We start from the raw sequence: 56,571 nt of genomic DNA, 5'->3' as shown, positions 1-56,571 counted from the left end.
CGCTTAGCATTCCGGATCATGATGAAAGGGTCGTCAGTCTTGTGGGTCGCACGCCAATCGCTTTTTAGTACATAATCCCAATTGATGTCGGGTGTTACTTCCTCGCCTGTCAGGATGTTGATGCCATAGACCTCATTGATTATCTCATCGCCCTCATAAGGTACATTTATAGTTCCGCAGTAGATTCCGAAGAGTTCAATGCTAATCAGTGCTTTTCTCTTCAAGGGGCAGGCGAGCAAAAATATGGTGTGTGTATCAGGCTCATTAGCAATTACTTCGAATTCCGGTATCCAGTAGAACGTATCTGGGGGTAAAGGAATGTTATCGATGAGTTCTTTTGTGTGGAAGTCCGAAAGATTAGTTACGTACTCTCGAAGGAGCGGGTGCGCACCGACTTTGTGATGCTCCGCGAAAAGAGAAGCCATGACAAAAATCGCAGGAAAAATATTGTTTTCGCTCATGTTTAGGTCATATCCCATTGGATGCTCCGGATAAGACTCAACAATTGTTGCATTTGCAAGGGCGGAAGGAATATCCAAGTCGATATCTGGGTGTAACTTTTGGATGCGCTTTAAATGGTTTTCATAATCTTGGGAGTCTCTGGAGTGGAAGTTGTAAAGAATGCCTTCAGGCGTTTCGGTTTTTTCGAATGCTGGTTTTGTGGCTCTAAAAGGAGTTGCGAAATTCGTATAATATTTGTCGCCATTAGTGTCTGTCATTATTGTATTTGGCGGAGATGAGCCATCCTCTCGCAGTCCACCTAAGGAAGCCATTATCGGGTTGAAAAGCTTGATGATTCTCAGGTCTACTCGCTTATTGAGTATATCGTTTGCTGTTCGGTTTATTAGACCTTTAGGCTTTAGAGTTCCGCCAAGTGCGAGGGGAATGATATGAGCGAAAGAGTCGGTTTCTGGAGTAAGTCTTTCTTGAGTGATAAGGCACTTTTTGGCATCCATTGCTCTTTTTCCATATTCCAATAGGTAAGCTGAGTAGATAAGTATTTATGACGCCTGGGTTTTTGTCACCTGTTCCATCTGCCCCAGCGGCACGCGCTTCTCGATGGCGCTCGACAGCACAATCGAGGTCTTGCTGAAGCCGAACTTCGCCACCCGGTTGATCAACTCCTCCAGCTCCGGCATCGAGCCCACCGCGCCCTTCATCATCACGCACGGATCGCCCGTGACTCGAAAGCACTCGGTGAGTTGCGGGATTTTCACCAGTTCGTCGTAGACCTTCTGGCTGCCGTTCTGGTGCAGACGCAATTCGATCATGCACTGGATCGGCAGACCGATTTTCGACAGGTCGATTTTCGCCTCATACCCGGTGATCACCCCGGCTGCCTCAAGCTTGGCCACGCGTTCGGCGACGGCGGGGGCGGAGAGGTTCACTTTGCGCGCCAGATCGGCGTAGGACGCGCGTCCGTTTTCGAGCAGAGCGCTGAGCAGCATGCGGTCGTATTTGTCCAAGGCTGAACTCCTGAAAATGCCAGACTTTCGAAATCGTGGTTTATCCCGTCGATCTCCGTGTTTTCAAAAGTGTACCGGCGCGATAAACAGGTTTTGTAACTTATTTTTGCTCACCGGCCTTTCTAGAATAATTCATCCGCTACCTCTGACATTCGAGCTGCCCATGCCTGCCTTGCGCCGTTTTTCCTTACCTCTGATCGCCGCGTTTTTTGCGTTGTATGTGATTTGGGGGTCGACCTATCTGGTGATCCGTATCGGCGTTGAGTACTGGCCGCCGCTGATGCTCGGCGGTGTGCGTTTCGTGATCGCGGGGACGTTGATGTACGCCTTCCTGCGCTGGCGCGGGGCACCGGCCCCGACTTGGGCGCAGTGGAAAGCGGCGGGGATCATCGGGATTTTGCTGCTCAGTTTCGGTAACGGAGCGGTCAGTGTGGCCGAGCACACCGGGGTGGCGTCCGGCGTTGCGGCATTGGCAGTGGCGACGGTGCCGCTGTTCACGTTGCTCTGTGGCTATTTCTGGGGGGCGCGCAATACCCGCCTTGAATGGGCCGGGGTGGCGCTGGGGATCATCGGCATCGCCATGCTCAACATGGGCTCCAACCTGCAATCGAGTCCGATGGGCGCGGCGTTGCTGATTTTTGCGGCGGCGACCTGGGCGTTCGGTTCGGTGTGGAGCAAGCACTTGCCGTTGCCGCAAGGGGCGATGGCCAGTGCCGTGGAAATGCTGGTCGGCGGCGTCGTCCTGTTGATCGGCAGTGCGGTGAGTGGCGAACATCTGCAAGCCGTGCCCCCCGTGGAAGGCTGGCTGGCGCTGGCGTACCTGATCTTTTTCGGTTCGATCATCGCCTTCAATTCCTACATGTACTTGCTCAAGCACGTGCGTCCGGCGGCGGCGACCAGTTATGCCTACGTCAACCCGGCGGTGGCGGTGTTGCTGGGGATTGTGTTTGTCGGCGAGACCATCGGGATCGAAGAAGCACTGGCGATGCTGGTGATCATCAGTGCCGTGGTACTGATCGGTCTGCCGCAGTGGCGGCGCCCGGCGCAGCCGCTCGTCGTGGAGCCGCCGAAGACAGCCATTCCGACTGAGCAGCGTGTGAATTAGGGTAAACTGCGCGCAATTGCATCCTTGTTTTGCGCAACCGCGCTGATTTTTCCTACGGTACTCCCATGACTTTCGCCTCCCTTGGCCTGATCGAACCCTTGCTGCGCTCCCTCGAGACGCTCGGCTACCAGACCCCTACGCCGGTGCAGGCGCAAGCCATTCCGGCCGTTCTGGCCGGCCGTGACCTGATGGCAGCCGCCCAGACTGGCACTGGCAAGACCGCCGGTTTCGCTTTGCCGCTGTTGCAGTTGCTGACCATGGAAGGGCCGAAAGTCACAGCGAATTCGGCGCGTGCGCTGATTCTGGTGCCGACCCGAGAGTTGGCCGAGCAGGTTCATGAGTCTGTGCGCCAGTACGCCGAAAACCTGCCGTTGCGCACTTATGCGGTGTACGGCGGCGTCAGCATCAACCCACAAATGATGAAGCTGCGCGGCGGCGTTGATGTGCTGGTCGCCACGCCTGGTCGCCTGATCGACCTGTTCCGCCAGAACGCGCTGAAACTCGATCAGTTGCAAACCCTGGTGCTGGATGAAGCCGATCGTATGCTCGACCTGGGCTTCTCCGAGGAACTGGCGAACATCTACCGCATGCTGCCGAAAAAGCGCCAGACGCTGCTGTTCTCCGCGACCTTCTCCGACGACATCCGCCTGCTGGCCGGGCAGATGCTCAACGATCCGTTGAGCATCGAAGTCAGCCCGCGCAACGTCGCCGCCAACACCGTCAAACAGTGGATCGTGACGGTGGACAAGAAGCGCAAGGCCGAACTGTTCGTGCACCTGATGCGCAAGAACAAGTGGAAGCAGGTGCTGGTGTTCGCCAAGACCCGCAATGGTGTGGATGCGTTGGTGGAAAAACTTCAGGGCCTGGGCGTGAACGCCGATGGCATCCACGGCGACAAACCGCAGGCAACCCGTCAGCGTGCGCTGGATCGTTTCAAACTCAGTGAAGTGCAGATTCTGGTGGCTACCGACGTGGCGGCCCGTGGTCTGGACATCGAAGATTTGCCGCTGGTGGTCAACTTCGACCTGCCGATCGTGGCTGAGGATTACATCCACCGTATCGGCCGTACTGGCCGTGCCGGTGCGACGGGCGAGGCGATCTCGCTGGTGTGTGCCGATGAAGTGAACATGCTCTCGGCGATCGAGATGCTCACGCGTCAGACGCTGAAGCGTCAGAACGAACCGGACTTCGAACCTGAACACCGCGTGCCGGATACCGACGCCAGCGGTCAGGTGATCAAGAAGCCGAAGAAACCGAAAAAGCCGAAGACGTCTGGCGGTGGTGGCAAGCGCAATTTGGGCAAGTGGGTCGACAGTGGCGAGACGCAGGCGCCGGAGCCTTCGATCAAGCCAGTGCGCAAGGTGCCGGTATTCAACACCGGGCCACGCAAGCGTAAACCTTAATATTCGCTGCACCTGTAAGGCCGCTATCGCGAGCAGGCTCACTCCTGCATTGGAACGCATTCCCCTGTAGGAGTGAGCCTGCTCGCGAAGGGCACAACGCGGTCTTCAGTCCTTGCGCAACCACTCCAGCATCCCAAAACCCGCAGCCCGCCCGCTGGCAAAACACCCCGTCAGCAGATATCCGCCCGTCGGCGCTTCCCAATCCAGCATCTCACCCGCACAGAACACCCCCGGCAACGCCTTGAGCATCAATCGCTCATCCATCGCCTCGAACTTGACACCGCCGGCGCTGCTGATCGCCTCGTCCAGCGGCCGGGTTTTGATCAACGTCAGCGGCAACGCCTTGATTGCCCGAGCCAACAACGCTGGATCGGCAAAGGTCGCAGCGTCAGTGAGTTCACGCAACAGCGCGGCTTTCACCCCGTCAATCCCGACCTGACTGTGCAGATGCTTGGCCATCGAACGCGAGCCACGCGGTTTGCTCAACGCAGCCTGCAATTTATCCACAGGTCGGCCCGGCAGCAGATCAATGTGAACAGTGGCTGAGCCATGCACATTGATCGCTTCGCGAATCGGTGCCGACAGCGCGTAGATCAAACTCCCTTCAATGCCGGTCGCGGTGATCACGCATTCGCCCAAGCGCGGAATGTCATCGTTCAAACCGATGGCGATATTTTTCAGCGGCGCCCCGGCGAATTTGCTCACGAGCAATTCGCTCCAGGCTTGCACCTCGAAGCCACAATTGCTCGACTGTAACGGCGCCAGTCCTACGCCGCGTTGCTCCAGGGGCAGCATCCATGCGCCGTCCGAACCCAGCCGCGACCAACTGCCGCCGCCAAGGGCGAGCAGGGTGGCGTCCGGTTTGAGGGTTATTTCGCCGTCGGGGCTGGCGATGCGCAGTGCGCCGGTTTCATCCCAGCCGAGCCAGCGATGGCGGGTGTGGATAACCACGCCACTGTCGCGCAGGCGCTTGAGCCAGGCGCGCAGCAGCGGGGCGGCTTTCATGTCGGTGGGGAATACACGGCCGGAGCTGCCGATAAACGTCTCGATGCCCAGGTCGTGAATCCAGCGGCACAGCGCGTCGGCATCGAAGCCGCGCAGCAGCGGAGCAATGTGCGGGGCGCGTTCGGCGTAGCGTGAGAGAAAGGCCGGATAGGGTTCGGAGTGGGTGATGTTCATGCCGCCGACGCCGGCCAGCAGGAACTTGCGGCCCACCGAGGGCATGCCGTCGTAGAGGTCGACGCGCACTCCGGCCTGGCTCAGCACTTCAGCGGCCATCAGGCCGGCGGGGCCACCGCCGATAATGGCGATGTGAGCGGGGAGGGCGGCGGGAGTCTGGGTCATGGCGTGCGCTGCGGTCTGGCGGGATAAGGCGCGCATTCTAACAGCGCAAACCAATGTGAGAGATGGGAGATCCTTGTGGGAGCGAGCCTGCTCGCGAAAGCACCAGGTCAGTCAGTTAAATCTTGAATGTCCGGACGCCTTCGCGAGCAGGCTCGCTCCCACCGGGGAATTTTTCGTGCGATTCAATAACTGGTTGAAAATTGATCAGCGTGCTGCAGGCCATAGCCAGCATGGCCTGTAGTCCCTTTCGCTCAGGTTATCCACAGGCCGTTCCACAGCGATTGTGGGTAACGCAGCACAACTCAATGACAGCCGTGTGACTGCCAGACCCGCTGCGCGCTGTGGTGAAGAATGCCGTGGCGGCGGGCGAGGGCGTGGCGGTCCTTGCTGTAACCGCCGCCAATGACGCCGACCACCGGGATATCGCGACCCAGGCAGTGGCGCATCACGCTTTCATCGCGGGCGGCGACGCCTTCATCGGTCAGTTGCAGATAACCGAGGGCGTCGTCCTTGTGCACATCGACGCCAGCGTCATATAGCACCAGATCCGGTTGATACAGCGGCAGTAAATAGTTGAGCGCGTCGTCCACCACGTTCAAGTAATCGGCGTCGCCCATGCCTTTGGGCAGCGGAATGTCCCAGTCGCTTTCGGCTTTGCGTGCAGGAAAGTTCTTCTCGCAGTGCAGGGAAACGGTGATCGCCTCCGGGGTGTCGTGGAGGATTCGCGCAGTGCCGTCGCCCTGATGCACATCGCAATCGAAGATCAGCACCCGGTTCACCCGGCCGCTTTGCAGCAGATAGTGGCTGATGATCGCCAGGTCATTGAAGATGCAAAACCCGGCCGGGTAGTCGTAATGGGCGTGATGCGTGCCGCCCGCCAAGTGACAGGCCAAACCGTGCTCCAGGGCTTTTTCCGCCGCCAGTATCGAGCCGCCAACCGCGCGGACGGTACGCCGGGCTAATGCTTCGTTCCACGGCAGGCCGAGGCGCCGCTGGTCTTCGCGGGACAACTCGCCGCTCATGTAGCGCTCGATATAACGACGGTCATGGGCGAGGGCGAGGATATCGTTGGGGCAGATTTCCGGGCGCAGCAACGCGGCGTCACTTGTCAGGCCGCTGTCGACCAGGTGATCGCGCAGCAAGCGGAACTTGTCCATGGGAAAGCGGTGATCCGCCGGGAATTCCGGGCTGTAGTCTTCGTGGTAGATCAGCGGCAGTGGCATGGTGATTTCATGTAGGAAACGTAGGAAAGAGTGAAGGATCCTACCAGCGATGTAGACTTGCGGCATGGAAACGGAGGGGCACGATGGAGCCGATACTGGAACTTGAAAGCGCACGCCTGCAGATGCGTCAGTGGCAGGACGAAGATTTGCCGGCATTTGCGGCGATGTGTGCCGATCCGCAGGTGATGCGCTACTTTCCCGCCCCGTTGAGTCGACTGGAAAGCGCCGCGTTGATCGGCCGTGTGCGTGGGCATTTTGCCGAGCACGGTTATGGCCTCTGGGCGCTGGAGCGCAAGGACAGCGGCGAGTTCATCGGTTTCACCGGCCTGGGCGTGGTCGGTTTCGATGCGCCGTTCACCCCGGCGGTGGAAATCGGCTGGCGTCTGGCCAAGGAACATTGGGGCCTCGGTTACGCCAGTGAAGCAGCCTGGACCGCTCTGCGTTGCGGTTTTGATCGGTTGGCGCTGAAGGAGATCGTGGCCTTCACCGCGCAAAGCAATATGCCGTCGGAAAAAGTCATGCAGGCAATCGGCATGCATCATGCGCCGGCTGATGACTTTGATCATCCGAAACTCGCCGTCGATCACCCGTTACGAAGACATGTGCTGTACCGCATCACCCGGGAGCAGTGGCTGCAAACCTTGCATGGATAAGCCGACACGGACGTTTACAATGGCCGCCAAATCATTGGCCCGCGCCAGAACCAGAATCGGCCGCCGCAGCCAAGACTGCGCGGCATTGCTTTGTGTGAGGAGAGTCTGAATGAGCCAAGTGTTGGAAGATCTGGTCGATTTGCTGACCCTGGAACCAATCGAAGAAAACCTGTTCCGTGGCCGCAGCCAGGACCTGGGGTTCCGTCAGTTGTTCGGTGGTCAGGTGCTCGGTCAGTCGCTATCGGCGGCCAGTCAGACAGTTGAGGAAGCCCGCCACGTGCATTCCATGCACGGCTATTTCCTGCGTCCGGGCGACGCGAAGTTGCCGGTGGTGTATTCGGTTGACCGCGTGCGTGACGGCGGCAGTTTCAGCACCCGTCGTGTGACGGCGATCCAGAAGGGGCATCCGATCTTCACCTGCAGCGCTTCGTTTCAATACGACGAAGAAGGCTTCGAGCATCAGAGCCAGATGCCGGTTGTGGTCGGCCCGGAAAACCTGCCGTCGGAGCTGGAACTGACCCAGCAACGCGCACACCTGATCCCCGAACACATGCGCGAAAAACTGCTGTGTCCGAAACCGATCGAAGTACGCCCGGTCACCGAAAAGGATCCGTACAACCCGCAACCGGCCGATCCGGTGAAGTACGTGTGGTTCCGCGCCGACGGTGCACTGGCCGACATTCCGGCGCTGCACAAATACCTGCTGGCCTACGCTTCGGATTTCGGTCTGCTGACCACTTCCATGCTGCCCCACGGCAAATCGGTCTGGCAGAAAGACATGCAGGTCGCCAGCCTCGATCACGCGTTGTGGTTCCACAACGATTTGCGCGCCGATGACTGGTTGCTCTACGCGATGGACAGTCCATGGGCCGGCAACTCTCGCGGTTTCTCCCGTGGCAGCGTGTACAACCGTGCCGGTCAACTGGTGGCCTCGGTGACTCAGGAAGGTTTGATCCGGCATCGCAAGGATTGGGCATGAGCCTGGCCGAAGTTCGTCATTGGGTGTTCGACATGGACGGCACGCTGACCGTCGCCGTGCATGATTTTGCGGCGATTCGCGTGGCGCTGGCGATCCCGCCCGAGGATGACATCCTCACGCATCTTGCCGCCTTACCGGCGGATGAGGCCGCAGCGAAACATGCCTGGTTGCTGGAGCATGAGCGCGATCTGGCGCTGGGATCGAAACCGGCCGCCGGTGCGGTGGAACTGGTGCGTGACCTGCACTCGCGCGGGTATCGTCTCGGCATTCTGACGCGCAATGCCCGGGAGTTGGCGCACGTCACTCTTGAGGCCATCGGCCTCGCTGACTGCTTTGCGGTAGACGATGTGCTTGGGCGTGATGAAGCGCCGCCGAAACCGCATCCAGGTGGCTTGTTGAAACTGGCCGAGGCCTGGAAAGTGCCGGCCAGTGAGATGGTGATGGTTGGCGATTACCGCTTTGACCTGGATTGCGGGCGAGCGGCGGGGGCGCGGACGGTGCTGGTGAACCTGCCGGATAATCCGTGGCCGGAGCTGACGGATTGGCATGCGCAGGATTGTGTCGAGTTGCGGCGGATGCTTCTGGCCTGAAAACCTGTGTCGCCTGTAATTGCCCCATCGCTGGCAAGCCAGCTCCCACAGTATCTGCGTCGGATGCAATTCTGTACTCGCCTGAGAACCTGTGGGAGCTGGCTTGCCAGCGATGAGGCCGGTTCAGCCCCCACAAGACTTACTGTTCAAACAGAGCCTTTTGACCCTCCGCCGACGTCAACATCTCATCACCGTTATGCCCAACCCCGGGCACCTCGACCAACCGCTGATTCACCCCTTCCGGATGGCGACGCAGCAAATACCCAAAGTACAGTTTGCCGCGTATCAAGCGGTAAGCGCCTTGGGCCTCGGCCTCACAGCCTTTGTCCAGCGCCGGATGTTGCGGGTCGATGTCCTGCTGCCCAAGCAGATAAATCACCTCGCGCTTGATGTAACTGCTTTCAAGCTGCAACGGCGTTTGCCCACCGGCATACACCGGCATGTCTGACAGCCCGTACTTCCAGCGATTGAAACCCATGCACTTGGCGTGATCGAACGCCACCGGCCGCTGCTCGTTGAAATAAGCGTAGGAGGAAGGATTGGCCACGACGTAACGCAGGCGAATGTTGTTGGCTTTCAGCGCAGGCTGGTCCTTGGCGAGCAGGGCATAACGCTGCACCACCTGGCCGCCGCCGGAGTGGCCGAAAATCACGATCTGCTTCACGTCCGGAAACTGTTTGCGATCACTGACTCGGGCGACGATCGCGTCGAGGGCCGCGTAAGAACTCAACGGATTCGGCCCTGTGGATAACCCACCGCCCATCCATTCGTTGCCTTTCCAGCGCAACAATGTCGCGGGGAGCGAGTACAGGGCGACATCACTTTCATTGAGAAACTGCGGCGCGATCACCAGCGTGTGCGCGGTTTGCCCAGCCAGCTCGGCGGCGCTCTCGGCGCTTTTGCGATAGGTCTCGGCGTTGCGCAAACGGCCATGAATGACGATCAGCACACGCTCGATTTTCTCTGGCGCCGGGCCGATGCCCACCGCCATTTCCCCGGCCTGCAGTTGCAAGCGGCCGGGACTGATCGCGTCGACGCCGGCCGCTTGTGCGGTGCTGCCAATGATCAGTAAAGCCAAAAGCCATTTATGCATTTACAGGTTTTTCGCCGCGAAGGTGTCGCACTGGCCGACCTGGCCCTGCGCGAAGCCGGTTTTGAACCAGCGCACCCTTTGCGCCGACGTACCGTGGGTGAACGAGTCCGGTACCACACGGCCCTGACCCTGTTGCTGCAAACGATCATCACCGATGGCGTTGGCGGCGTTCAAGGCTTCTTCGATATCGCCGGGTTCCAGCCAGTTCAGACGCTTCTGCGCGTTGTAGGCCCAGACACCGGCCAGGCAATCGGCTTGCAGCTCCTGGCGCACCAGTAAGCCACCGTCACCCTCCATCTGCCGACCTTGCTGGCGGGCTGTCTGAATTTTCGCCGAGACACCGAGAAGCGTCTGCACATGGTGTCCGACTTCGTGAGCAATCACGTAGGCCTGAGCGAAATCGCCTGCGGCCTTGAAGCGTTGCGACATTTCCTGAAAGAACGCCATGTCCAGATAGACCTTCTGATCCGCCGGGCAGTAGAACGGCCCGGTGGCGGAGGTGGCCAGACCACAGGCGGAATTGACCCGGTTGCTGAACAGCACCAGGGTCGGGTCCTTATATTGCCGGCCGGCCTGCTGGAAAATCGAACCCCAGGTGTCCTCGGTGTCGCCGAGGATCGAGCGCACAAACTCGGCTTGCTCATCATTGGCAGGAGGGGCCTGACGGGTTTGCGAAGAAGGCGCCGGTTGCTCGGACATTTGCCCCGTGAGCTGACCGAGAATTTGCAGAGGATCCTGCCCGGTGATCCAGCCGATGCCGACGATCAACAGGATCGCTCCAAGGCTCAGTCCCTTGCCGCCGCCAAACCGCATCCCGCCGCCGCCACCGCTATCATCGCCACGGGCATCGACGACGTTGTCACTGCGTCGGCCTTTTTTCCATAGCATGTGGGAATCCTCTATTTGTTGTGGTGATGAGTGTTGCTGGTGTGTGAGTGTGGCGCCAGTCCGGTCGTCCGTCTATTCGTACACTCGACTGGTCGACCGGTAAGAACCTGTAGTGCTCGGTGAATTCCATACAACAGAAGTTTTTTGTGAAGGGTCAGGCGGTTCCAGATTTCGATTTGTTCTGCGAATATTTTAGAATCCACGAAATTTCACTGGGATCACACCATGGCCGGCAGTCAAATCGAACGGGTTTTCAGCGTGCTGGAACACCTCACCAGTGATCCGCGCGGGTTAGCGTTGCGGACCCTGGCCGAGCAGATCGACATCCCGAAAAGTGCAACGCACCGCTTGCTCGCAGAGCTGACCCGGCTGGGTTATGTGCGACAAAATCCGGACACGCTGCGTTATCACCTGTCGACCAAATTGGTGGCGATGGGCTTTCGTTACCTGTCGAGCAGTGGTGCCGACATCGTGCAACCGGTGCTTGATCGCCTGGCTCAGGAAACCGGGGAGCTGGTGCGACTTGGCGTCATCGAAAGTGATCGCCAGACCTGGATTGCCAAGTCCCAGGGGGCGCGCACCGGGCTGCGCTATGACCCGGACATGGGGCGTGATGCGCCGTTGTTCTATACGGCGTCCGGGCATGCGTGGCTGGCGAGCATGAGCGACGCCGAAGCGTTGTCGCTGGTTGAGCGTCAGGCCGCCGCAGTGCCAGCCGATCTCGGGCCGAATGCACCGCGTTCCAATATCGAATTGCTCGAGCGCCTGCGGCTGGCGCGCGAACAGGGCTATGCCTGTGTCGAAGAAAGTTCGGCCGTCGGGACATCGGCGATTGCTGCGGTGGTGCGTCATCCTGCCGAGGGGCGGGTAATTGGTGTGTTGAGCATTGCCGGGCCCAGTGCACGAATGCCGGGGGCGAGGCTGCACGAACTGGCGCCGTTGCTACTGAAGTTTACTGAGGAGTTGTCTGCGGCGAGTCTGGCGTCCGAGTTGTTCGTCTAACCTGTTCGCTGAAGATTCGGTGGGCGCGGGCTCTACGAAAGAGCGAAATTGTGCGTTGATCGCACGCTTTTATGATTACGAGCTGTAAGAATCTGGAACCAGGTTCTAGATTGTTGCTTGAGGGCTTTCCTCGCTTCACTTTTCTTCAGAGATAATCGATGACCGTCAGCACCCCACTCTCCGGAGTCAATCAACCCTTCAAGGGGATTTTGCTGATTGTCGTGGCAACCTTCCTGTTTTCCAGCCATGACGCGCTGTCGAAGTACCTCTCGGGCTTCTATCCGATCGTGATGGTGGTGTGGGCACGCTATGTGGTGCACACCCTGTTGATGGCAGGGATTTTTCTGCCGCAGTCTGGGCTGCGCGTCCTGCGCACGAAGATGCCTTTATGGCAGTTGACCCGCGCATTGTGCCTGCTCGGCACCAGCCTGTTTTTCACTACGGCGCTGTTGTACATCCCGTTGGCGGAAGCCACAGCGGTGAACTTTCTGGCGCCGGTCCTGGTGACGGCGCTGTCGGTACCGTTGCTCAAGGAGCGGGTAACACGGGGGCAGTGGGTTGCGGTGATTTGCGGCTTTGTCGGCGTGCTGATTATTGTCCACCCCGGCGGTGAACTGTTCACGCCGGCCGTGTTGCTGCCGTTCTGCTCGGCGTTGTTTTTCTGCTTCTACCAATTGCTGACACGCAAGCTCGCAGCAATCGACAGCCCGACCACCAGCAACTTCTTTGCCGGATTGTGCAACACATTGGTGATGAGCGCGCTGGTGCCGTTCTTCTGGCAGGTGCCGACCTTGACTCACGCCGGGCTGATGCTGGCGCTGGGCACTTGCGGGATGACCGCGCATTTGTTTCTGACTCAGGCGTTCCGCCACGCTGCGCCGGCATTGTTGGCGCCGTTCGGTTATTGCCAGATTGTGTTTGCGGGATTGTTGGGCTGGCTGCTGTTCAATCACACGCCGAGTCTGCTGACGGTGATCGGCATTGCGGTGATCTGTTGCAGCGGGCTGGCAGCGGCATGGCAGCAGAGCCGCCGCTGAAGCACCGCAACCCCCTGTAGGAGTGAGCCTGCTCGCGATGGCAGTCGGTCAGTCGATGACAATGTTGACTGATAAAAAGCCATCGCGAACAGGTTCACTCCTACAGGAGAGGCTGGTGTAGGCAGGTTACTCGGTGACGTTAGGAATCTTGCGCGGCGCCATGAAGTACATCCAGGTCAGTGCGAGGAAGTACATCGCCGGAATCAGCGTGAACAACACCGTGTAGTTGTTGTTGGTGACCGTCAGGATATGGCCGACGATCTGGGTCATGAACATCCCGCCGATCGCTGCGCACATGCCGCCGAAACCAAATACCGTGCTCATCATGTGCTTGGGCGTGTAGTCCATCACCAGGCTCCAGATGTTCGCCGTCCATGCCTGATGCGCACCGATCGCCAGCGAGATTGCAGCCACTGCGACCCACAGATTGGCGGAACCTGCGGCCATGACCACGCCGATGATGCAGCAGGCAAACAGGAACATTGACAGCAGGCGTGCCTTGATCGAGTTCATCCCGCGACCGATCAGGAACGACGACAGAATGCCTCCGCCCACGCTGCCGAAATCGGCGGTAACGTAGATGATGATCAGCGGGATGCCCATCTGGGTCACGTTGATGCCCAGGTTGTATTGCTGATTGAGAAACGGCGGCAGCCAGTACAGGTAGAACCAGAACACCGGCGCGGTCAGCGAGTAGGCGAGGGCGAAGGCCCAGGTGCCGCGCATACGGAGGATTTTCGAGAAGGGTACGCGGGCTTGCTCCGGTTCGACCTCTTGCTGGATGTAATCCAGTTCCGATTGTTTGACGCTCGGATGATCTTCCGGGTTGAAGTACTTCAGTCCCCAGAACAACAGCCAGATGCCGCCCAGCGCCGACATGCACAGGAACGCGGCCTGCCAGCCCCACACATGCAGTACCAGAGGCAACAGCATCGGCGTGAACATCGCGCCGACGTTGGTCCCGGCGTTGAAGATGCCGGTGGCCACTGCACGCTCGCCGGCCGGGAACCACAGGCGCGTGGTTTTCACGCAGGCAGGGTAGTTCGCCGCTTCGGTCAGGCCGAGGATAAAGCGGCAGACCATGAAGCCGACCGCCGAGGTCGCCAGACCGTGAGCGCCGGTGGCCAGGCTCCACAACAAGACTGCGCAGAAGAACACGCGTTTGACGCCGACCCGGTCGATCAATCGCCCTTGCAGCACGAAACCGATGGCGTAACCGACCTGAAACCAGAAGTTGATGTTGGCGTAATCCATCGCCGTCCAGCTCATTTCCTTGGCGAGGATGGGCTGCATGACGCCGAGCGCGGCGCGGTCGATGTAGTTCAGAGTGGTGGCGAAAAACACCAGCGCCAGCATCCCCCATCGGGTTTTGCCGACCGCCATGGCGCCGCGGATCTTGTCGCCGATGCCACCCGTGGCAGTGCTCATGGCCGGAGCCATGCGGGAAGTCTGTGAAGGAATCATGTGTTCCACCCGTTTTTGGATTTTTTATTTGGTGTGCTTTTTTCTTGCACGCTGCGACCGGTGGTTCAGATCCGGACTCAATGTGCGGTCGATGTTGGGTAGTGGACAAAAAATCGTCAATTCGCCAAACCGCCATTGTGTTCGATAATCGCACGCAAAACTAACCGGGTAGTACACTTTAAATTGCTGCGCGAAGGGATGCAGCCAATAATTTCCCCCACGACAAAAACGATCCCCCGCCACACAGCGGCGTAGACCGGGAGTTGAAACATGCAGCGTTCCATTGCCACCGTTTCCTTGAGCGGCACCCTGCCGGAAAAGCTCGAAGCCATTGCCGCCGCCGGGTTCGACGGGGTGGAGATTTTCGAAAACGACCTCCTGTACTACGACGGCAGTCCGCGTGAAATTAAACAGATGTGCGCCGACCTCGGGATTGCCATCACTCTGTTTCAGCCATTCCGCGATTTCGAAGGCTGCCGCCGTGATCGTCTGGCGCGCAACCTTGAACGGGCCGAACGCAAGTTCGATCTGATGCAGGAACTGGGCACCGACCTCGTGCTGGTGTGCAGTAATGCGTCGGCCGACAGCGTTGGCGATCAGCAAATACTCGTCGATGATCTGCGTTTGCTGGCCGAACACGCGAGCGCCCGTGGCTTGCGTATTGGTTACGAAGCGCTGGCCTGGGGTCGGCACGTGAATACTTATCAACAGGTCTGGGACATCGTGCGCCAAGCCGATCACCCAAGCCTTGGCGTGCTGCTCGACAGCTTTCATACCCTGTCGTTGAAGGGCGATCCGCGTGCGATTGCCGACATTCCCGGTGACAAGATTTTCTTTGTGCAAATGGCCGACGCGCCGATTCTGGCCATGGACGTGCTGGAGTGGAGCCGGCATTTCCGCTGTTTCCCGGGGCAGGGCGAATTCGATCTGCCGGGGTTTCTCGCGCCGATCATCCAGAGTGGTTACACCGGGCCGCTGTCGCTGGAAATCTTCAACGACGGTTTCCGCGCCGCACCGCCACGGGCCAACGCTGCCGACGGCTTGCGCTCGCTGTTGTACCTGGAGGAGAAAACCCGGCAACGCCTGGAGCAGGAAGTAACGCCTGTCGCCAACCGCGAAATCCTCTTTGAAACACCGAAGGCCAGCGAATACAACGGCATCGAGTTTCTCGAGTTCGCCGTCGATGAAAGCCTCGGCGCCAAACTGTCGAATTGGCTGGAGCGCCTCGGTTTCGTCAAGGCCGGGCAGCACCGCTCCAAGAGTGTCAGCCTGCTGCGCCAGGGCGATATCAACCTGATCCTCAATTCCGAGCCGTATTCGTTTGCACACAGCTTTTTTGAAGCCCATGGCCCATCGCTGTGCGCGACTGCCGTACGGGTCAACGATAGCGCCAGCGCACTGGCGCGTGCCGTGGCTTATAAAGGCCAACCCTATCGCGGACTGGTCGGCCCCAATGAACTGGAGCTGGCGGCCGTACGTGCGCCGGATGGCAGCCTGATTTATCTGGTGGATGAAGAGGCCGATGTCTACGGCACCGATTTCAATCTGCTCTCAGGCGCGGTAGCCCGTGGTGGTCTCAAACGTATTGACCACATGGCCATGGCGCTGCCGGCGGACAGCCTCGACAGCTGGGTGCTGTTCTACAAGAGCCTGCTGGATTTCGAAGCCGACGACGAAGTGGTGCTGCCCGACCCGTACGGTCTAGTGAAAAGCCGAGCTTTGCGCAGCCGCGACAGCTCGATCCGCCTGCCACTGAACATCTCAGAGAACCGCAATACCGCGATTTCTCACGCACTGTCGAGTTATCGCGGCTCCGGTGTGCATCACATTGCCTTCGATTGTGAAGACATCTTCGCCGAAGTCAGGCGCGCCAAAGAGGCTGGCGTGCCGCTGCTGGATATCCCGCTCAACTACTACGATGACCTGGCGGCACGCTTCGATTTCGATGACGAATTCCTCAGCGAACTGGCGTATTACAACGTGCTCTATGACCGTGATGCCCAGGGCGGCGAGCTGTTTCATGTGTACACCGAGCCGTTCGAAGGACGCTTCTTCTTCGAGATCATCCAGCGCAAAAACGGTTATGCCGGTTACGGCGCGGCGAACGTCGCGGTACGTCTGGCGGCGATGGCTAAATCTCGCAGTGGCGCGGTACGCCAGGCGAAGTTGTAGGAAATTCGTAAACGCGGGATTAAACACGGGCCGCGCAGCTTCCTTCACTGTGCTGCGCGGCCCATAATCGCCAGCCTGTGCAGTGATGGCCGTGAGCCCGCAATGACAATGACATCAGAACTCCCCGCAGCCCCCGTCGTATCCGCCGTAGAGCCGCGCAAGAGTCGCAAGAACAATCCGGAAAAGACCCGCGAGAACATCCTGCAGGAGGCGATCGTCGAGTTCGTCCAGCAAGGATTGTCGGGCGCCCGCGTCGACGCGATCGCCGAACGCATCCACACCTCCAAGCGCATGATCTATTACTACTTCGGCAGCAAGGAGCAGTTGTACGTCGAAGTGCTGGAGAAGCTTTACGGCGACATTCGCACCACGGAAAACCGTCTGCACCTGGCTGAGCTGCCGCCGGTGGTGGCGATTCGGCGGCTGGTGGAGTTCACCTTCGATCATCACGACCGTAACGTCGATTTCGTGCGGATCGTCTGCATCGAGAACATCCACAATGCCGAATTCGTGAAGCGTTCCGATGCGATCAAGGCGATGAACAACACCATCCTCGATTCACTCGGCGAGATCCTCCGTCGGGGCGCCGAGGAGGGCGTTTTCCGCAGCGGGCTCGATGCGCTGGATGTGCATCTGCTGATCAGCTCGTTCTGCTTCTATCGTGTGTCGAACCGCCACACGTTCAGTGAGATTTTTCAGATCGATCTGCCGGACGAAAGCATCAAGCAGCGCCACCGCGAGATGATTTGCGAGTCGGTGTTGCGGTATCTGCAAGCCTGACGCCACACTCTGTGGGAGCGGGCAAGCCCGCTCCCACAGAGGAATGAGTTCAACCCTTCATGCTTTGAAAATGCGCCAGCATCCGCTGCGCATCCGGCACCACGCCGCTGAACAATTCAAACGCCTTCACCGCCTGAAACACCGCCATGTTGCCACCATCCAATGTGCGGCAACCCAATGCGCGGGCATTGCGCAGCAGTTCGGTTTCCAACGGGAAATACACGATCTCCGCCACCCACAATTGCTTGCGCAGCAACTCGACCGGCACCGGCATGCCCGGCAATTTGGCCATGCCCATCGGCGTAGTGTTCACCAGGCCGTCGGCCTGATTCATTGCGCTCGGCAAATCATGCCCGGCGACTGCGCGACCAAAACCGAAATGTTGATTGAGATTGTTCGCCAGGCTTTCGGCGCGATCCGTGTCGACGTCGAAAATACTCAGTTGCTGTACGCCCTCGCTCAACAGCGCGTGGGCCACAGCCGCACCGGCACCGCCAGCGCCCATCTGGACCACGCGCTCACGGGCAACGTCATTCAAGCCACGGCGAAAGCCCTCGGCAAAACCCAGGCAGTCGGTATTGTGGCCGACACGTTTTCCATCCTTCAGCACCACGGTATTGACCGCGCCGATGCCACGGGCTTCGGGCGACAGTTCGTCGAGCAGCGGGATGATCGCCTGTTTGCATGGGAAGGTGATGTTCAGGCCGGTGTAGTTCATTCGCTCGGCCGCCAACAGCAAGTCGGGCAGGGCGGTGATGTCCATGCGCAGTTGATCGAGGTCGATCAGGCGATACAGGTAACGCATGCCCTGCGCATCGCCCTCATGTTCATGCAATGAGGGTGTGCGCGAGGCTTGAATGCCGGCGCCGATCAGTCCGGCCAGTATTACCGGTTTGCGGCTCATGCTGCGCGCCCCTTCAGCCGTTGGCTGAAATGTTCCAGGGCCAGGCGATAGCCATGACTGCCGAAGCCGCACATCACTGCGATGGCGATGGCCGAGACGAACGAATGATGCCGGAACGGCTCACGCGCATGGACGTTGGACAGGTGCACTTCGATCACCGGCAACTCACTGGCAACCAGCGCGTCGCGGATCGCCACCGAGGTGTGCGTCCACGCCGCCGGATTGATCACGATCCCGGCACAACGCCCGCGTGCGGCGTGAATCCAGTCGAGCAATTCGCCTTCGTGATTGGTTTGGCGAAACTCCACGGCCAGACCGAATTCTTCGGCAGCGCGGCCGCACAAAGCCGAGATGTCAGCCAGGGTTTCGTGACCGTAAGTCGCCGGTTCACGGGTGCCGAGCAAATTCAGGTTCGGGCCGTTGAGCACCAGAACGATAGGGGGCATGAGGGGTAACTCCACTTATTGTTTTTGGCTTGGGCCGAGGGTTTCAGCCTGTGGAGGTAAAATGTACTAGATGGTTACATCGGTCAATTGAACGAAGATTACCTCGGCGTGTTTTGTTCGGTGATCGCACAAGCAATTTTCAGATTGTTTTTTGATCAAGATGTAACGACAGCTTTGCTTACGTTTTTTGCTGAAGATTGGACAACTTCTCGCCTGCTCCGACGCTAGCCTCAAAGTGGTGAGGCGAAACCTATGCTCGTTCACCAGTCGTCGGATTTGAAAGGAATATCAAATCCTGAAAGTTATTAACCTAACGGATGGGTTAGCATGAAGGTGTGCAGCTACAAAGGATTGTCGATTGTCATCATGCTGCGAGATGAGCATTGCCCGCCGCACGTTCATGTGAACGCGGGTAGTTGGAGTGCCCGGTTACAGTTCAGTTTCTGGCACAACGATATTGAGCTTTGGGATGTCGTTCCGCTCTCTCGTCGGCCACCGTTGGCCGTGCTGGAAGGCTTGTGTCGATCCCTTGAACAGCCCGCTCATCTACGACGGGCACGGGGGATCTGGTGGTCAAGATTGCAAACAGTCTGTCTCGACAATCAGTTGTGGGATAGCCAATCAAACGAAGTGTTGACGATGCGACTTGTCACCGACACGACGTACAGAGTGGGTTCAGCGCGTTATGAGCCAGAAGAGGACAAGACCCTTCTGACGTTGATAGGCGCATTGGAGGGAGTCGAAATCGAATTATGACAATCATCAAGGCAAAGCCGTCCGCACGTCTGCCGCTGACGGAGGAAATGATCGATACCGCCATCCAGCGCGGGGAAGCACGACGAGCGAACAGTTTGCAGGTTGTCTCTGTAACCTTTGAAAATCCGTCCCTGGTCATCCGTTTTGAAGACGGTAGCGGCGTATTGCTACCGGTGGATCGATATGCGGAGTTCGACGGATTCGATGCACAGGATTATGAGAACCTGAGAGTTGATTTCGCCGGTACTGCGCTATGCCACGAAGGCAAGGATCTCGACGTTTCCATTGCCGGAATGATTTCGGCGAATCCATCATTGATGTTGATGGCCGCCTCGGTAGTGGCTTCGCGCAATGGTCGTCAGAGCAGTGCTGCAAAGTCTGCCGCCGCACGGGCGAATGGCAAAAAGGGTGGGCGCCCACGCAAAGCCGATCCCGTGTTGTAAGCACCCACAAAAAAGCCGTCAATCACGACGGCTTTTTCGTCTACGGCCTCTGCACTCAACGCCGGGTCAGCAACACGCCTGATTCCATGTGATGCGTCCACGGGAACTGATCGAACAATGCGCAGCGGGTGATGCGGTGCGTATCGTGCAATTGGGCGATGTTGGCCGCCAGGGTTTCCGGGTTGCAGGAGATGTACAGGATGTTGTCGAAACGCCGGGTCAGCTCGCAGGTGTCCGGGTCCATGCCGGCGCGTGGCGGGTCGACGAACACGCTGCCGAACTCGTAGCTCTTCAGGTCGATGCCGTGCAGGCGACGGAACGGACGCACTTCGTTGAGCGCTTCGGTCAGCTCTTCGGCGGACAAACGCACCAGCGTGACGTTATCCACAGCGTTTTCGCTGAGGTTGCTCAATGCGGCATTAACCGAGGTCTTGCTGATCTCGGTGGCCAGCACTTTGCGCACGCGGGTGGCGAGCGGCAGGGTGAAGTTGCCGTTGCCGCAGTACAGCTCCAGCAGATCGTCAGGGCGATCGCCCAGTGCTTCGTAAGCCCAGTTCAACATCTTCTGGTTCACGGTGCCGTTGGGCTGGGTGAACGCGCCTTCCGGCTGGCGGTAGCTGAAGGTGCGACCGCCGACTTCGAGTTTCTCGACCACGTAATCAAGGCCGAGCACTTCGCGTTTGCCCTTCGAGCGTCCGATGATGCTGACGCCGAGATCCGCCGCAAGCTTCGTCGCCGCTGCATGCCAGTGCTCGTCCAGCGGGCGGTGATAGCACAGGGTGATCATCGCATCGCCGGCCAGCGTGGTCAGAAACTCGACCTGAAACAGCTTGTGGCTCAACGCCGAACTGGCTTGCCACGCTGCCTTGAGCTGCGGCATCAGTTGATTGATGCGCAGGCTGGCAATCGGAAATTCTTCGATGAGGATCGGCGTGCGTTTGTCGTCCTGCGAGAACATCGCGTAATGCCGCTCGCCGGCCTCGCGCCACAGGCGGAATTCGGCACGCAGACGGAAGTTCTGCAGCGGCGAGTCGAACACGGTCGGCTTTGGCGCATCGAACGGGGCCAGCAGGTCACGCAAACGCGTGACCTTGTCTTCTAGCTGTGCGGCGTAGGCCTGGGAATCGAAAGTCATGCGTTGAACCAACCCAACTTGATCACAAACAGAATCGACAGGATCACCAGCGCCGGGTTCAGCTCACGGGCGCGGCCCGACAGCAACTTGATCACGGTCCAGGAGATGAAACCGAACGCGATGCCGTTGGCGATCGAGTAAGTGAACGGCATGGCCAGCGCGGTGACCACGACCGGTGCGGCGACGGTGATGTCGTCCCATTCTATTTCTGCCAGGCCCGACATCATCAATACAGCGACGAACAGCAACGCCGGTGCGGTGGCGAAAGCCGGAACGCTGGCCGCCAGTGGCGAGAAGAACAACGCCAGCAGGAACAGAATCGCCACGACAACAGCGGTCAGCCCGGTACGGCCGCCAGCACTCACGCCGGCAGCGGATTCGATGTAGCTGGTGGTGGTCGAGGTGCCCAGCAGCGAACCGGCCATGGCGGCCGTGCTGTCGGCGATCAGGGCGCGCCCCATTTTCGGCATGTGGCCATCTTTGCCCATCAGGCCGGCGCGCTTGGCAACGCCGATCAGGGTGCCGGAGTTGTCGAACAGGTCGACGAACAGGAAAGCGAAGATCACGCTGACCAGACCGATGTCCAGCGCGCCTTTGATGTCCAGTTGCAGGAATGTCGGGGCCAGCGAAGGTGGCATCGAGGTCACGCCATTGAACGGCGTAAAGCCGAAGGCGATGGACGTGATGGTCACCGCCAGAATGCCGATCAGCACTGCACCGCGCACTTTCAGCGCTTCGAGGGCGACGATCAGGGCGAAACCGAGGGTGGCGAGGATCGGTGCCGGCGCTTTCAGGTCACCGAGGCCGACCATGGTCGCCGGGTTGCTCACCACGATGTCGGCGTTGTGCAGGGCGATCAGCGCCAGGAACAGGCCGATACCGGCGGCAATCGCCGAGCGCAGCGGCAACGGGATGCTGTTGATGATCCACTCACGGATGCGGAAGATCGACAGCAGGAAGAAGCATACGGCCGAGATGAACACCGCGCCCAGCGCCACTTGCCAGGTGTGGCCCATGTGCAGGACGACGGTGTAAGTGAAGAAGGCGTTCAGGCCCATGCCCGGTGCGAGGGCAATCGGGTAGTTGGCGATCAGGCCCATGACCGTGGAGCCGATGGCGGCTGCCAGACAGGTGGCGACGAACACCGCGCCCTTGTCCATGCCGGTCTCGCCGAGAATGCTCGGGTTGACGAACAGAATGTAGGCCATGGCCAGGAAAGTCGTGATGCCCGCGAGAATCTCGGTGCGCACGTTGGTGTTATGTGCCTTGAGTTGAAACAGCCTTTCCAGCATGTCTGCTCCCCGTGGCGCGCGTGGCGCCGTGAATGTATCGACCTCAACAGCAAAGCACAGACCGTCGCAAGCGCCTGGAAAATTGTGGTGGGCCGGAAAAAGCCGCGCATCATACCAGCAGCGTGAGGAATATGGCGGTTGTTGGTGTCGATCGTCGTCGAAGTTTTGCACTGCGGCCAACTGCGCCATACTGCGCGCAGTTTTTTTCAGGATGGGCAACGCATGAGCAATCGCTGGATGACGGCTTTCGGATTGATCGCAGGGCTGATGACGGGAGCCTCTGCTGCGTTCGCGGCATCGGCGCCACCATTGACCGAGGTGAAGGTGATCAAGGTGCAATCGTCGGCCTGTGGTCTGGAAGACATTGCTGATAACCAGGCGCAAACCCAGTGCAATCACAGCGGACCGAGCATCAAGGTCTACGTGCTGGAAGTCGGCTATGGCCAGAGCCAGCCGCACGCCACGCTGGACGGCTTCGAAGTGAATGGCACGCGCTCCCCGGTGTGCGCCTTCGATAACGGCAACCTGACCGAATGCACACCCGGCAGCAAAACCGTTGGCTCCCTCTATACCTTCGATATGGCAGGCAAGCAGGAAGGGACTTTCAGCTTCAGCAACACCTCGATCAACGCCCCGCGCAACACCCTGTCGACGCAGCTTTACATCAAGTAACGGCTGTACCCGAACGGTCGCGGGCAAAGCTGACTACGCTTTAAAGATCAACCAGCGGAAATCGCCCATGACCTTTAGAGCCCTGATTACCCTCGCCGAGGGCATCGATGATCTGCAAAGCGTGACCCTGATCGATGTGTTGCGCCGCGCCGGCATCGAAGTGGTGGCGGCGAGTATTGAAGGACGCCGCATGCTGACCTGCGCACGCGGTACTCGCTTGACCGCCGACGGCATGCTGGTCGATGTGCTGGCGCAAACCTTCGACCTGATCGTCCTGCCCGGCGGGGCTGTCGGTTCACAACACCTGGCGGCGCATCAACCTCTGCAACAACTGCTCAAGGACCAGGCCAGCGCCGGACGCCTGTTCGCCGCCATCGCCGAAGCCCCCGCGCTCGCCCTGCAAGCCTTCGGCGTATTGCGCCAGCGGCGCATGACCTGCCTGCCGAGTGCCAGCCATCAACTCTCCGGTTGTACGTTTGTTGATCAACCGGTGGTGGTCGACGGCAACTGCATCACCGCCCAAGGCTCAGGCGCCGCACTGGCGTTTGCGCTGGCGCTGGTGGAGCAACTTGGCGGCAAGGCCTTGCGGGCGAAAGTGGCGGGGGAGTTGCGGGTTTGAAGGGTTCAGGCGTGCGCGGCGATAGGTTCAATCGCCGGTTGCTCCCGATGTTCCGCTTGCCACAGATCGTAGTCGGTTTGAACACCTAACCAAACGCGTGCCTTGCCTATGCCTGCTCGCTCCAGCCGCACGGCCAGATCCGGGCTGATCGGCGCATGCCCATGCAATACACGGGAAAGATGCGGGCGAGCGAAGCCGAGGTGCCGTGCCAGTTCGGTCACGCTGATGCCAAGCTCGGGCAAGACATCCAGCAGCAGTGTTTCACCGGGGTGTGGCGGGTTGTGCATGGGCATGAGCCTGCCTCCTGTCAGTGGTAGTCCAGATAATCGACCAGTTCGATGTCCGAACCGACAAAACGAAAGATAACCCGCCAGTTGCCTGAAACACTGAGCGACCAGTATGTCGACAGCTCCCCCTTCAGTGGATGCAACGCCAGCCTGGAAGATCAAGATCTGCGGGGAGCGCTGCGCGATCCATGAATTGCAGCATGCGCGCTAACCGTTTTGCGTGATCGGCGCGAATTCCGCGAGTCGAACCTGTTTCATAGAAGCCACGAAGGCCTTTGTGCTGAAAGGATTTGATCATGCCAGCGAGTGTAAGGCGATACATTACACTCGATGCGGTATCTATGTGCCGCACCTTTTCGATTAATTTGTGTTGGTGTGCTGTATCGGTAAACGAAAACTAAGCCTTCGCCTCTTCGACCAACTCTGTCATTCGGTCTCGTCTGGCCAGCGTCGGGAACAACTTGATCCACGTCCCTGTTACCACCAGCGTACCGATGCCGCCCATGACCACCGCCGGTACGGTGCCGAACCAGTGGGCGGTAAGGCCGGATTCGAATTCGCCCAACTGGTTCGAGGCGCCGATGAACAAGCCGTTGACCGCGCTGACCCGGCCGCGCATTTCGTCCGGGGTTTCCAGTTGTACGAAGGAGGCGCGGATCACCATGCTGATCATGTCCGCCGCGCCGAGCACCACCAGCACCGCCAGCGAGAACCAGAACGAGGTCGACAGGCCGAAGGCAATCGTTGCGACGCCAAAGATGCCGACTGCGGTGAACATCACCCGGCCGACGTTGCGCTCCACGGCAAACCGCGCCAGAAACAGTGACATTCCCAATGCCCCCACAGCCGGTGCCGAGCGCAGCAGGCCCAGGCCCCAGGGGCCCGTCAGCAGAATATCTTTGGCGAATACCGGCAGCAGCGCCGTTGCGCCACCGAGCAGCACCGCGAACAGGTCCAGCGAGATCGCGCCGAGGATGTCCGGGCGGCTGCGAATGAAGCGGATCCCTGCCAGTAAAGAATCCAGCGTGGCTTTGCCTTTGTTCAAAGGTGTCTGCCGCGCCGGCAGGTTGAGCATCAGCGAGCAGGCAATCACATAGAGAAGCACCGTCGGGCCATAGACCCAGACGCTGCCGAATGCGTAAAGCAACCCGCCGATGGCTGGCGCCACGATGGTCGCCGATTGTTGTGCCGATTGCGCTGCCGCGACAGCTCGCGGGAACAGCGCAGTGGGCACAATGCTTGGCAGCAGCGCTTGAGTGGTGGGCATTTCGAACGACCGCGCCGCACCGAGCAGGAAAGCGAGGATGAAGATCATTTCCCGGGTGACGTGATCGGTGGCACTGCCAATAGCCAGTGCCAGCGCGATCAATGCCTGCAATGACTGACAGATTGCTGCGACTTTGCGTCGGTCGTAGCGGTCGGCGACATGACCGGTGTGCAGCATGAACAGCACACGCGGGGCGAATTCCACCAAGCCGACCAGACCCAGGTCGAGCACGTTGCCGGTCAGTTGGTAGAGGTTCCAGCCAATCGCCACGGTGAGCATCTGAAAACCGCTGGCGGTGAAGATCCGGGCGAACCAGAACGCAAGGAAGGGGCGATGGTGACGTAACAGCAAAGGCTCTTGGCTGGGCATCTGAAGGCAGGTCTGGCTCGGGGGAGAATCGCGAGGTTATCACCAGTCTGTAACAGGAAGTTGCTATGACAAAAAATTTAGTTAGCCAGACATCGATTTTTCCTGCCTGTGAGATTTCCCTTGTGGTGAGGGGATTTATCCCCGATGGGCCGCGAAGCGGCCCCGATAGCATTCAACTCAGCTCTTTCAGATGAATAACGGGGTCGGATTTGCGACTGCTGCGCAGCCGATCGGGGATGAATTCCCTTGCCACAGGGGACTTCATTCATCTGACAAATGTATTTCAGAGCCTTGCAGCTGCAATGAGGCAACTTGTCACGCGGCAAACGACCACGCGGTTCTTCGTCGCAAATGGGACTACTCTTTCAACGTTGCTTGATCCAGATCAAGACCCCAGAAGGAATTGATCCGGTGGCCCGTTGGCCAGACTCCCTGCGTTGCGATGGTTGTTTAAAAAGAACGAATCAGAATTCGCCGCACTCCATATCCGTGGGGGCAGTGGGTGCAGGCCTCCGGGCCCGCAACCGGTATTACCTGACAGAGGAAGCCATATGTTCGGTTTAGAGGCACTCGATCTCGCCCGAATTCAGTTCGCGTTCACCATCTCGTTCCACATCCTGTTCCCGGCCATCACCATCGGTCTGGCGAGTTACCTTGCGGTACTCGAAGGCCTGTGGCTGAAAACCCGAAACGACACCTACCGTGACCTCTACCACTTCTGGTCGAAGATCTTCGCCGTCAACTTCGGCATGGGCGTGGTGTCCGGGTTGGTCATGGCCTATCAGTTCGGCACCAACTGGAGCCGATTCTCGGACTTCGCCGGTTCTGTCACCGGGCCTTTGCTGACCTATGAAGTGCTCACGGCGTTCTTCCTCGAGGCCGGTTTCCTTGGGGTCATGCTGTTTGGCTGGAACAAGGTCGGGCGCGGCCTGCACTTTTTCTCCACGGTGATGGTGGCCATCGGCACGCTGATTTCGACCTTCTGGATTCTCGCCTCCAACAGCTGGATGCAAACCCCGCAGGGCTTCGAGATCATCAACGGCCAAGTGATTCCGACCGACTGGCTGGCTATCATCTTCAACCCGTCGTTCCCCTATCGTCTGATGCACATGGCGACTGCAGCGTTTGTCGCCACGGCGTTCTTCGTCGGTTCGTCAGCGGCCTGGCACCTGCTGCGCGGCAAGGACAACCCGGCGATCCGCACCATGCTGTCGATGGCGATGTGGATGGCGTTGATTGTCGCGCCGATTCAAGCGGTCATCGGTGACTTCCACGGCCTCAATACCCTCGAGCATCAACCGGCGAAAATCGCCGCGATCGAAGGCCACTGGGAAAACAAGGGCGACGAGGCGACGCCGCTGATCCTGTTCGGCTGGCCGGACATGAAAGAGGAAAGAACCAAATTCGCCGTGGAAATTCCGTATCTCGGCAGCCTGATCCTGACCCACTCACTGGACAAGCAGGTACCGGCGCTCAAGGAGTTTCCGCCAGAAGACCGGCCGAATTCGACCATCGTGTTCTGGTCGTTCCGGATCATGGTCGGCCTCGGTTTCCTGATGATCTTCACCGGTCTGTGGAGTTTGTGGCTGCGTAAACGCGACACCCTCTACACCTCGCGTCCGTTCCTGTACCTGGCGCTCTGGATGGGGCCGTCCGGCCTGATCGCGATTCTTGCCGGCTGGTTCACCACGGAAATCGGTCGTCAGCCGTGGGTGGTCTACGGGTTGATGCGTACAGCGGATGCCTCCTCCAACCATAGCTTCATGCAGATGAGCATCACCCTGATCATGTTTGTAGTGGTGTATTTCGCCCTGTTCGGTGCGGGCCTCGGTTACATGATGCGTCTGGTGCGCAAAGGGCCGAAGATCAGCGAAGGCGCAGGAACGCCGGAAGGTGGCCCGGGCAAAAAACGCACGCCGGCCCGTCCGTTGTCCGCTGCCGACGATTCGGCCGATGCCGACCACGGCGACGACGTCACCCTGACCAAGGAGATTTGACTCATGGGTATTGATCTTCCGCTGATCTGGGCCGTGATCATCATCTTCGGCATCATGATGTACGTGGTCATGGACGGCTTCGACCTGGGAATCGGGATTCTCTTCCCGTTCATCCCGGGCAAGGTTGACCGTGACGTAATGATGAACACCGTCGCCCCGGTCTGGGACGGCAATGAAACGTGGCTGGTACTCGGCGGCGCGGCCTTGTTCGGTGCGTTCCCACTGGCGTATTCGGTGGTGCTGTCGGCGTTGTACCTGCCGCTGATCTTCATGCTGATCGGTTTGATTTTCCGTGGCGTGGCGTTCGAGTTCCGCTTCAAGGCCAAGGACGACAAGCGTCACCTGTGGGACAAGGCGTTTATCGGCGGTTCGGTGGCCGCAACGTTCTTCCAGGGCGTGGCCCTCGGCGCGTTCATCGACGGTTTGCCGGTGGTCAATCGGCAATACGCCGGTGGTTCGCTGGACTGGCTGACTCCGTTCACCCTGTTCTGCGGCGCTGCGCTAGTGGTGGCGTATGCCTTGCTCGGCTGTACCTGGCTGATCATGAAGACCGAAGGCAAGCTGCAAGAGCAGATGCACAATCTGGCGCGGCCCTTGGCCTTTGTGCTGCTGGCGGTGATCGGTGTGGTCAGCCTGTGGACCCCGCTGGCGCACCCGGAAATCGCCACACGCTGGTTCAGCATGCCGAATCTGTTCTGGTTCATGCCGGTGCCGATTCTGGTATTGGTGACGATGTATGGCCTGATTCGCGCCGTCGCGCGCAATGCCAACTACATGCCGTTCCTGTTGACCCTGGTGCTGATTTTCCTCGGCTACAGCGGTCTGGGCATCAGTCTGTGGCCGAACATCGTGCCGCCGTCGATCTCGATCTGGGACGCTGCCGCGCCGCCGCAAAGCCAGGGCTTCATGCTGGTGGGCACGTTATTCATCATTCCGTTCATCCTGGGTTACACCTTCTGGAGCTACTACGTGTTCCGCGGCAAGGTCACCCATGAAGACGGTTATCACTGAACCTGTGGCAGCGGGCTTGCTCCGGGCGGCGTTCCGACGATGGCGTCGGCTGCGACGCCCGCTCTGAATGAGGATCGAAACAATGACCGGCAAACATTCCCTGCACGACATTGAACAAGCCGAAAAAAAACCGCTGTGGCAGCGGCTCGGCTGGTTGGCGTTGATCTGGGCAGGCAGTGTCGGCGTGCTGTTTATCGCCGCCAGCCTGATGCGCATGTTCATGAATGCGGCAGGCTTGACCACTCATTGAATCACCCCGTCCCCGGCGCCTTCGGGTACGGATTTGAAACCCTCCGCATGGAGGGTTTTTTTTGCCCGCAGGTTACTTGCGCGCTTTGAGCACCACGAATTTCGGGGTGGCCGCCACTTGCTCGACGCCCCGGAACAGCCGAGCCAGTTTGCTGTGATAACCCAGATGACGGTTGCCGACGATATACAACGCACCGCCCACCACCAGCGCTTCGCGCGCCTGCTGGAACATGCGCCAGGCCAGGAAATCGCCGACCACTTGCTGTTGATGGAACGGCGGATTGCACAGCACCACGTCCAGCGATTGCGGTTCCTGACCGGCCAGACCATCCCCGGCACGCACAATCACTTCGCGATCACCGAGCGCGGCACGCCAGTTTTCAGCAGCCGATTGCACGGCCATGAATGATTCGTCGACCAGCGTGTACTGCGCATCCGGATTTTGCAGGGCGCTGGCAATCGCCAGTACACCATTGCCGCAGCCCAGGTCGGCGACTCGTGCGCCGCCAAGGTTCTTCGGTAAATGCGGGAGAAAGGCGCGGGTGCCGATGTCCAGTCCCTCGCGGCAGAACACATTGGCGTGGTTGAGCAGTTCGATGGCTGGCGTGTCGAGGCGATAGCGGGTCGGGTAGGGCGACACCGCCGCGGCTTTCGCCTCTGGGGTGGCAATCAGCAAGCGGGCTTTTTTCACCGCCAGTGAGGCCTGAACCGGACCGATATAGCGCTCCAGCAAATCGCCAGCGGCGCGCGGTAAATGCTTGATCATCGCCGCCGCAATCACTTCAGCGCCGGGCGCCAACTGCCCTTGCAGCCGAATCAGTTGTTCTTCCAGCAAAGCGAGGGTTTTCGGGACGCGGATCAGTACGCGGTCGAACGGCCCGAGCAACGGCTCGCTGGCCGGGATCCCGCGAATGGCGTCGAACGCCTGGCCATTGCGCAGCAGGTTCTTTTCCAGCCCCTGAAAGCCCAGAAACGAATCGCCGCTGCTGGTGACGTCAACCTTGCCCAGCAAACTGGCGGCCAGCGCACCGAAGCTGTCGTTGAGCACCAATACCCGCGTGTCGGTCGTCGGTTGCTGCGCAGCCAGATGATTGAGCAGGTATTCGTCGGCGGCATCGAAAGCTTGCAGCGGTTCGTTCTGCTGTTCGGGCTGGCGGATCAGGTCGAGTTGGGCAAAGGGCGTATCGAGCAAAGGCATGGGACGGGGACTCAGGGTAATCGACGGGTGTCCCGCAGCCTTGGTGTTGTGCGGCGGAACCGACCGAGTGGACTGCGGCGTGGGGAAATCACGCCATCACTCAGGAAGGCCACAAATGGTACGTTTTTTTTCAGCGAAATACCCGCAGGTTTTCAGGCGTCAACCAAGACATCGGTCAGATGATTCCGGCTCTGGCAGCCGCGATGACGGCGGAAATCTTGTTGCAGACGTTGAGCTTCTCGATCACGTTTTGCACGTGGTAGTTCACGGTGCGTTCGCTCAGGCTGAGGATCTTGGAGATCTCATAGGCCGTCTTTCCGCCGGCGGACAATTGCATGATTTCCAGTTCTCGTGACGAAAGTTTTGGCTGCCGGGGTTTGGCAGGTTGCTTGGGTAAGGTCCGGGCGAACAATTCGCTGAGGTGGCTGGCGGCGTAAAAGATGTAGCCAAAATGCTCATACAACTCCAGCGGGCTGATCGGGCAATGCCTGCGTGCCAGGCTGAGAATGCAGCACAAGCCGCTTTCCTCGTGGTGGAACGATTGCGACCAGCCATGTTGCAGACCCTGTTGCTTCAACCCTTGCCATAGTTGTGGGGCATTTGAGAATGCCTTTTCATTCCAGACGATGGGGATCATTGAATGATTGCAGTGTGCTATTACGGGATCAATTTGATTGAAGTTGTCTTTTTCATATTTTTGATTCCAGTCTTGAGGGTAGTTGTTGATTTGCAAGGCGTTTAATTGTGTGACCTGCCGGGGCGAAGTAACCGATATCGCACAAAAGTTAAAACCCAGATTTTCGGCAAATCTGAGCAATATCGGATATGCCGAATCTATACCTTTGGCGAAAGTCAGTTGCTTTAACTGCGACTCCTTCCACGTTTCCATTACCAAAGCTCCATGCGATAACTGGGGTGCTTTTTTGGATCCAACCGGATCCGCACGCCAACGAGTGTAGGACCTTTCCTACGTATTGTTTTGATTTTTTTGCACTTGAATGGAGTAAAAACTGAATAACTAGTTCTTAAGTACATATTGTTTTATATGGGGCGTGACATCTTTTACAAAGTTTTACTTATTAGTCATAAATGTCATGGTTTTGTACAGGATTTACCAGCACGAAATACGTGCTGAATGCCATTACAAATCGGTGGTATTTAAGCGCCTGGCTTTGCGGGAAACTGGTGGCAACCGTTGAATGGAGTGCCCTATGACAGCCAGTACAGAGAAATTCACCCGGCAGACCCTCGTGGCCATACAACCCTTGACCCCCAGCCTGTTCACCTTGCGTACAACCCGCGACGCGGGATTTCGTTTTCGGGCGGGTCAGTTCGCTCGACTCGGCGTGACCAGGGCCGATGGCAGCACCGTGTGGCGTGCCTACTCCATGGTGTCATCTCCCTTCGATGAGTTTCTTGAGTTCTTTTCCATTGTGGTGCCCGGGGGCGAGTTCACCAGTGAGCTGAGTCGGCTTGAGGTTGGCGACTCGCTGCTGGTCGATCGCCAGGCGTTCGGCTATCTGACCCTTGATCGTTTCGTCGACGGTCGCGATTTATGGCTATTGTCCACAGGCACAGGGGTGGCGCCTTTCCTGTCGATCCTGCAGGACTTCGAGGTGTGGGAGAAATTCCAGCGCATCATCCTTGTGTACAGCGTCAGAGAGGCGCGCGAACTTGCCTACCAGACACTGATCGCCGAACTGGCGCAGCGTGATTACCTCGCCGAGCACATTCACAAACTGCAGTTCATTGCCACTGTCACCCGCGAGCAACACCCGGATGCGCTGCATGGCCGAATCACCACGCTGATCGAGAACGGTGAATTGGAGCGTGCTGCAGGCGTTGAGCTGACTGCCGAACACTCGCGTGTCATGTTGTGCGGTAACCCGCAAATGATCGACGACACTCGCGCGCTGTTGAAAAAGCGCCACATGAGCCTCAGCCTGACCCGCAGGCCTGGCCAGGTCGCGGTAGAAAACTACTGGTAAACAAACGGCGCCCACAGGCGCCGTTTTTTATCGTGCGGAAGGTTCAGGGCCGGGTGTTCTGGGCCTTGAGCAGATCGCGGATCTCGCCCAGCAATTCTTCTTCTTTGGTTGGCACCGGTGGCAGGGTAGGCGCCACGGCTTCTTCGCGTTTCAGGCGGTTGATGGCTTTGACGCCCATGAAGATCGCGAAAGCGACGATCACAAAATCAAGGATGCTCTGGATGAACTTGCCGTAAGCCAGCATCACCGCAGGGGCATTGCCTTCGGCGGCTTTCAGCGTAATGGCCAGATCGCTGAAGTCGACGCCGCCGATCAGCAGACCGATTGGCGGCATGATCACATCACCGACAAAGGACGAAACGATTTTGCCGAACGCGGCACCGATGATGATACCGACGGCCATGTCGACCACATTGCCTTTGACCGCGAAGGCCTTGAACTCGCTAAGCACGCCCATAGGTTATTTCCTTGTTACAGATGAGTTTTGGTGTACGCAGTGTAAATCAGCAAAACGCGTCCTGCGCGAAACACCTTCTTACAATGCCCGTTTTTATCGACACACTAATCGACGATTAGTTTGCAAAGTGCCACTAATCGCGCGCGAAATACGCCGTAACCTGCTGATCGGAAAGCCAAATTTTTCAATCATGGGGTTACGTTCTTTCTATTTATGTTCGACGGCACAGGCCTCTAGCCTTGGTGTGGCGCACCTGGATGCGCCCAAAAAAACCAGAGGATCCTGATATGAATTCCGCTCTTGGACTGGGGGCTTTTCCCCATCGCCGTACGATTGGCTTACTCACCGCCAGCCTGCTGACCTTCTCCGTGCAGGCCGCTCCCCTGACCCGCGATAACGGTGCAGCTGTTGGCGACAACCAGAACTCGCAAACCGCAGGTGCCAATGGCCCGGTGCTGCTGCAGGATGTGCAACTGATCCAGAAACTGCAGCGTTTCGACCGCGAGCGCATCCCGGAGCGCGTGGTTCACGCCCGTGGCACCGGCGCCCATGGCACTTTCACCGTGACCAATGACCTTGGCGACCTGAGCAAGGCCAAGGTCTTCGCCGCTGGCCAGAGCACGCCTGTATTCGTGCGGTTTTCCGCCGTGGTGCATGGCAACCACTCTCCGGAAACCCTGCGGGACCCGCGTGGTTTCGCCACCAAGTTCTACACCGCCGATGGCAACTGGGACCTGGTCGGCAACAATTTTCCGACCTTCTTTATTCGTGATGCAATCAAGTTCCCGGACATGGTGCATGCGTTCAAACCCGACCCGCGCACTAACCTGGATGACGACTCGCGCCGCTTCGACTTCTTCTCTCACGTACCGGAAGCCACGCGTACGCTGACCGAGTTGTATTCCAATTCGGGAACTCCAGCCAGTTATCGAGAGATGGATGGCAATGGTGTACATGCTTACAAGTTGGTAAATGCCAAAGGCGAAATTCACTATGTGAAGTTTCATTGGAAGAGTTTGCAGGGAATTAACAACTTAACGCCAAAACAAGTCGTCAAGGTTCAAGGGCAAGATTACAGTCACATGACGACGGATTTGGTCACTAATATCAATAAGGGTAACTTCCCGAAATGGGACTTGTACGTTCAAGTGCTGAAGCCACAAGATTTGTCCAAGTTTGATTTTGATCCACTGGATGCGACAAAGATCTGGCCGGGTATTCCAGAACGAAAAGTTGGACAAATGGTGTTGAACCGTAATCCGGCAAACGTCTTTCAGGAGACGGAGCAAGTTGCGATGGCACCTTCCAATGTTGTGCCAGGCATCGAGCCTTCGGAAGACCGTCTGTTGCAAGGTCGGGTGTTCTCTTACGCCGATACGCAAATGTATCGCCTGGGCGCCAACGCCCTGCAATTGCCGATCAATGCGCCGAAAGTTGCGGTGAACAATGGCAATCAGGATGGTGCGATGAACGTGGGCGCGAGCAGCTCCGGGGTGAACTATCAGCCGAGCCGTGTACAACCGCGTGAAGAAACGCAAACCGCTCGTTACAGCCAGTCGGCGCTGTCGGGCAGCACTCAGCAAGCGAAGATCCAGCGTGAACAGAACTTCAAGCAGGCCGGTGATCTGTATCGCTCGTTCAGCAAAAAGGAACGCCGCGATCTGATCGACAGCTTCGGTGGCTCGCTGGCCAGCACCGATGACGAGAGCAAGCACATCATCCTGTCCTTCCTTTATAAGGCCGATCCGGAATATGGCACCGGCGTGACCGAGGTGGCCAAGGGTGACCTCAGCCGAGTCAAGGCACTGGCGGCCAAACTGGTCGACTGATTCGAGGCTCATGCGATGCGGGGCCTGACTCAGGCCCCGTTTCACTCAAGGAGATCGCTGATGCGTATCTGTCTTTTAATGTTGGCCGGTTGTTTGTCATTCAACGCGTGGGCGGCACCTGATGCGCAGAGCCCCGACGCTATCAGACTTCAGTTGCAAAACTACTATTTCGACGCTGCCCGGCGTGGTGATGTGCCGATGCTCGAGACCTTTATCGAATCGGGTTACTCCCTCGACACTCGCGATGACAAGGGTTACACCGCGCTGATTCTGGCGGCGTATCACGGGCAGGCACCAGCGGTGGAACGATTGCTCGCCGCCGGGGCCGACGCCTGTGCTCAGGATCAACGCGGTAACACGGCGTTGATGGGCGCGATTTTCAAGGGTGAGTTACAGATTGCCCGACGCTTGATGGCCACCGATTGCAGCCCCGACCAACGTAACGCTGCCGGTCAGACGGCCGCTATGTATGCCGGTCTGTTCAAGCGACTGGAGTTGCTCGACGCCCTCAAGGCCAAAGGTGCCGACCTGGATGCGCAAGATCCGCTGGGCAACAGCGCCGCGCGTCTGGCCAACGGGGAAATCCGTACTGCTGCGCCGCGCTGATTGGCGGCACGTGCGTTATCATCGCGGTTTTTGTCGGGGGTTCTGATGGCCAAGGCCAAGCGCATGTACGGCTGCACCGAGTGCGGCGCAACCTTTCCCAAGTGGGCCGGCCAGTGTGGCGAGTGCGGTGCCTGGAACACCCTCACTGAAACCATGATCGAGAGCGGCGGCGCCACCGCGCCCACCGGCCGCACCGGTTGGGCCGGGCAACAGGCGCAGATCAAGACCCTGGCCGAAGTCAGCGTCGAGGAGATTCCACGTTTTTCCACCGCGTCCGGTGAACTCGATCGCGTGCTCGGCGGTGGTCTGGTGGATGGTTCGGTGGTGCTGATCGGCGGTGATCCGGGGATCGGCAAGTCGACGATCCTGTTGCAGACCCTGTGCAATCTCGCCAAGAGCATGCCAGCGCTGTACGTCACCGGCGAGGAATCCCAACAGCAGGTGGCCATGCGCGCCCGTCGCCTCGGCTTGCCGCAGGACCAGTTGCGGGTGATGACCGAGACCTGTATCGAAACCATCATCGCCACCGCCCGTCAGGAAAAGCCCAAGGTGATGGTGATCGACTCGATCCAGACAATCTTCACTGAACAACTGCAATCGGCGCCCGGCGGCGTTTCCCAAGTGCGCGAAAGTGCGGCGTTGCTGGTGCGTTATGCCAAGCAAAGCGGCACAGCGATTTTCCTTGTTGGTCACGTCACCAAGGAAGGCGCGCTGGCGGGCCCGCGCGTGCTGGAACATATGGTCGATACCGTGCTGTATTTCGAAGGTGAATCCGACGGGCGTTTGCGTTTGCTGCGGGCGGTGAAAAACCGTTTCGGTGCGGTCAACGAGCTGGGTGTGTTCGGCATGACGGACAAAGGCCTGAAGGAGGTCTCCAATCCTTCGGCAATTTTCCTTACCCGTGCTCAGGAAGAAGTCCCGGGCAGCGTGGTGATGGCAACGTGGGAGGGCACGCGACCGATGCTGGTGGAGGTGCAGGCACTGGTCGATGACAGCCACTTGGCCAACCCGCGTCGGGTGACGCTGGGGCTGGATCAGAATCGTCTGGCAATGTTGCTCGCGGTTTTACACCGTCATGGTGGCATTCCGACCCACGATCAGGACGTGTTCCTCAATGTGGTCGGCGGGGTGAAGGTGCTGGAAACCGCATCCGACCTGGCGTTGATGGCGGCCGTGATGTCGAGCCTGCGCAATCGGCCATTGCCCCATGATCTGCTGGTGTTTGGCGAAGTCGGCTTGTCCGGCGAGGTGCGCCCGGTGCCGAGCGGTCAGGAGCGTTTGAAAGAAGCAGCCAAGCATGGCTTCAAACGGGCGATCGTACCCAAGGGCAATGCACCAAAAGAAGCACCTGCGGGCTTGCAGATCATCGCTGTCACCCGCCTCGAACAAGCCCTCGACGCGCTCTTCGAATAAAAAACTGTCTTCTGGTGAATTCTGTGGCGAGGGGATTTATCCCCGATGGCTGCGCAGCAGCCCATTTTTTGGGGCCGCTACGCGACCATCGGGGATAAATCCCCTCGCCACAGAGTCCGCCACAGGGCATTGATTTGTGTTGGCACTAGATTTCGATCAAGGCACCCAGTTCGCGTTCCAGCTCGGCTTCGTCAGCCAGATTGAGTTCAATCAACCGCCGCAAGCGTTGAATCGAATCAAGAGAAATGTGCTGGCAGACGAAGCCGAGCTGTCCGTGATCATCGTGTTTAAGCTGCGCATCCATTTCGATATGGACGTCTTCGCTCAGATGGATGTCGACATGGAAAGTATTCTCGGCAATGCCCAGCCATGGCTCTGGCTTCTCGATCAACAGTCCCTTGAGTGACAGATCGATCAGCTTCACCTGCCAGATATATTCACCCTGGCGTAATTCGGTTCTGGCATCGAACGCAATTCGTTTGAAGCGGCGACGATTTGCAGGGTGCTCGCTCATGGCGCAATCCTCCTGAAGGTTTGCTGACTATAGACCCCGCAAGCGGGGGCGAGCCAACCAGTAAAGCGTCTAGACCAATGTCGGGGTATGGCCTTTGGCGCCGTAAGCGCTAAACTCGGGGTGGCTGTCTTTCTTGTCCACCCTGGCTGGAATAATAAAATGAAAAATAATAATAGCCTGCTACGCCACTTACCCTGGCTAGTGCTGGCAATCGTAGGAGCGTGCGCCCTGGGCGTAGTGGCATTGCGCCGAGGCGAGGCGATCAACGCCTTGTGGATTGTGGTCGCTGCCGTGGCCATCTATCTGGTTGCGTACCGTTACTACAGCCTGTTCATCGCAAACAATGTGATGCAACTCGATCCGCGTCGGGCCACCCCCGCCGTTCTCAACAATGACGGTCTGGACTACGTTCCGACCAACAAACACATTCTCTTCGGTCACCACTTCGCAGCGATTGCTGGCGCGGGACCTCTGGTCGGCCCGGTACTGGCGGCGCAGATGGGTTACTTGCCCGGCACGCTGTGGCTGATTGCCGGCGTGGTGCTGGCGGGCGCGGTGCAGGACTTCATGGTTCTGTTCATGTCTACCCGTCGCAACGGCCGTTCCCTGGGCGACATGGTGCGTGAAGAAATGGGCCGGGTCCCCGGCACCATTGCCCTGTTCGGCTGCTTCCTGATCATGATCATCATCCTCGCGGTGCTGGCGCTGATCGTGGTCAAGGCACTGGCCGAGAGCCCGTGGGGCATCTTCACCGTGATGGCGACCATCCCGATCGCGATGTTCATGGGCATATACATGCGCTACATCCGTCCGGGCCGTATTGGCGAGATCTCCGTGGTCGGCGTGTTGCTGCTGCTGGGTTCGATCTGGCTGGGTGGGCAGATTGCCGCTGATCCGGTGTGGGCCAAGGCCTTCACTTTCACCGGTGTGCAAATTACCTGGATGCTGGTCGGCTACGGTTTCGTCGCTGCGTCGCTACCGGTCTGGCTGATTCTGGCGCCGCGTGACTACCTCTCCACCTTCCTGAAAATCGGCACCATCATCGCTCTGGCGATCGGTATTCTGGTGACCATGCCCGAACTGAAAATGCCCGCGCTGACCCAGTTCGTCGACGGCACCGGTCCGGTGTGGAAGGGCGGCCTGTTCCCGTTCCTGTTCATCACCATCGCTTGCGGTGCGGTGTCTGGGTTCCACGCGCTGATCTCTTCGGGTACCACGCCGAAGCTGCTGGATAACGAAACCAACGCCCGTTACATCGGTTACGGCGGCATGCTGATGGAGTCGTTCGTCGCCATCATGGCCATGGTCGCTGCCTCGGTGATCGAGCCTGGCGTGTACTTCGCCATGAACAGCCCGGCCGCCGTCGTCGGCAGTGATGTGGTGTCTGTTGCGCAAGTGGTCTCCAGTTGGGGCTTTGCGATTACGCCGGAAGCGCTGCAAGCCGTGGCGCATGACATCGGTGAAACCACCATCCTGGCCCGTGCCGGTGGTGCGCCGACCCTGGCGGTCGGTATCGCGCAGATCCTGCACAGTGTCCTGCCGGGTGAAAACACCATGGCGTTCTGGTACCACTTCGCGATCCTGTTCGAAGCGCTGTTTATCCTGACTGCGGTAGACGCCGGCACCCGTGCCGGGCGTTTCATGTTGCAGGATCTGCTCGGCTCTTTCGTTCCGGCGCTGAAACGTACCGAATCGTGGACCGCCAACCTGATCGCCACCGCCGGTTGTGTGGCGATGTGGGGCTGGCTGCTGTACCAAGGCGTGATCGACCCACTGGGCGGTATCAACACCCTGTGGCCGCTGTTCGGTATCTCCAACCAGATGCTCGCCGGTATCGCGCTGATGCTCGGCACCGTGGTCCTGATCAAAATGAAGCGTCAGCGCTACATTTGGGTCACTCTGCTGCCAGCCACCTGGCTGCTGATCTGCACCACGACTGCAGGCTTCATCAAACTGTTCGACGCCAACCCTGCGATCGGCTTCCTGTCGCTGGCCAAGAAATACAGCGATGCGCTGGCCAATGGTCAGGTGTTGGCACCGGCAAAAAGCGTTGAGCAGATGCAGCACGTGATCTTCAACGCTTACACCAACGCAACGCTGACCGCGCTGTTCCTGTTTGTGGTGTTCAGCATCCTGTTCTATGCGCTCAAGGTCGGCATCGCTGCCTGGGGCAAAAAAGAGCGTACGGATAAAGAATCGCCATTCCAGGCTCTGCCGGATGCGTAACCAGAGGATTGCAGCATGTTCAATGACCTGAGTCGCCTCGGTAAATACCTCGGTCAGGCCGCGCGCCTGATGGTCGGCATGCCTGACTACGACACCTACGTCGAGCATATGCAAACCAAGCACCCGGACAAACCGGTGATGAGCTATGAGATGTTCTTTCGCGAACGTCAGGAAGCCCGTTACGGTGGCAAGGGTGGGCCGAAGTGCTGTTGAGCTGACAGCCTTCGGTTGATGCAATCCCCCTGTGGGAGCGGGCTTGCTCGCGAAAGCGGTGTGTCATCGAGCAATGATGTCGACTGACACGACCTCTTCGCGAGCAAGCCCGCTCCCACATTTGTTTTGTGTTCCTTCAAGGAGATCGTGTTTTGTCTTCTCCCATACCTGTAACGGTACTCAGCGGTTTCCTCGGCGCCGGCAAGACCACCTTGCTGCGCCACCTATTGAAAGCCGAGCACGGCCTGAAAATCGCCGTGATCGAAAACGAATTCAGCGACGCCGGTATCGACACCCAGTTGTTGGGCGACGAGCCGGTGCAAGTCATGACGTTGGCCAACGGCTGCGTCTGCTGCACCATCCACACCGATCTGACCAAAGCCCTGTACTTGCTGCTCGAACGGCTGGACAGCGGCGAAATCGCCTTTGATCGCCTGGTGATCGAATGCACCGGGCTGGCCGATCCGGCGCCAGTGGCGCAGACCTTCTTCATCGACGAAGAGCTGCGCGAGCGTTATCTGCTCGACGGCATCATCACGCTGGTCGATGCCGCGCACGCCGAGCATCATCTGACCCAGACCATTGCCCAGGCCCAGATCGGTTTCGCCGACCGCTTGCTGGTGAGCAAGACCGATCTGGTCGATGAAGCCGCATTCACGGCGTTGAGCGAGCGTCTGACCCGGATCAACCGCCGCGCGCCGATCCGCGTGGTCCAGCACGGCAACATCGATCTGGCCGAACTGCTCGACGTACGCGGCTTCAATCTCAATGCCGACCTTGGCGGCGGGTTGAGCCTGCGGCCGGTGAGCAAAGCACCGTCCATCGATCGCATCTCCAGCCTGGTGCTGCGCACCGATCAGCCGCTGGATATCGATCAGCTCAGCGAGTTCATGAATGAACTGCTGGAAGAGCACGGCAAGCAATTGCTGCGTTACAAGGGCGTGCTGAACATTGCCGGGGAAGATCGGCGGCTGGTGTTCCAAGGCGTTCTGAAGTTGTACGGCTTCGACTGGGATACCGAGTGGGCCGAGGGTGAGGTGCGGGAAAGTGTGATTGTGTTTATTGCCGATGATCTGCCGGAAGAGAAAATTCGGGCGGGGTTTGCGCGGGTAGCGGCGGGCTGAGGGCTGCTCGGTGCCCGTGATGACGCCATCGCGGGCAAGCCCGCTCCCACAGTTCTAGCGGTGGACTCGAACCCTGTGGGAGCTGGCTTGCCAGCGATAGCGATTTACCCGGCAACACAATGCCCAAGGGGTGAACTCAGCAGGGCTTGCTCCAGATGATCCAGATGCCGATTCATCAGCAACCCGGCCTTGGCAGCATCGCCACATTCCACCGCCTCGACAATCGCCACATGCTCCTGCCACGCGCAACAGCTGTGCGTGTTCCGCGAACTCCTTGCAATTGCCAGCGACGTCAGCGGCACCAGACTTCGCAGAAAATGCGCCAACGGTGCATTTCCTGCCATCTGCGCCAATTGCAGATGAAACTCCCCCGACAAGCGAATGGCCGCGCCACGCCGATCCTGCTCGACGGCCTGACGCTCACGTTCGATCAAGGCGCGCAGGCGCTTGAGCCCTTCAACCGACGGCCGCTGACAAGCCAGCCGCACCAGCGTGCTTTCGGCAAGTCGCCGGGCATGCAACGTCTGCCTTGTGTGCTCCGCGTCCAGCTCGGCAACGCGTGGCCGATGATTGGCGCGCAGCACGATGATGTGCTCATGTGCCAACTGCGTCAGCGTCCGCCGCACATCTGCGCGGCTGACGCCGAACATCTGCTTGAGGCTCTCTTCGGTGAAGCGGCTGGCGGGTGCGATACGTTGTTCCAGAATTGCATCGAACAGCCGTGGATACAGATCCTCCACCGGCGCTCGCAGGCGGGAGAAGGGCAGGGCAGTCGACATCTGGCGGTTGTGCGACGGCGTGGCAAGACTGTTCATGGCCGGTCTCCAGTGTGAAGAAATTCAGTTGCTCAAGTTGTCTTCCGGAATGTTCAGCTCGATGCCCATGCGCTGACCTTCGCGCAGAATGTGCCGGCGCATTTCGGCGCTGGCCTGGGCGCTGTTCTTGCTGCGGATTGCACGCACTACGGCTTCGTTTTCTTCGAGGCGTTCGGCGAGGTGTTCCGGGGAGTTGCGCAGCACTTCGGCGCTCTGCTTGAGGGCATTGCTGGTCTGCTGCACCACGCTCTGGAAAATCGGGTTCGAGGTCAGGGTGAACAGTTCCTCATGGAACGCGATGTAGGCGCTGACCCCGGCTTCGCTATCGCCCGCGTCGAGGGCTTCGCGCATGTCCATCAAGGTCAGGCGCAACTGGCCGACTTCCTTGCTGCTGATCGACTGTGCAACCAGGCCGACGATGAACGGTTCAAGGGTGTAACGCAGTTGCAGCACGTCTTCGAGGCTGGCGCCGGCCACTGCGCTGTCGTGGCTTTGGCTGTCGCTCAGTTGCGCGTCGAGCACCACCACGCCTTTGCCCGGCATCGAGCGGACGAGGCCGAGGGTTTCCAGGACGATCACCGCTTCGCGCAGGCTTGGGCGGCTGATGCCCAGTTGTTCGGCCAGTTCGCGCTGGCCCGGCAGCATCTCGCCGGAGCGCCACTGACCACGGGCCAATGCCGCGCGGAGTTTTTCTACGACTGAGTTGACGACGGTTGATGTGGTTATCACTGGTCTAGCTCCATGTGCCTGCGAGAGACGCCGCAAGCCAGATCAAAAGATCACAGCCAGCGGCCATCCCGGCAGGGTTGAAAATCAGAACTCTTGCTGGTGCGCCGGAGTTGCTGTTTTACGCGGCTGAAAGGTGTAGCCCTGCTGGCCGCTCAGTACTTTGTTGGCTCGTTGTACGTCGATGTCTTTTTCCCAACGGGCGATGGCCACGGTGGCGACGCAGTTGCCGATCAGGTTAGTCAGTGCCCGGCCGATGCCCATGAACCAGTCCACCGCCAGCACCAGCACCAGACCGACCACCGGAATCGCCGGGATCGCCGTCAGCGTCGCCGCGAGAATCACCAGCGCCGAACCGGGAATCCCGTGGGCGCCTTTGGAAGTGATCAGTGACACCAGCAGAATCGTCAGCAGGTCGGTCATGGCCAGCGGCGTGCCGGTGGCGTTGGCGATGAACACGATGGCCAGGGTGAGGTAGATCGAGAAACCGTCGAGGTTGAACGAGTAGCCCGTGGGGATCACCAGGCCGACGGTCGAGCTGCCGATACCCAAGTGTTCAAGTTTGCGCATGATCTGCGGCAGCACGGCATCGGAGGACGCGGTGCCCATGACGATCAGCAATTCTTCGCGCAGATATTTAAGCAGCGGCCACATGCGCAGGCCGGAGGCGCGCATCACCAGACCGAGAATCACGCTGACGAACGCGATGCAGGTCAGATAAAACAGGCCGACCAGACTGCCCAGATGTTGCAGCGAGTCGAGGCCATATTTGCTGGTGGTGAAGGCGATGGCGCCGAATACGCCGATTGGCGCCAGACGCACGATCATGCCCATGATCCGGAAGATCACGTGGCTCAGTTCGTTGATCAGTCGCGAGATGCCCGACGCCGCTTCACCGACCAGATTCAACGCACTGCCGAACAGCACCGAAAACAGCAGCACTTGCAGGATGTTGTTGTCGGCAAATGCGCCGATCACCGAAGTCGGGATCAGATCCATCAGGAACTGCGTGGTGGTGTGCATGTGTTGACCGCGCTCGGCGATGTCGCCCATGTCGGCGGCGGACAGCTGCTCCAGATGGATATTCGCGCCGCTGCCGATGCCGGTGCTGAAGGCGAATACCAGGCCGATCACCAGCGCGATGGTGGTCAACACTTCAAAATAGATCACCGATTTGAGACCGATCCGGCCAACCTTCTTCAGATCGCCCGCGCCACTGATGCCGCTGACCACCACGCAGAACACGATCAGGCCGATGAGCATCTTGATCAGTTTGATGAAACCGTCGCCGAGCGGTTTGAGCTGGGCCGAGTATTCAGGAAGGGTCAGCCCGCAGACGATGCCGAGCACCAGTCCGAGAACCACTTGAAGGAAGATTGAACGCGAGCACCATCTGAGCATGGGAGGAATCCTGGTCGGTGTCCTGGCTGCCGTGCGCTTGGCGCATCAGATTCAGGACTTAATTATTGTGGTCTTACCGGTATGTCCAGTGCGGGTGCAGTCTAGGCGCTGTTTTTTCGAGATCGCAAGTGAAAAATGACGAATTGGCATGACCGGTCTGACCAGTTGTGCGGCAAGTCCCATTCTTGAGCGGTTCAAGCGTTTGAAAAAATTCAGGCGAAAAAAAACCGGCCAATCACTTGGCCGGTTTTTCATGCTGCAGATTTAACGTCGCAATTACGCGCCGTATACCGGCAGTTTCTTGCAGATGGCTTTGACTTTCTCACGAACGGCGTCGATCACCGCTTCGTTGTTCAGGTCAGCCAGGATGTCGCAGATCCAGCCGGCCAGCTCTTTGCACTCGGCTTGCTTGAAGCCGCGAGTGGTCACAGCCGGGGTACCGAAACGCAGGCCGGAAGTAACGAACGGCGAGCGTGGATCGTTTGGCACGGAGTTTTTGTTCACGGTGATGAACGCTTTGCCCAGAGCGGCGTCGGCGTCTTTACCGGAGATGTCCTGCTTGATCAGCGACAGCAGGAACAGGTGGTTTTTGGTACCGCCCGAAACCACGTCGAAACCGCGCTCGATGAACACTTCGGCCATGGCCTGGGCGTTCAGCACCACTTGTTCCTGGTAGGCCTTGAACTCAGGCTGCAGCGCTTCCTTGAAGCAGATCGCTTTAGCGGCGATCACGTGCTCCAGCGGACCACCCTGGGCGCCCGGGAATACTGCGGAGTTCAGCTTTTTCTCGATCTCGGCGTTAGCGCGCGCCAGGATCAGGCCGCCACGTGGACCGCGCAGGGTCTTGTGCGTGGTGGTGGTCACGACGTCAGCGAAAGGCACCGGGTTCGGGTAGACGCCAGCGGCGACCAGACCGGCTACGTGAGCCATGTCGACGAACAGGTAGGCACCGACTTTGTCAGCAATGGCGCGGAAACGCGGGAAGTCCAGGATCTGCGAGTAGGCAGAGAAACCGGCCACGATCATTTTCGGCTTGTGCTCAACCGCCAGACGCTCGACTTCGTCGTAGTCGATCAGGCCGTTGGCGTCGATGCCGTACTGCACGGCGTTGTACAGCTTGCCGGAGGAGGAAACGCTGGCGCCGTGGGTCAGGTGACCACCGTGGGCCAGGCTCATGCCCAGGATGGTGTCGCCACCTTGCAGCAGGGCCAGGTAAACAGCGGCGTTGGCTTGCGAACCGGCGTGCGGCTGAACGTTGGCGTAATCGGCGCCGAACAGCTCTTTGGCGCGGTCGATGGCCAGTTGCTCAACAACGTCGACGAACTCGCAACCACCGTAGTAACGCTTGCCCGGGTAGCCTTCGGCGTACTTGTTGGTCAGAACCGAGCCTTGAGCCTCCATCACCGCTGGGCTGGTGTAGTTTTCCGAAGCGATCAGCTCGATGTGTTCTTCCTGGCGCTGAGCTTCTTGCTCCATGGCGGCAAAAAGATCGGCGTCGTACTTGGCAATAGTCAAATCACGGCTGAACATGGCGGTCCTCAAGGATCGGGGGCAGAAAAGGGGGGCATTCTAACCCAATGGGTTTTGGATGGCATATGAAACGACATCATGTCGCAGACAAGTGGCGTTCATGACAGATGTGCGGTGCTTTTGCTGGCCCCATCACTGGCAAGCCAGCTCCCACAGTAATCGAGGCAGGCCTGCGATTTTGTGATCGACATCAATTCCTGTGGGAGCGAGCCTGCTCGCGAAGGCCGCGCCGCAGATGTTCAGTCGAACATGAAGAGCGCGTCATTGCTGAACTGCGCCTCGAACCGGCTCGCCGGCATCGGCCGCCCGAACAGATACCCCTGAACCTCATCGCAACCATGCTCACGCAGGAAGTCCAGTTGCTCATGGGTTTCCACGCCTTCAGCGATTACCGCCAGATTCAGGCTGTGGGCCATGGCGATGATTGCCCGGGCGATCTGCGCGTCCTGCTCACCTGACGGCAGGCCGTCGACGAAGGTGCGATCGATCTTCAGCACGTCGATCGGGAACTGCTTGAGGTAGTTCAGCGATGAATAACCGGTGCCAAAGTCGTCGACCGCAATGCTCAGGCCAAGGTTTTTCAGGCCGGCGAGAATCTGCATCGCTTCGCTGACTTCACGCATCAAAATACTTTCAGTCAGTTCCAGCTCCAGGCACGCCGGCGGCAGGCCGGTTTCGCGCAGGATCGTGGCGATTCGCGTGCCGAGCTGGCCGTCGGAGAACTGCCTGGCGGAAATGTTTACCGACACCTTCGGCACGCGCACTCGGTTCTGGTGCCAGGTCTTGAGCTGGCGGCAAGCCTCGCTGATCACCCAGTCGCCGACGTCCACCACCAGCCCGAGCTCTTCCAGCACCGGAATGAAATCCCCCGGCGGCACCAGCCCTCGACGCGGATGGCGCCAGCGCAGCAAGGCTTCGGCGCCGGTCAGGCGTTTGCCGTCGCCGCTGAACTGCGGTTGGTAATACAGGACGAATTCGTTCTGCTCCAGGGCGTGGCGCAGGTCGCTTTCGAGTTCCAGGCGTTCGAGCGCACTGGCGTTCATGTCGGCCTGATAGAACTGGAAGTTGTTCTTGCCGCGCTCCTTGGCGTGGTACATCGCGGTGTCGGCGTTCTTCATCAACTGGCTGAGTTCGTTGCCATCTTGCGGGCTCAGGGCGATGCCGATGCTCGCGGTGACGAAGAACTCGCGACTTTCCAGTACGAATGGACGCACGAGGCTGGCGAGAATCTGCTCGGCGACATGAATCGCCCGGTTCAGCGCCATCTCGCGGCTGGAGCGGTGTTGCAGGAGCAAGGTGAACTCATCGCCGCCCATGCGCGCCACGGTGTCGTCATCATCGACGCACGCCAGCAGGCGCGTAGCCATGTCTTTCAACATGCGGTCGCCGGCGGCATGGCCGAGGGAATCGTTGATCGGTTTGAAGCGGTCGAGGTCAAGGAACATCAGCACCACCCACGACTTCTGCCGTTCGGCCGATTGCAGCGCGGTGTGCAGGCGATCCTGGAACAGCGTGCGGTTGGGCAGGTGGGTCAGGGCGTCGTAGTAGGCGAGGCGATGGATGCGCTGCTCGCTGGCCTTGCGCTCGCTGATGTCGCTGAAGAAACACACGTAACTGGCCAGGTCGCCTTCGTCGTCGAGCACGGCGGTGATGCCGACCCACGCCGGGTAATGCTCGCCGTTACGGCGCTTGAGCCAGACTTCACCTTCCCAGGTGTTGTGCAAGTGCAATTGCTTGAGCACGTAGCGCAGGTGCGCGTCCTGCTGTTCGTCGACGGTGAGCATGTTCGGCAACTGGTCGAGCACCTCGCTCACCGCGTAACCGCTGACCCTGCTGAACGCTTCGTTGGCCTGGACGATATAGCCGGCCGGGTCGGTGATCAGAATCGCCGAGGTCGAGTGTTCGAACACCGTGGCGGCCATGCGCAGGTCTTTCTCGGCGCGGCGTTGCTGGCTGATGTCGCGACCGACACCGAGCACGCCTTCAAACGCACCGTGTTCATCCCAAACCAACACCAGACGCAGTTCGATCGGGATCTTGCGGCCGTCGGCGCGCAGGCAGTCGAACAGGAACAGTTGCGTCTGCACTTGATTGCGCAACAGCGCCAGTTGCTCGGGTTTGTCCAGCGCCTTGCTGACCCGATCCATCAAGCTGTAGATGCCACTCAGTTGCTGCGGATTGGCGATGGTCGATTGCCAGCCGTTCTGGAAAATCCACTCGGCGTCGTAGCCCAGCACCGCCTGCACCGAGGGGCTGACGTAGTTAAGCGAGAGTTTGCTGTCGGTGGAGAAAATCACGTCACTGATGCTTTCGGCGAGCATGCGGTAGCGCTGCTCGCTGTCGCGCAGCGATTCGCTGGCCTCGATCTGTTCGGTGATGTCCTTGGCCACGCCGATGATGCGCGTGACCTGATCGTGCTTGTCGCGCGCCAGTGCCTGTTCACGGATGTCGAAGCGCCGCCACTCGCCATCGCGATGACGGAAGCGCAACTGACATTGCAACAACTGGCTGTAACCGGCATGGCGCTGCATCTGCCGCGAGCGGTGGTAGTAATCGGCGTCTTCCGGGTGCAGGAGAATTTCCCAGAAGTATTCGCCCATCTGATGCAATTCGGAGCGGTTGTAACCGAGGGTCTGGCCGAGGTGGTGGTTGCTGAAAATCATCCGCTGGCTGATCACGTCTTGCACGTACAGGTGATCCGGCACGGTACGCACCACGTCCGACCAGAAGCCTTCGCGCTCCAGCAGCGACAACTCGACCAGCTTGCGGCTGGTGATGTCGTTGATGCTGAGGATTACCGCTTTGTAGTCATGCTGTTCGGTCGGCAGGCGCAGGACCATCCACAGGTGCTGGTCGCGACCGTTGATGTCCGGCAGTTTGATTTCCAGTTCCAGCTGCTTTTGCTGCTGGAGCACGGCGTCGAGCACCTGGTTGCCAATCGCGCAGTGACGGTGCGGATGACCGTCGATCAACAGTTGCCAGGCGTGCTCGCAGGAATTGACGTTGAGCAGTTGCAGCGCCACCTGATTGACCTCGGTGACGCGCAGCTCCTGAAGTAATTGCTGGCGCTGCTGCGGTTGGTCGAGCCAGGCCTTGAGCTGATCGCTGGTCTGGATCTGCGCACGTTCGAAAACCTGTTTCAGCCCGGACAAATCAAGTACGCAAAGGGCAACACCGGTGCCCTCGAAAATGTCCTGATAACGTCGACGCCCTTCATGCACCTGGCGCTGACGGCGGCGCATGTTCAGCAAGGCGATCACCGGCAGCATCGAGAAGGCCAGGCCCAGCAGGCATTTGCCGATGAAAGCCGGCAGCAGTTCTTCGAGCACACGCTGGCGGTCGAACAGCCCGCGCAATTGCCAATCGCTGCTGCTCAGCGGCACGGTGAGCACGGTGTTGGCCAGATCGTCAGGGCTGAGGACGCCGGGTTTGGCCGACGGCAGGGCTTCGTCGCGACTGATGATCTGGTGGTTGATGCGGTTTTCCACCAGCCACAACGGGCGCAGTCCGGTTTCACTCTGTTTGGTCAGTGAATCAAAGAACGTCGGTGTCAGGCGCAAGGCCCAATAACCACGGGTGCTGCCACTGGCCTGGTGGAGTAACAGATGCACCGTCGAACCGTCGTCGGCGTTACTGAAGTAATGCGCCTGGGCATGGCTGCGCCGCACCAGTTCGGTGAGGTAGACGGCGTCGGAGCTGTCGGCGGCGCTGTCGCTGATGATTTTGCCGGAGGGGCTGAGTAACGCCAGACTGCGCAAGTCCGGTAACGATTGCTGAAGCTTGCGTAGCAATTGCTGCTGTTCGTCGGCCGATTGCGGTTGTTCGACGATCGGTAGCAGATTGAGGGCGATTTGCGCGTTCAGCGCCATGTTCAGGCTGACCTGCGAGGCGAGGTCGGCGGTGTAGTCGATGGTGTACTGGCGCTGGTTTTTCTGGGTTTCGCGCAGTTGGTCAAGCAGTTGCCAGAACAGCAACGCCAGCAGCAAAAGCACGAGCGTCGCCAGCGCACCCTTTAATGTGCCGCGCAGGGGCGAGCCGGTCCCCGGATTGGACGCGCTCACAGAAGCTGGCGGGGTAACGTTGGACAAGCTGTAATCCTGCGGTTTGGCTGGACTGGCGCGACGTGCACTATAAGCCGGACGCCCGAAGGGCGGCTAGCATGCCTTGAGTTGTGGCGAAGTGCCAGCCCCTCGCGGCTGGACTGCCTTCCGTCATTAAGGTAGCTTTGCCGGTTACGCGGGAGCGTTCCAGCTCCTAGACTCAGGTTTTTTTAGCGCGCACGCCTTGATGGCCAACAAGTGATCAAGTGAACGACGCGCATCGGCCTGGCCGGGCATCGCCTGCGCTCCAATCATTCATCTGTCACTGACCCAAGGTTCTCCATGGCTCAATACGTCTTCACCATGCATCGGCTGGGCAAAGTTGTTCCGCCGAAGCGGGAAATCCTCAAAAACATTTCGCTGTCCTTCTTCCCCGGCGCCAAGATCGGCGTACTCGGCCTCAACGGTTCGGGTAAGTCCACGCTGCTGAAAATCATGGCCGGCGTCGACACCGAGTTCGAGGGCGAAGCCCGTCCGATGCCGGACCTGAACATCGGTTATCTGCCGCAAGAGCCACAACTTGATCCGACCAAGACCGTGCGTGAAGTGGTCGAGGAAGCGGTCAGCGTGATCAAGGATGCGCAAGCGCGTCTGGACGAGGTCTACGCGGCTTACGCCGATCCGGATGCCGACTTCGACAAACTCGCCGCCGAGCAGGCCAAACTCGAAGCGATCCTGCAGGCCAGCGACGGTCACAACCTTGAGCGCCAACTGGAAGTCGCCGCCGATGCGCTGCGTCTGCCGGCCTGGGACGCCAAAGTAGAACACCTGTCGGGTGGTGAGAAGCGTCGTGTGGCCCTGTGCCGCCTGCTGCTGTCCGCCCCGGACATGCTGCTGCTCGACGAACCGACCAACCACTTGGACGCCGATTCCGTTGCGTGGCTGGAGCACTTCCTGCACGACTTCCCGGGCACCGTGGTAGCGATTACGCACGACCGTTACTTCCTCGACAACGTTGCTGGCTGGATTCTCGAACTCGACCGCGGCGCGGGCATTCCATACGAAGGCAACTACTCGGGTTGGCTTGAAGCCAAGTCCGATCGTCTGGCCGCTGAATCCAAGCAGCAGTCGGCGCACGAAAAAGCCATGAAGGAAGAACTGGAGTGGGTGCGCAAAGGCGCCAAAGCCCGCCAGTCGAAATCCAAGGCACGTCTGCAACGCTTCGAAGAAATGCAATCGCAGGAATTCCAGAAGCGTTCGGATACCAACGAGATCTACATCCCGGCCGGTCCACGCCTGGGCGACAAGGTCATCGAATTCAAGAACGTCACCAAGGGCTACGGCGATCGCGTGTTGATCGACAACCTGTCGTTCTCCATGCCTAAAGGCGCCATCGTCGGCGTGATCGGCGGTAACGGTGCCGGTAAGTCGACCCTGTTCCGCATGCTGATGGGCAAGGAACAACCGGATTCGGGCAGCATCGAAGTCGGCGAAACCGTGCAACTGGCCTGCGTCGATCAGAGCCGCGATGACCTGGATGGCAGCAAGACTGTGTTCCAGCAGATCTCCGACGGTTCCGACCAGATTCGCATCGGCAACTACGAGATCCCGTCGCGTACCTATGTCGGTCGCTTCAACTTCAAGGGCGGCGACCAGCAGAAGTTCGTCAAGGACCTGTCCGGTGGTGAGCGCGGTCGTCTGCACCTGGCGCTGACCCTGAAGGAGGGCGGCAACGTCCTGCTGACGACGAACCGTCCAACGACCTCGACGTTGAAACCCTGCGTTCCCTGGAAGAAGCCCTGCTGGACTTCCCGGGCGCCGCCATTGTGATCTCTCACGATCGGTGGTTCCTTGACCGCGTGGCGACACACATCCTGGCGTACGAAGATGACTCGCAAGCGATCTTCTTCGAAGGTAACTACACCGAGTACGAAGCCGATCGCAAAAAGCGTCTCGGCGAAGCAGCTGCCCAGCCACACCGGGTACGTCACAAGAAACTGGCCTGATTCGGGTTGGTTGCATGAAAAAGCGGAGCCTTCGGGCTCCGTTTTTTTTGCCTGGGTTTTCAGGTTGACCGAGTGGGATTCATCGCTGGCAAGCCAGCTCCCACAGGATTTTTGTCATGCCCTGATTTTTGTGAACGCCGCTGGAAACTGTGGGAGCTGGCTTGCCAGCGATGGCGGTGTAACTGTTGGTGCATGACTTGAATTTGGTCTCCCTATTCAGGTGCGAAATCAGGGCAAAAAACGAACCGATTTATATCCTGTGCACCATTTAATTTCATAACTGCGACATTTTGCTCTGTTCCTGTGCGCAATTCGTTTGTTACAGTCCGGCTCAATCTCTTCCAACGACAATAAATTTGCCGAGACTTTTCCCATGATCGAATCCGTCGAATCCTTCCTCGCCCGGCTGAAAAAACGTGACACGGATCAGCCTGAATTCCACCAGGCCGTCGAAGAAGTCCTGCGCAGTCTGTGGCCGTTTCTCGAAGCCAATCCGCATTACCTGACCTCGGGGATTCTGGAACGCATTTGCGAGCCGGAGCGAGCGGTGGTGTTTCGCGTGTCGTGGGTCGACGATCAAGGCAAGGTTCAGGTCAATCGCGGTTTCCGCATTCAGATGAACAGCGCCATCGGCCCGTACAAGGGCGGCTTGCGTTTCCACCCATCAGTGAACATGGGCGTGTTGAAGTTTCTCGCCTTTGAACAGACCTTCAAGAATTCCCTGACTTCGCTGCCCATGGGCGGCGGCAAGGGTGGTTCGGACTTCGATCCGAAGGGCAAGAGCGATGCCGAAGTCATGCGTTTCTGCCAGGCGTTCATGAGTGAGCTGTACCGTCACATCGGTTCGGACGTCGATGTGCCGGCCGGTGACATCGGCGTCGGCGCGCGGGAGATTGGTTTCCTGTTCGGCCAGTACAAGCGCCTGAGCAACCAGTTCACCAGCGTGCTGACCGGCAAAGGCATGACGTATGGCGGCAGCCTGATTCGCCCGGAAGCCACCGGTTTCGGTTGCGTGTATTTCGCGGAAGAAATGCTCAAGCGTCGTGAGCAAACCGTCGAAGGCAAACGCGTGGCGATCTCCGGTTCCGGCAACGTTGCGCAGTACGCGGCGCGCAAGGTCATGGATCTGGGCGGCAAGGTGATTTCGCTGTCCGACTCCGAAGGCACGCTGTACTGCGAGGCAGGCCTGAGCGAAGAGCAATGGCTGGCACTGCTGGAGCTGAAAAACGTCAAGCGCGGCCGCATCAGCGAATTGGCCACGGCATTCGGCCTGGAGTTCCGCGCCGGTCAGCACCCGTGGTCGCTGCAATGCGACATCGCGCTGCCATGCGCCACTCAGAATGAACTCGACGCCGAAGCGGCTCGCACCTTGCTGCGCAACGGTTGCGTGTGCGTGGCCGAAGGCGCGAACATGCCGACCACGCTGGAGGCTGTGGATATCTTTATCGAGGCCGGGATTCTGTTCGCACCGGGCAAGGCATCGAATGCCGGCGGCGTGGCAGTGAGCGGTCTGGAGATGTCGCAGAACGCCATGCGCCTGTTGTGGACGGCCGGAGAGGTCGACAGCAAACTCCACGCGATCATGCAGTCGATCCACCACGCGTGCGTGCATTACGGCGAAGAGAACGGGCGGATCAACTACGTCAAAGGCGCAAACATCGCCGGCTTCGTCAAAGTCGCCGATGCGATGCTGGCCCAAGGCGTGGTTTAAGCCGGTTCGATGCGGATCACTTCAATCACTTGATCGCCAGCGGGGCGCTGCCACAGCACCTCATCGTTGAGCCGGGCGCCAAGCAATGCCCGGCCCAACGGAGAGCCCCAATTGATCAGGCCTTTGCTGGCGTCGGCCTGATCTTCACCGACCAGTTGCACCCGGCGTTCGGTGTCGTGTTCGTCGGCGTAGGTCACCCAACTGCCAATCTGCACCTTGTCGGTGGAGGTGGCGGCGACAGCCACCTGAGCGCTGCTCAGGCGTTGATTGAAATAGCGCAGATCCCGTTCCAGATCGGCCTGGCGTTGTTTGTCGGCCTGGTCTCCCTTGGCCGATTGTTCGGCGTGCAGCGCTTGCAGCTCGGCGACTTTGGCCTGCAACTGCGCCAGACCTTGTGGGGTGACGTAATTGGGCTGTTCGCTGACGTGGCGTTCGACCGGTTGATCGGCTTGCGCGGCGGCGTTGTCTTCGTTGACGAAAGCGCGGCTCATGGTGTCCTCCTCTTTATAGAGTCTGGCCATGGTCGCAGGCATTTGGTTTCACCGGATGTCTGCAAGCGACCTATTGCGAGCGATAGGCCCGCCCGGCGTCCTGATCTTTCTGCTGCTGCCAGGCGCGCTCGCGTTGGTCCCAGTGTTCGTTGCGGTAGTCTTCGCGATCCTTGTTTTCCAGCATTGCCTGACACTGGCGGAAGCCATCGGTCCAGCCGTCGGCGTACTGCTTATCCTTCAGATAGCGCGGCACATTCTTGCGAAACTCGCCGCTGATCGAACCGGCAGCCTGCCGGCCACTGACACAACCGTCATCGAAGCCGTCGGCGAAGGCCGGTGGATAACCTTTGGCGATCAGATCTTCATGGGTGGATTGGCAACCACCCAGCAACAGCAAAACCCCCAGCAAACCCGCACACCGCCACATCGCACTCTCCCGCGCCGTCACACGGCTTATGGGGAAAGTCTAGAAGCGGATTCGTCGGACGTTGGTGAAAGACATGTAAGTATTTCGTTGAACACCGGAGAACCCTGTGGGAGCGGGCTTGCCCGCGATGAGGCCATCAGACTCAACATCTTTGTCGGCTGACAGTCCGCTATCGCGGGCAAGCCCGCTCCCACAGGTTCTGCGATGTGCCTGATCAGTAGTGATACCACTTCACTTCGAGCATGACTTCCGTCTCTGGCGTCGCGACGTGGCTGAACTCACGCTGCGCACTCAGGCGCAAACCAAGATTGCGCGACAATTCCCACTGCTGATTAAGGCTCAGGCTGCGGCGCACTTCGCCGTTGGTGAAGTAATCACCCTTGGCCTCCACACTCAGATTGCCCAGCGGGTTTTTCCACAACACGCCACTGTTGAAGCCGGCCGCCGGGGCGATGAAACCGGCGAAGTCATTGTTGTGTTCAACCCGCACCGTACCGAGGGCGAACCCCAGCACGTCTTCGCCCAATTGCCACGTACCACCCCCGCCACCATTGACGTGGCTGACCAGCGTTTCGTCGTCATGCTTGCCCGGCACACGCTCCAGCCCGCCAGTGACTTGCCACGACAGGGGCTGAAGCAGCTCGTTACGCGGCGTCAGTGAACGAATGGTCGCGAGATCGAGTTGCTGGAATTGCCAGTGATTGCCTTCGTACTGGCGCAGTTTCATCTGCAGGATTTCGATCTGCGCACCCAGCGGGAAACTTTCGGCGTTGTCGTTCAGGTCGTGGTAAGCCATGCGCAAGCCATACTCGCCGAACGCACGATCACCACGTGTGCCGACACCGGCCTGCCAGGTGCGTGATTCGTGGCCGTCTTCGGGCAGACCGGGTTGTGGGATCTCCAGATCCGGTGCCGGGTTTTTATTGATCGCCCGCAGCAGTTCGAAACTGCGTTGCGCCCGCTGCGGATCGCGTTCCTGACCGTTGGCGCGATAGCGTTCCAAGCGGTAAGCCGCGTCGATGATCAAGGCTTGGCGGGCGCGGGGCAGGGCTTTGAAGGCCGGGTCTTGCAGCTGCTGTTGATCGGAGCTGACCTTCAATACCCATTGCTGTTCTTCGCCACTCAGCGGCTCGGCGCGGCTGAGCAATTCACGCTCGCGGGAAGGACGGTATTCGATACTTTCCACCAGCCCGGCCTCTTTCACCGCTTTGACCGTGTCGGTGGGGATCGCGGTCAGCGGGAATTGCTCGGTCAGGCGCAGGCTCGGGCGCGCCACTTGCAGCAGTTCAAGCAGACGATACGAGCAGTTTTCGTCGAAGAAGAAATAGTCGAACTGGATCTGCTTCAACTCCCACACATGCTCGACCATGCGTGCGGTTTCTTCTTGCGTCAGGTTCAGCCGGTATTCCCACAGGTCGCGGTTTTCCAGGCTGCGGTATTCGGAGAGTTTTTCCTGGTACGGCACCAGCGCGAACAGGCCGGGATAGCCGCCCATCAAGCCTTTCCAAGCGTAGAGAATGCTGTTGTCGGAACCTTCGATATAGGCGCCGAAGTTGATCGCGTAACTGAGCAGCGAGGTCTTGTCGCTTTGCACGTCAGCCTGATCGATGCGCAGCAGGGTATGGCCGAACATCGATGACGGGCTGTTCAGATAAGCCGCCGGGAAGATCATCACAGCGCTGTGCGGGGAGACATCCTTGAACCACTTTTTGTACTCGGCGCACGCGGGAGTCGGCAGATCGGTGAGGTTTAGTTGCGCCTTCAGCCAACGGGTACGGGCGGGATAAACGCATTGTGCATGCTGCTCGCCGAGGCTGGCCGGGGCGTACAGCGCCTGCACGGTGGCGGCCAGTTCGTGATCGGGGTGCTCATTGCCATCAGGGGCGAGAAAGAATTTCCTGTCGCTGACATAGCTGCGCCAGCCGCCGAGTTTGGCGGTTTCGTAGTGACCGAGGGAAATCCAGAAACGGTCATTGGCCAGTTGCTGCAAACGTTGAGGGTCGATGTTTGGCGCGGCGGACAGCGGGGCGCAGACACAGAGCGCCAGCCAGGCAAGGCGTTTGAGCATAGTTGGCAACTTAAACAAGAAAGAAACAAAAGCCCGAATGGCGGGAATACCGAGCAGTCAGCGGGGAAACTCATACCCCGTGGCGAGGGGATTTATCCCCGATGGGCTACGCAGTAGCCCCCATCCCTGCAACTCCATTGCATCAGATACACCGCATGCAAAGGTTTCACGACTGCTTCGCAGCCGATCGGGGATAAATCCCCTCGCCACAGGTCACCGTCAAGCATGACTTTTCTGGTATTGCCCGGGAAGGGCACGTTCAAAAAACAAAACCCGCTTCCCGAAGGAAGCGGGTGAGGCCGAGCTTAAGCCTGAGTCGCGTACTTGGCCAGACGTGGGTCTGATTTCAGAACGGCCAGGGTGTTGGTATGCACGTCTTCAGCGGTCACGTCAGCCTTGCTGAAGATCTGCTGGAAGTGCTCGTGAGTGACGGCAGCAAAGTGCGCACGGTCTTCCGGCGCCACGCCCAGTACCACGGCGTAGGTCGTCAGCGCTTCGCCGTTGCCCTTGGCCATGTCTTCGGACAGCTCGTTCATCATGCCATTCATGGCAAACCAGGATTTGCCGCCGTAGGTCAGCGATGCGTTGGTCGAGCAGCCGTTGGTGCCGGAAGTCATGCCGAAGGTGGCGTTACCGGAAGTGCCGTTGGTGGTGGAAGCGAGGAAGTGCGCCGGGGTGCCACGCTGACCTTCGAACAGCATGTTGCCCCAACCGCAATCCGGGCCGCCCGGGGCTTGCGCCATTGCGTTGATGGATACAGCGGTGAAGAGAGTACCGAGAAGAATCCGTTTCATAGCTTTGTTCTCTTTGTGTGCATACCAATGGACAGGGTTCTGGCCCCCAAGCTCTGTACGAAACAGACCCAAACGAAGCCAGTGGGCCGGTATTAGTTCCAGCCGCGCAGTTTGGAGTTTAGGCACGTTCCCGCAGTTCCGTGATTTTTTACAAAAGATTTGGTCATAAGCCCGTTTTCCGGGGGCCTGCTGCGCAGAGGGCGAGTTGTCTATGCTTTGTCACATGGCGCGCCTTGCCAGTGGGGCACGGGCAGCGCCAGAATGCCGCTATCTGCCCCGCCTGATTGTTAAGGAAGCCCGATGCCTGATCCTGTTGCTGCCAGCTTGCGTCTAGCGCCCGAAGCGCTG

At 59.2% G+C, this 56,571-nt stretch carries 50 protein-coding genes and 2 pseudogenes (1 of these 52 running past the window's edge); 25 read left to right on the top strand and 27 right to left on the bottom strand.

The features are described from left to right. Both ACIONG_RS13940 and ACIONG_RS13935 read right to left on the bottom strand, forming a co-directional pair. Positions 1–956 carry the 5' portion of a hypothetical protein gene (locus ACIONG_RS13940; protein WP_401300198.1) on the bottom strand. Its footprint begins 262 nt before the window's first position, so the window shows 956 of its 1,218 coding nt (coding positions 1–956); it begins with the start codon at positions 954–956; its stop codon lies off the left edge, out of view. 45 nt (positions 957–1,001) lie between these two features. Continuing rightward, a complete protein-coding gene (locus ACIONG_RS13935; protein WP_401300195.1) occupies positions 1,002–1,466 on the bottom strand; it encodes an Lrp/AsnC family transcriptional regulator in 465 nt (154 codons plus the stop codon). Between the two features lie 163 nt (positions 1,467–1,629). Here ACIONG_RS13935 and yedA point away from each other — a divergent pair, with 163 nt between their 5' ends. Then, positions 1,630–2,571 carry a drug/metabolite exporter YedA gene (gene yedA, locus ACIONG_RS13930; RefSeq protein WP_401300192.1) on the top strand — a complete coding sequence of 314 codons (942 nt, stop codon included), beginning with the start codon at positions 1,630–1,632 and terminating at the stop codon, positions 2,569–2,571. 65 nt (positions 2,572–2,636) lie between these two features. Further along, positions 2,637–3,974, top strand: a complete 1,338-nt coding sequence (locus tag ACIONG_RS13925; protein WP_103303649.1) for a DEAD/DEAH box helicase — start codon at positions 2,637–2,639, stop codon at positions 3,972–3,974. Between the two features lie 105 nt (positions 3,975–4,079). Here the strand turns inward: ACIONG_RS13925 and ACIONG_RS13920 are convergent, their stop codons facing one another. Both ACIONG_RS13920 and ACIONG_RS13915 read right to left on the bottom strand, forming a co-directional pair. Continuing rightward, positions 4,080–5,318, bottom strand: a complete 1,239-nt coding sequence (locus ACIONG_RS13920) for a TIGR03862 family flavoprotein (RefSeq protein ID WP_401300189.1) — start codon at positions 5,316–5,318, stop codon at positions 4,080–4,082. 302 nt (positions 5,319–5,620) lie between these two features. Continuing rightward, complete coding sequence (locus ACIONG_RS13915) at positions 5,621–6,541, bottom strand: histone deacetylase (RefSeq protein WP_213026653.1); 921 nt, start codon at positions 6,539–6,541, stop codon at positions 5,621–5,623. Between the two features lie 83 nt (positions 6,542–6,624). On the opposite strand from ACIONG_RS13915, the gene ACIONG_RS13910 reads away from it, so the two are divergent. The 3 genes from ACIONG_RS13910 (at position 6,625) to ACIONG_RS13900 (ending at position 8,763) form a co-directional block, all read left to right on the top strand. Beyond that, the gene (locus ACIONG_RS13910; RefSeq protein ID WP_401300185.1) at positions 6,625–7,194 is read left to right on the top strand and encodes a GNAT family N-acetyltransferase; all 570 of its coding nucleotides are present in this window, start codon (positions 6,625–6,627) and stop codon (positions 7,192–7,194) included. Positions 7,195–7,303: 109 nt separating this feature from the next. Beyond that, positions 7,304–8,173, top strand: a complete 870-nt coding sequence (gene tesB / locus ACIONG_RS13905) for an acyl-CoA thioesterase II (RefSeq protein WP_064589320.1) — start codon at positions 7,304–7,306, stop codon at positions 8,171–8,173. Beyond that, a complete protein-coding gene (locus tag ACIONG_RS13900) occupies positions 8,170–8,763 on the top strand; it encodes an HAD family hydrolase (RefSeq protein WP_401300182.1) in 594 nt (197 codons plus the stop codon). The genes tesB and ACIONG_RS13900 overlap by 4 nt, the downstream gene beginning before the upstream one ends. Before the next feature lie 139 nt (positions 8,764–8,902). Here the strand turns inward: ACIONG_RS13900 and ACIONG_RS13895 are convergent, their stop codons facing one another. Next, positions 8,903–9,856 (bottom strand): alpha/beta hydrolase, encoded by a 954-nt coding sequence (locus ACIONG_RS13895; RefSeq protein WP_401300179.1) that lies wholly within the window; start codon positions 9,854–9,856, stop codon positions 8,903–8,905. Further along, positions 9,857–10,744, bottom strand: a complete 888-nt coding sequence (locus ACIONG_RS13890; protein WP_213026650.1) for a neutral zinc metallopeptidase — start codon at positions 10,742–10,744, stop codon at positions 9,857–9,859. Between the two features lie 225 nt (positions 10,745–10,969). Between ACIONG_RS13890 and ACIONG_RS13885 the strand changes: the two genes are divergently transcribed. Next, a complete protein-coding gene (locus tag ACIONG_RS13885; RefSeq protein WP_401300175.1) occupies positions 10,970–11,746 on the top strand; it encodes an IclR family transcriptional regulator in 777 nt (258 codons plus the stop codon). Positions 11,747–11,904: 158 nt separating this feature from the next. Continuing rightward, positions 11,905–12,783 carry a DMT family transporter gene (locus tag ACIONG_RS13880; RefSeq protein WP_401300173.1) on the top strand — a complete coding sequence of 293 codons (879 nt, stop codon included), beginning with the start codon at positions 11,905–11,907 and terminating at the stop codon, positions 12,781–12,783. Positions 12,784–12,909: 126 nt separating this feature from the next. Here ACIONG_RS13880 and ACIONG_RS13875 read toward each other — a convergent pair whose 3' ends face one another. Further along, complete coding sequence (locus tag ACIONG_RS13875; RefSeq protein WP_103303641.1) at positions 12,910–14,247, bottom strand: MFS transporter; 1,338 nt, start codon at positions 14,245–14,247, stop codon at positions 12,910–12,912. 270 nt (positions 14,248–14,517) lie between these two features. On the opposite strand from ACIONG_RS13875, the gene quiC reads away from it, so the two are divergent. Beyond that, positions 14,518–16,419, top strand: coding sequence for a 3-dehydroshikimate dehydratase QuiC (gene quiC, locus ACIONG_RS13870; RefSeq protein ID WP_401300169.1), 1,902 nt, complete (start codon positions 14,518–14,520; stop codon positions 16,417–16,419). A gap of 102 nt (positions 16,420–16,521) precedes the next feature. Then, the gene (locus ACIONG_RS13865; protein ID WP_401300166.1) at positions 16,522–17,199 is read left to right on the top strand and encodes a TetR family transcriptional regulator; all 678 of its coding nucleotides are present in this window, start codon (positions 16,522–16,524) and stop codon (positions 17,197–17,199) included. 49 nt (positions 17,200–17,248) lie between these two features. On the opposite strand, the gene ACIONG_RS13860 is transcribed toward ACIONG_RS13865, so the two are convergent. Further along, positions 17,249–18,103, bottom strand: coding sequence for a shikimate dehydrogenase (locus ACIONG_RS13860; protein WP_103303638.1), 855 nt, complete (start codon positions 18,101–18,103; stop codon positions 17,249–17,251). Continuing rightward, the gene (aroQ, locus tag ACIONG_RS13855) at positions 18,100–18,549 is read right to left on the bottom strand and encodes a type II 3-dehydroquinate dehydratase (protein WP_103303637.1); all 450 of its coding nucleotides are present in this window, start codon (positions 18,547–18,549) and stop codon (positions 18,100–18,102) included. Before aroQ ends, ACIONG_RS13860 begins: the two co-directional genes overlap by 4 nt. 327 nt (positions 18,550–18,876) lie before the next feature. Here aroQ and ACIONG_RS13850 point away from each other — a divergent pair, with 327 nt between their 5' ends. Together ACIONG_RS13850 and ACIONG_RS13845 are read left to right on the top strand one after the other, a co-directional pair. Further along, the gene (locus ACIONG_RS13850; RefSeq protein ID WP_249412073.1) at positions 18,877–19,305 is read left to right on the top strand and encodes a DUF4160 domain-containing protein; all 429 of its coding nucleotides are present in this window, start codon (positions 18,877–18,879) and stop codon (positions 19,303–19,305) included. Then, on the top strand, positions 19,302–19,748 hold the full coding sequence (locus ACIONG_RS13845; protein WP_213026643.1) for a DUF2442 domain-containing protein: 447 nt from the start codon (positions 19,302–19,304) through the stop codon (positions 19,746–19,748). The genes ACIONG_RS13850 and ACIONG_RS13845 overlap by 4 nt, the downstream gene beginning before the upstream one ends. A 55-nt stretch (positions 19,749–19,803) precedes the next feature. On the opposite strand, the gene trmA is transcribed toward ACIONG_RS13845, so the two are convergent. Beyond that, positions 19,804–20,883, bottom strand: coding sequence for a tRNA (uridine(54)-C5)-methyltransferase TrmA (gene trmA / locus ACIONG_RS13840; RefSeq protein ID WP_401300161.1), 1,080 nt, complete (start codon positions 20,881–20,883; stop codon positions 19,804–19,806). Further along, positions 20,880–22,175, bottom strand: coding sequence for an NCS2 family permease (locus tag ACIONG_RS13835; RefSeq protein ID WP_103303635.1), 1,296 nt, complete (start codon positions 22,173–22,175; stop codon positions 20,880–20,882). The genes trmA and ACIONG_RS13835 overlap by 4 nt, the downstream gene beginning before the upstream one ends. A gap of 222 nt (positions 22,176–22,397) precedes the next feature. Between ACIONG_RS13835 and ACIONG_RS13830 the strand changes: the two genes are divergently transcribed. Then, a complete protein-coding gene (locus ACIONG_RS13830; RefSeq protein ID WP_401300159.1) occupies positions 22,398–22,847 on the top strand; it encodes a DUF4879 domain-containing protein in 450 nt (149 codons plus the stop codon). A 67-nt stretch (positions 22,848–22,914) separates the two neighbouring features. Then, positions 22,915–23,466, top strand: a complete 552-nt coding sequence (locus tag ACIONG_RS13825; RefSeq protein ID WP_401300156.1) for a DJ-1 family glyoxalase III — start codon at positions 22,915–22,917, stop codon at positions 23,464–23,466. Positions 23,467–23,471: 5 nt separating this feature from the next. Here the strand turns inward: ACIONG_RS13825 and ACIONG_RS13820 are convergent, their stop codons facing one another. From ACIONG_RS13820 to ACIONG_RS13810, 3 genes and pseudogenes are all read right to left on the bottom strand, one after another. After that, positions 23,472–23,759 carry a HigA family addiction module antitoxin gene (locus tag ACIONG_RS13820; protein WP_103303633.1) on the bottom strand — a complete coding sequence of 96 codons (288 nt, stop codon included), beginning with the start codon at positions 23,757–23,759 and terminating at the stop codon, positions 23,472–23,474. Between the two features lie 14 nt (positions 23,760–23,773). After that, positions 23,774–24,051 (bottom strand): annotated as a pseudogene (locus ACIONG_RS13815) (type II toxin-antitoxin system RelE/ParE family toxin). 99 nt (positions 24,052–24,150) lie between these two features. Continuing rightward, on the bottom strand, positions 24,151–25,389 hold the full coding sequence (locus ACIONG_RS13810) for an MFS transporter (RefSeq protein ID WP_315446304.1): 1,239 nt from the start codon (positions 25,387–25,389) through the stop codon (positions 24,151–24,153). A 551-nt stretch (positions 25,390–25,940) separates the two neighbouring features. On the opposite strand from ACIONG_RS13810, the gene ACIONG_RS13805 reads away from it, so the two are divergent. From ACIONG_RS13805 to ACIONG_RS13795, 3 genes are all read left to right on the top strand, one after another. After that, positions 25,941–27,386, top strand: coding sequence for a cytochrome ubiquinol oxidase subunit I (locus ACIONG_RS13805; RefSeq protein WP_401300152.1), 1,446 nt, complete (start codon positions 25,941–25,943; stop codon positions 27,384–27,386). 3 nt (positions 27,387–27,389) lie between these two features. Continuing rightward, the gene (gene cydB / locus ACIONG_RS13800; RefSeq protein WP_103303629.1) at positions 27,390–28,397 is read left to right on the top strand and encodes a cytochrome d ubiquinol oxidase subunit II; all 1,008 of its coding nucleotides are present in this window, start codon (positions 27,390–27,392) and stop codon (positions 28,395–28,397) included. An 82-nt stretch (positions 28,398–28,479) separates the two neighbouring features. Next, on the top strand, positions 28,480–28,647 hold the full coding sequence (locus ACIONG_RS13795; RefSeq protein WP_186614035.1) for a DUF2474 domain-containing protein: 168 nt from the start codon (positions 28,480–28,482) through the stop codon (positions 28,645–28,647). A 72-nt stretch (positions 28,648–28,719) separates the two neighbouring features. Here ACIONG_RS13795 and ACIONG_RS13790 read toward each other — a convergent pair whose 3' ends face one another. Further along, positions 28,720–29,844: a class I SAM-dependent methyltransferase gene (locus ACIONG_RS13790; RefSeq protein WP_103303627.1), complete on the bottom strand. Its 1,125-nt coding sequence runs from the start codon at positions 29,842–29,844 to the stop codon at positions 28,720–28,722. 175 nt (positions 29,845–30,019) lie between these two features. Next, on the bottom strand, positions 30,020–30,733 hold the full coding sequence (locus ACIONG_RS13785; protein ID WP_213026639.1) for an autoinducer binding domain-containing protein: 714 nt from the start codon (positions 30,731–30,733) through the stop codon (positions 30,020–30,022). Between the two features lie 322 nt (positions 30,734–31,055). On the opposite strand from ACIONG_RS13785, the gene ACIONG_RS13780 reads away from it, so the two are divergent. Beyond that, entirely contained in the window at positions 31,056–31,832 is a 777-nt protein-coding gene (locus ACIONG_RS13780; protein ID WP_103303625.1) for a ferredoxin--NADP reductase, read from the top strand. A 43-nt stretch (positions 31,833–31,875) separates the two neighbouring features. On the opposite strand, the gene mscL is transcribed toward ACIONG_RS13780, so the two are convergent. Beyond that, positions 31,876–32,289 (bottom strand): large-conductance mechanosensitive channel protein MscL, encoded by a 414-nt coding sequence (gene mscL / locus ACIONG_RS13775; protein WP_103303624.1) that lies wholly within the window; start codon positions 32,287–32,289, stop codon positions 31,876–31,878. 287 nt (positions 32,290–32,576) lie between these two features. Here mscL and katB point away from each other — a divergent pair, with 287 nt between their 5' ends. From katB to radA, 3 genes are read left to right on the top strand one after another with little or no spacing between them, the layout of a single operon-like run. Beyond that, complete coding sequence (gene katB, locus ACIONG_RS13770; RefSeq protein ID WP_401300145.1) at positions 32,577–34,118, top strand: catalase KatB; 1,542 nt, start codon at positions 32,577–32,579, stop codon at positions 34,116–34,118. A 60-nt stretch (positions 34,119–34,178) separates the two neighbouring features. Beyond that, the gene (locus ACIONG_RS13765) at positions 34,179–34,724 is read left to right on the top strand and encodes an ankyrin repeat domain-containing protein (protein ID WP_103303622.1); all 546 of its coding nucleotides are present in this window, start codon (positions 34,179–34,181) and stop codon (positions 34,722–34,724) included. A gap of 45 nt (positions 34,725–34,769) precedes the next feature. Then, entirely contained in the window at positions 34,770–36,137 is a 1,368-nt protein-coding gene (radA, locus tag ACIONG_RS13760) for a DNA repair protein RadA (protein WP_315446307.1), read from the top strand. A 145-nt stretch (positions 36,138–36,282) separates the two neighbouring features. On the opposite strand, the gene ACIONG_RS13755 is transcribed toward radA, so the two are convergent. Next, entirely contained in the window at positions 36,283–36,651 is a 369-nt protein-coding gene (locus ACIONG_RS13755) for a PilZ domain-containing protein (protein WP_103303620.1), read from the bottom strand. 159 nt (positions 36,652–36,810) lie between these two features. On the opposite strand from ACIONG_RS13755, the gene ACIONG_RS13750 reads away from it, so the two are divergent. From ACIONG_RS13750 to yjiA, 3 genes are all read left to right on the top strand, one after another. Next, positions 36,811–38,877, top strand: coding sequence for a carbon starvation CstA family protein (locus ACIONG_RS13750; protein WP_103303619.1), 2,067 nt, complete (start codon positions 36,811–36,813; stop codon positions 38,875–38,877). A gap of 15 nt (positions 38,878–38,892) precedes the next feature. Beyond that, positions 38,893–39,090: a YbdD/YjiX family protein gene (locus ACIONG_RS13745; RefSeq protein ID WP_003228401.1), complete on the top strand. Its 198-nt coding sequence runs from the start codon at positions 38,893–38,895 to the stop codon at positions 39,088–39,090. 152 nt (positions 39,091–39,242) lie between these two features. After that, positions 39,243–40,214, top strand: a complete 972-nt coding sequence (yjiA, locus tag ACIONG_RS13740; protein WP_103303618.1) for a GTPase — start codon at positions 39,243–39,245, stop codon at positions 40,212–40,214. Between the two features lie 104 nt (positions 40,215–40,318). Here the strand turns inward: yjiA and ACIONG_RS13735 are convergent, their stop codons facing one another. The 5 genes from ACIONG_RS13735 to morA form a co-directional block, all read right to left on the bottom strand. Beyond that, positions 40,319–41,029 carry a GntR family transcriptional regulator gene (locus ACIONG_RS13735; protein WP_401300139.1) on the bottom strand — a complete coding sequence of 237 codons (711 nt, stop codon included), beginning with the start codon at positions 41,027–41,029 and terminating at the stop codon, positions 40,319–40,321. 24 nt (positions 41,030–41,053) lie between these two features. Next, positions 41,054–41,758 carry a FadR/GntR family transcriptional regulator gene (locus tag ACIONG_RS13730; protein WP_401300136.1) on the bottom strand — a complete coding sequence of 235 codons (705 nt, stop codon included), beginning with the start codon at positions 41,756–41,758 and terminating at the stop codon, positions 41,054–41,056. Between the two features lie 84 nt (positions 41,759–41,842). Then, positions 41,843–43,156, bottom strand: a complete 1,314-nt coding sequence (locus ACIONG_RS13725; RefSeq protein WP_401300133.1) for a C4-dicarboxylate transporter DctA — start codon at positions 43,154–43,156, stop codon at positions 41,843–41,845. A gap of 276 nt (positions 43,157–43,432) precedes the next feature. Continuing rightward, on the bottom strand, positions 43,433–44,686 hold the full coding sequence (gene glyA / locus ACIONG_RS13720; RefSeq protein WP_103303614.1) for a serine hydroxymethyltransferase: 1,254 nt from the start codon (positions 44,684–44,686) through the stop codon (positions 43,433–43,435). Between the two features lie 239 nt (positions 44,687–44,925). Beyond that, entirely contained in the window at positions 44,926–48,774 is a 3,849-nt protein-coding gene (gene morA / locus ACIONG_RS13715) for a cyclic di-GMP receptor MorA (RefSeq protein WP_103303613.1), read from the bottom strand. A 294-nt stretch (positions 48,775–49,068) separates the two neighbouring features. Between morA and ettA the strand changes: the two are divergent. Both ettA and gdhA read left to right on the top strand, forming a co-directional pair. Beyond that, positions 49,069–50,732: pseudogene (gene ettA / locus ACIONG_RS13710) on the top strand (energy-dependent translational throttle protein EttA). 373 nt (positions 50,733–51,105) lie between these two features. After that, positions 51,106–52,443, top strand: coding sequence for an NADP-specific glutamate dehydrogenase (gdhA, locus tag ACIONG_RS13705; RefSeq protein ID WP_401300128.1), 1,338 nt, complete (start codon positions 51,106–51,108; stop codon positions 52,441–52,443). Here the strand turns inward: gdhA and ACIONG_RS13700 are convergent. From ACIONG_RS13700 to ACIONG_RS13685, 4 genes are all read right to left on the bottom strand, one after another. Further along, positions 52,440–52,934: a GreA/GreB family elongation factor gene (locus ACIONG_RS13700; protein WP_213026633.1), complete on the bottom strand. Its 495-nt coding sequence runs from the start codon at positions 52,932–52,934 to the stop codon at positions 52,440–52,442. The two genes, gdhA and ACIONG_RS13700, sit on opposite strands and share 4 nt — an antisense overlap. 70 nt (positions 52,935–53,004) lie before the next feature. Then, positions 53,005–53,361, bottom strand: a complete 357-nt coding sequence (locus tag ACIONG_RS13695) for a hypothetical protein (protein WP_103303610.1) — start codon at positions 53,359–53,361, stop codon at positions 53,005–53,007. Between the two features lie 214 nt (positions 53,362–53,575). After that, on the bottom strand, positions 53,576–55,429 hold the full coding sequence (locus ACIONG_RS13690) for a DUF4105 domain-containing protein (protein ID WP_401300124.1): 1,854 nt from the start codon (positions 55,427–55,429) through the stop codon (positions 53,576–53,578). A gap of 305 nt (positions 55,430–55,734) precedes the next feature. Further along, positions 55,735–56,223, bottom strand: a complete 489-nt coding sequence (locus ACIONG_RS13685) for a DUF3015 domain-containing protein (RefSeq protein ID WP_007909797.1) — start codon at positions 56,221–56,223, stop codon at positions 55,735–55,737. Positions 56,224–56,571 lie beyond the last annotated feature (348 nt).

Source organism: Pseudomonas sp. NPDC087817 (genome assembly GCF_044742875.1).
GTDB lineage: Bacteria > Pseudomonadota > Gammaproteobacteria > Pseudomonadales > Pseudomonadaceae > Aquipseudomonas.
The sequence above is the reverse complement of the archived record's forward strand: the minus strand, read 5'-3'. Positions and strand labels throughout refer to the sequence as shown.

Bases quoted from the DNA above. Each gene is read 5' to 3' on its own strand.
- ACIONG_RS13765 (WP_103303622.1), top strand. From the start codon at position 34,179: ATGCGTATCTGTCTTTTAATGTTGGCCGGTTGTTTGTCATTCAACGCG.
- ACIONG_RS13810 (WP_315446304.1), bottom strand. From the start codon at position 25,389: ATGCCCAGCCAAGAGCCTTTGCTGTTACGTCACCATCGCCCCTTCCTT.
- ACIONG_RS13890 (WP_213026650.1), bottom strand. From the start codon at position 10,744: ATGCTATGGAAAAAAGGCCGACGCAGTGACAACGTCGTCGATGCCCGT.
- ACIONG_RS13925 (WP_103303649.1), top strand. From the start codon at position 2,637: ATGACTTTCGCCTCCCTTGGCCTGATCGAACCCTTGCTGCGCTCCCTC.
- ACIONG_RS13795 (WP_186614035.1), top strand. From the start codon at position 28,480: ATGACCGGCAAACATTCCCTGCACGACATTGAACAAGCCGAAAAAAAA.
- ACIONG_RS13845 (WP_213026643.1), top strand. From the start codon at position 19,302: ATGACAATCATCAAGGCAAAGCCGTCCGCACGTCTGCCGCTGACGGAG.
- ACIONG_RS13755 (WP_103303620.1), bottom strand. From the start codon at position 36,651: ATGAGCGAGCACCCTGCAAATCGTCGCCGCTTCAAACGAATTGCGTTC.
- ACIONG_RS13700 (WP_213026633.1), bottom strand. From the start codon at position 52,934: ATGAGCCGCGCTTTCGTCAACGAAGACAACGCCGCCGCGCAAGCCGAT.
- glyA (WP_103303614.1), bottom strand. From the start codon at position 44,686: ATGTTCAGCCGTGATTTGACTATTGCCAAGTACGACGCCGATCTTTTT.
- ACIONG_RS13690 (WP_401300124.1), bottom strand. From the start codon at position 55,429: ATGCTCAAACGCCTTGCCTGGCTGGCGCTCTGTGTCTGCGCCCCGCTG.
- ACIONG_RS13835 (WP_103303635.1), bottom strand. From the start codon at position 22,175: ATGCTGGAAAGGCTGTTTCAACTCAAGGCACATAACACCAACGTGCGC.
- ACIONG_RS13745 (WP_003228401.1), top strand. From the start codon at position 38,893: ATGTTCAATGACCTGAGTCGCCTCGGTAAATACCTCGGTCAGGCCGCG.
- ACIONG_RS13920 (WP_401300189.1), bottom strand. From the start codon at position 5,318: ATGACCCAGACTCCCGCCGCCCTCCCCGCTCACATCGCCATTATCGGC.
- ACIONG_RS13880 (WP_401300173.1), top strand. From the start codon at position 11,905: ATGACCGTCAGCACCCCACTCTCCGGAGTCAATCAACCCTTCAAGGGG.
- yedA (WP_401300192.1), top strand. From the start codon at position 1,630: ATGCCTGCCTTGCGCCGTTTTTCCTTACCTCTGATCGCCGCGTTTTTT.
- ACIONG_RS13895 (WP_401300179.1), bottom strand. From the start codon at position 9,856: ATGCATAAATGGCTTTTGGCTTTACTGATCATTGGCAGCACCGCACAA.
- ACIONG_RS13865 (WP_401300166.1), top strand. From the start codon at position 16,522: ATGACAATGACATCAGAACTCCCCGCAGCCCCCGTCGTATCCGCCGTA.
- ACIONG_RS13875 (WP_103303641.1), bottom strand. From the start codon at position 14,247: ATGATTCCTTCACAGACTTCCCGCATGGCTCCGGCCATGAGCACTGCC.
- ACIONG_RS13785 (WP_213026639.1), bottom strand. From the start codon at position 30,733: ATGGAAACGTGGAAGGAGTCGCAGTTAAAGCAACTGACTTTCGCCAAA.
- radA (WP_315446307.1), top strand. From the start codon at position 34,770: ATGGCCAAGGCCAAGCGCATGTACGGCTGCACCGAGTGCGGCGCAACC.
- ACIONG_RS13825 (WP_401300156.1), top strand. From the start codon at position 22,915: ATGACCTTTAGAGCCCTGATTACCCTCGCCGAGGGCATCGATGATCTG.
- ACIONG_RS13850 (WP_249412073.1), top strand. From the start codon at position 18,877: ATGAAGGTGTGCAGCTACAAAGGATTGTCGATTGTCATCATGCTGCGA.
- ACIONG_RS13900 (WP_401300182.1), top strand. From the start codon at position 8,170: ATGAGCCTGGCCGAAGTTCGTCATTGGGTGTTCGACATGGACGGCACG.
- ACIONG_RS13725 (WP_401300133.1), bottom strand. From the start codon at position 43,156: ATGCTCAGATGGTGCTCGCGTTCAATCTTCCTTCAAGTGGTTCTCGGA.
- gdhA (WP_401300128.1), top strand. From the start codon at position 51,106: ATGATCGAATCCGTCGAATCCTTCCTCGCCCGGCTGAAAAAACGTGAC.
- ACIONG_RS13860 (WP_103303638.1), bottom strand. From the start codon at position 18,103: ATGAGCCGCAAACCGGTAATACTGGCCGGACTGATCGGCGCCGGCATT.
- tesB (WP_064589320.1), top strand. From the start codon at position 7,304: ATGAGCCAAGTGTTGGAAGATCTGGTCGATTTGCTGACCCTGGAACCA.
- ACIONG_RS13790 (WP_103303627.1), bottom strand. From the start codon at position 29,844: ATGCCTTTGCTCGATACGCCCTTTGCCCAACTCGACCTGATCCGCCAG.
- ACIONG_RS13695 (WP_103303610.1), bottom strand. From the start codon at position 53,361: ATGTGGCGGTGTGCGGGTTTGCTGGGGGTTTTGCTGTTGCTGGGTGGT.
- mscL (WP_103303624.1), bottom strand. From the start codon at position 32,289: ATGGGCGTGCTTAGCGAGTTCAAGGCCTTCGCGGTCAAAGGCAATGTG.
- ACIONG_RS13735 (WP_401300139.1), bottom strand. From the start codon at position 41,029: ATGAACAGTCTTGCCACGCCGTCGCACAACCGCCAGATGTCGACTGCC.
- ACIONG_RS13915 (WP_213026653.1), bottom strand. From the start codon at position 6,541: ATGCCACTGCCGCTGATCTACCACGAAGACTACAGCCCGGAATTCCCG.
- ACIONG_RS13780 (WP_103303625.1), top strand. From the start codon at position 31,056: ATGACAGCCAGTACAGAGAAATTCACCCGGCAGACCCTCGTGGCCATA.
- ACIONG_RS13910 (WP_401300185.1), top strand. From the start codon at position 6,625: ATGGAGCCGATACTGGAACTTGAAAGCGCACGCCTGCAGATGCGTCAG.
- quiC (WP_401300169.1), top strand. From the start codon at position 14,518: ATGCAGCGTTCCATTGCCACCGTTTCCTTGAGCGGCACCCTGCCGGAA.
- trmA (WP_401300161.1), bottom strand. From the start codon at position 20,883: ATGACTTTCGATTCCCAGGCCTACGCCGCACAGCTAGAAGACAAGGTC.
- ACIONG_RS13750 (WP_103303619.1), top strand. From the start codon at position 36,811: ATGAAAAATAATAATAGCCTGCTACGCCACTTACCCTGGCTAGTGCTG.
- ACIONG_RS13885 (WP_401300175.1), top strand. From the start codon at position 10,970: ATGGCCGGCAGTCAAATCGAACGGGTTTTCAGCGTGCTGGAACACCTC.
- cydB (WP_103303629.1), top strand. From the start codon at position 27,390: ATGGGTATTGATCTTCCGCTGATCTGGGCCGTGATCATCATCTTCGGC.
- ACIONG_RS13805 (WP_401300152.1), top strand. From the start codon at position 25,941: ATGTTCGGTTTAGAGGCACTCGATCTCGCCCGAATTCAGTTCGCGTTC.
- aroQ (WP_103303637.1), bottom strand. From the start codon at position 18,549: ATGCCCCCTATCGTTCTGGTGCTCAACGGCCCGAACCTGAATTTGCTC.
- ACIONG_RS13685 (WP_007909797.1), bottom strand. From the start codon at position 56,223: ATGAAACGGATTCTTCTCGGTACTCTCTTCACCGCTGTATCCATCAAC.
- ACIONG_RS13820 (WP_103303633.1), bottom strand. From the start codon at position 23,759: ATGCCCATGCACAACCCGCCACACCCCGGTGAAACACTGCTGCTGGAT.
- katB (WP_401300145.1), top strand. From the start codon at position 32,577: ATGAATTCCGCTCTTGGACTGGGGGCTTTTCCCCATCGCCGTACGATT.
- ACIONG_RS13830 (WP_401300159.1), top strand. From the start codon at position 22,398: ATGAGCAATCGCTGGATGACGGCTTTCGGATTGATCGCAGGGCTGATG.